Raw genomic sequence first — 52,566 nt, 5'->3', positions numbered from 1 at the left:
CGGCTCACCTACGCGGGTCGCTGACCTGGGACCAAGGGGCGGAGATGGCCGCGCACCAGGCGTTCCGGGTCGCCACCGGCGTCCCGGTCTACTTCTGCCATCCCGCCTCCCCCTGGCAGCGCGGCTCGAACGAGAACACCAACCGGCTGCTGCGCCAGTACTTCCCCAAGGGCACCGACCTGTCCGTCCACGGCCCCGAAGACCTCGAACTCGTCGCACAAAAACTCAACAGCCGCCCACGCAAAACGCTCGGCTGGGACACCCCAGCCGAGCGTCTGCTAAAACTCGTCTAAATCACCCGGTGTTGCAACCACCCCTAGAACCCGCCGTGCCCTTCGGGGCATCACCGGGGCACACGCCTACACACCCGGACAGCCGGTGTGGTCACGGTGTGTATCCACGGCAAATCGGTGGACGGCGTGTCGATACTGGCCTCATGTTGGCCGGCCATTTCCCGCTCGTCGGGCTGCGGGTTCGCACCCCGCGCCTCGAGCTGCGACTGCCCGACGACGACCAACTGGCCGCACTTGCCGAGCTCGCCGCGGTCGGCATCCACGAGCCGGACACGATGCCGTTCGTCACGCCCTTCACCGACGCGCCGCCCGACGTCGTTGCCCGCTCCGTGGTGCAGCACCACTACCGCATGCGCGGCGAGCTGGTCCCGGACAAGTGGGTGCTGCCGTTGACCGTGCTGTCCGGCGGCACCGTCGTCGGCACACAGGACCTCGAAGCCACCGAGTTCGCCGTCACCCGCCAGGTCGGTAGCGGTTCATGGCTCGGGCGCGAGCACCAGGGTCAGGGGATCGGCACCGAGATGCGCGCCGCGGCACTGCACCTGGCGTTCGCCGGTCTCGGCGCGGAGCTCGCCCGCTCCGAATCGTTCGACGGCAACGCCGCGTCGACGGGCGTGTCCCGCAAGCTCGGTTACGCCGACGACGGCACCGCCCACCACGCCGTCCTCGGCCGTCGCCGGACCGGCCACCGGTTCGTGCTCACCCGCGAGACGTGGGAGCGCCACCGGAGCGTCGACGTGACGATCGACGGCCTGGAACCCTGCCTGCCACTGCTCGGCGCCGACGACCCACCCGCCTGACCGCCGCCTGACCGCTCCCGCTGACCGCCCTCCCAGCGCAGCGACGGACCGACCACCTGACCACTGCCCGGCGGAGCGACAACCCCGGCCGGGGCGACGCCGAGGCCCCCTGTCCTGGAGCCACAGTCGCCCCAGCTCAGACCCGCTATCAGCGGTCTCTCACGGTCCTGTACCCTTCTTCGCGGAGGATTGGCCGAGCGGCCTAAGGCGCACGATTGGAAATCGTGTTGGGTTAATAGCCCTCACGGGTTCGAATCCCGTATCCTCCGCCAACCGCGAACGCCGGGTGGTCCCGCTGGGGCCACCCGGCGTTTTCGTTCCACATCGTTCCGAGTCCGGCCACGCTGTTCCGAGCCCGGCCGCGCCGCGTTCCGAGCCCGACCGCGCTGCTCCGGGCCCGACCGCGCTACTCCGGGGCCGACCGCACTGTTCCGCGGGTGACCAGCAGCCAGGTGAACCCAGCGGTGAGCTTCCTCGCAAAACGCTCGCAATCACGGGCCGGGCACGCTTTAAGCTGGGGTGTGCCGAGAGGCGTTGCAACGGGTCGGCCATCGCCAGGGGCCGTCCCGCCACGCTCGGCGTGAACCACCAAGGACGCCTTCCGACCAGGAAGGCAGGGCATGAGCAACATCCAGCCAGACCGCACCGACGAGCTCTCCGCGCTCCTGCGTGAGCGGATCATGATCATCGACGGTGCGATGGGCACGATGATCCAGCAGGAGTCGCCCGGCGAGTCCGAGTTCCGCGGCGAACGCTTCGCCGACTGGGGTTGTGACGTCAAGGGCAACAGCGACCTGCTGGTGCTGACCCAGCCCGACCTGATCGGCGGCATCACGCGTCAGTTCCTCGAGTCCGGTGCGGACATCGTCGAGACCAACACCTTCAGCGCGACCACGATCGCGCAGGCCGACTTCGAGATGCAGGAGCTGGTCTACGAGCTCAACTACGAGGGTGCCCGGCTGGCCCGCACGGCGGCCGACGAGTTCTCGACCGCCGACAAGCCCCGGTTCGTGGCGGGCGCGATGGGCCCGACGAACCGCACGGCATCGATCTCGCCGGACGTCAACGACCCGGGCGCCCGCAACGTCTCCTACGACGAGCTGGTGACGGCGTACCTGCAGCAGGCCAACGCCCTCGTGGACGGCGGCGCCGACCTGCTGCTGATCGAGACGATCTTCGACACCCTCAACGCGAAGGCGTGCATCTTCGCGCTCGAGACGCTCTTCGCGGAGCGTGGCCGCAACTGGCCGGTCATGGTCTCGGGCACCATCACCGACGCCTCGGGCCGGACGCTCTCGGGCCAGACCACCGAGGCGTTCTGGAACTCGATCCGGCACGTCAAGCCGCTGCTGGTCGGCCTCAACTGCGCGCTCGGTGCCGCCGAGATGCGCCAGTACGCCGCCGAGCTCAGCCGCATCGCGGACTGCTTCGTGCACTGCTACCCCAACGCGGGCCTGCCCAACGCGTTCGGCGAGTACGACGAGTCCCCCGAGCAGATGGCCCCCGTGGTCCGCGAGTTCGCGGAAGCGGGCCTGGTCAACGTGCTCGGTGGCTGCTGCGGCACCACCCCGGAGCACATCGGTGCCATCGTGAAGGCCTCCGAGGGGCTGGCACCGCGCGTGCCCGCCGAGCCCGAGCCCGCGATGCGCCTGTCCGGCCTTGAGCCCTTCAACGTCGACAACTCGTCGCTGTTCGTGAACATCGGCGAGCGGACCAACATCACCGGCTCGGCGCGGTTCCGCAAGCTGATCAAGGACAGCGACTACGACACCGCCCTTTCGGTGGCCGTGCAGCAGGTCGAGAACGGCGCGCAGGTCATCGACGTCAACATGGACGAGGGCATGATCGACGGCGTCGAGGCGATGGACCGCTTCCTCAAGCTGATCGCCTCCGAGCCCGACATCTGCCGCGTGCCGATCATGGTCGACTCCTCCAAGTGGGAGGTCATCGAAGCCGGCCTGAAGAACATCCAGGGCAAGCCGATCGTCAACTCGATCTCGCTCAAGGCGGGCGAGGACGAGTTCATCGAGCAGGCCGAGCTCTGCAAGAAGTACGGCGCGGCCGTGGTCGTCATGGCCTTCGACGAGGACGGGCAGGCGGACAACCTGCAGCGCCGTAAGGAGATCTGCCAGCGCGCGTACGACATCCTCGTCGACCGGCTCGCCTTCCCCCGCGAGGACATCGTCTTCGACCCGAACGTGTTCGCGGTCGCGACGGGCATCGAGGAACACGCGACGTACGGCCAGGACTTCATCGAGGGCACCCGCTGGATCAAGCAGAACCTGCCGGGAGCCAAGATCTCCGGCGGCGTCTCCAACGTCTCGTTCTCGTTCCGCGGCAACAACACCGTGCGCGAGGCGATCCACGCGGTCTTCCTCTACCACGCGATCGACGCCGGCATGGACATGGGCATCGTCAACGCCGGTGCGCTCGCGGTCTACGACGAGGTCGCCCCCGACCTGCGGGACGCCATCGAGGACGTCATCCTCAACCGCACCGACGACTCGCAGGAAGCGACCGAGCGCCTGCTCGAGCTCGCCGAGCGGTACAAGGGCAGCGGCACCTCCACCGACGAGACCGCCGACGAGTGGCGTGAGCTGCCGGTCGGCGAGCGGATCACCCACGCGCTGGTGAAGGGGATCGACGCCCACGTCGAGGACGACACCGAGGAGCTGCGTAACGAGATCGCCGAGCGCAACGGCCGGCCGATCGAGGTCATCGAGGGCCCGCTGATGGAGGGCATGAACGTCGTCGGCGACCTGTTCGGCGCGGGCAAGATGTTCCTGCCCCAGGTGGTCAAGAGCGCCCGCGTGATGAAGAAGGCCGTGGCGTACCTGATCCCGTTCATCGAGCAGGAGAAGGCCGACGCAGGCACCACCGGCGAGAAGGACACCAACGGCACGGTCGTGCTCGCGACCGTGAAGGGCGACGTCCACGACATCGGCAAGAACATCGTCGGCGTCGTGCTGCAGTGCAACAACTTCGAGGTCATCGACCTCGGCGTGATGGTGCCCACCCAGCAGATCCTGGACGCCGCCAAGGAGCACCAGGCCGACGTGATCGGCCTGTCCGGCCTGATCACCCCGTCCCTGGACGAGATGGTCAACTTCGCCTCCGAGATGCAGCGGCAGGAGTACGACGTCCCGCTGCTGCTCGGCGGCGCCACCACCTCGCGCGCCCACACGGCGGTCAAGGTCGACCGGAAGTACGACGGGCCCGTGGTGTGGGTGAAGGACGCCTCCCGCTCGGTGCCGGTGGTGGCCTCGCTGCTGCACGACGAGCAGCGCGAGACGCTGATGTCCGAGGTGCAGGCCGACTACGACGCGCTGCGCGCGCGGCACGCGAACAAGCAGGACAAGCCGCTGGTCAGCCTCGAGCAGGCGCGGGAGAACCGCACGCCGATCGACTGGTCGTCGTACACCCCGCCGACGCCGGCCAAGCCGGGCATCCACGTGTTCGAGGACTACGACCTGGCCGAGCTGCGGGACTACATCGACTGGCAGCCGTTCTTCAACGCGTGGGAGATGAAGGGCTCGTTCCCCGACATCCTCAACAACCCGTCGACCGGTGAGACCGCGCGCAAGCTCTACGACGACGCGCAGGCCATGCTCGACAAGCTGACCGAGGAGAAGTGGCTGACCGCCAGCGGCGTCATCGGCTTCTTCCCGGCCAACGCGGTCGGCGACGACATCGAGCTCTACACCGACGAGCAGCGGGGCGAGAAGCTGACGACGCTGTTCAACCTGCGCCAGCAGGGCGAGCACCGCGAGGGCGTTCCGAACCGCTCCATCGGCGACTTCGTGGCGCCGAAGGACACGGGTCTCGAGGACTGGGTCGGCGGCTTCGCCGTCACCGCGGGGCTGGGCACGCAGAAGAAGATCGCCGAGTTCAAGGAGAACCTCGACGACTACAACGCGATCCTGCTCGAGTCGCTGGCCGACCGGCTCGCCGAGGCGTTCGCCGAGCGGATGCACGAGCGCGTGCGCAAGGAGTTCTGGGGCTACGTGCCCGACGAGGAGCTGGACAACGTCGGCCTGATCAAGGAGAAGTACGACGGCATCCGGCCGGCACCCGGCTACCCGGCGTGCCCCGAGCACACCGAGAAGCAGACGCTGTGGAGCCTGCTCGACGTCGAGAACACCACCGGCATCCAGCTCACCGAGTCGATGGCGATGTGGCCGGGCGCGGCCGTCTCCGGCTTCTACTTCAGCCACCCCGAATCCCGTTACTTCGTGGTGGGCCGGTTGGGCCGCGACCAGGTCGAGGACTACGCCGAGCGCAAGGGCTGGTCGAAGGCCGAGGCCGAGCGCTGGCTGTCGGCGAACCTGGGCTACGACCCGGAGGACTGATGTGCTGGCCTGAGTAGCGCAGACAACAGTGAAACGCCGGGTGGGTCGCGTGACCCACCCGGCGTTTCGCTGTCGGCGGGACTCCCGGAGTGCGGAGTCCGGCAGTGCAGCAATGCGGCAGTGCGGCAAGCGGGCACCGGATCGCCACTGTCCACGCGCCGCCGTCACGCGCCGCGGTCGCGCACAGCGGTCGCGCACAGCGGTCACATGCAGCGGTCACATGCAGCGGTCACAATGCAGCGGTCACGCGCCGCGGTCGAGCTCTTCGAGGTCGCGCTCGCTCAGGGAGACGTCGGCGATCCGCATGTTCTCCTCCAGGTGCGCCATGCGGGAAGTGCCGGGGATCAGCAGCACGTTGTCGCGGTGGGCGAGCAGCCAGGCCAGGCCGACCTGCGCGGGCGACGCTCCGACCCGCTCTGCCACCGCCCGGACCGCGGCGTTGTCGGTGACCTTCGGCAGGTGGGGGAATGCCGACCCGAGCGGGAAGTACGGCACGTAGGCGATGCCCTCGTCGCGGCACAGGTCCAGCACCTCGGCGTCGGCGCGGTCGACGAGGCTGAACGCGTTCTGCACGCACACGATGCCCGCCTGCTCGATGGCCTGCTTCACCTGGGCGTACGTGGCCGTCGAGATGCCGACCCCCGCGATCTTTCCCTCGGCGCGCAACGCGACCATCTCGGCGAACTGATCCTCGAGCGGAATCCGCTGGTCGGCGGGCAGCTCGTGCTCGTCCATCCGGCGCAGGTTCACGACTCCTAGCCGGTCGACGTCCAGGGTGCGCAGATTCTCCTCGGCAGCCGCCCGCAGCTGGCCGGGCCGCTGAGCGGGCACGAATCCGCCCTCCTCGTCACGGACGGCACCGATCTTGGAGGACAGCACGAGATCGTCGGGATACGGATGCAGCGCCTCGCGGATCAGCTCGTTCGCGACGTCGGGTCCGTAGAACTGGGCGGTGTCGATGTGATCGACACCGAGCTCGACGGCGCGGCGCAGCACGGCGACGGCCTCGTCGTGGTCACTCGGTGGCCCCAGGACGCCGGGACCGGGCAGCTGCATCGCACCGAACCCGACGCGGTGCACGGGAACCTCGCCGAGGGAGTACGTATCCATGGTCGCGACGCTAGCGGCGCCCGCGATGCGTCACAAACCGTGCTCAGCAGGTGGTAAGCCTGCGCGACGCGGCACGCTCGCCACCGCGCATGTCCTGCACCCAGGACACGCGCAACCGAATACGCAGCGTCATCGGATTCGGGCGACCTCCACACTCCTGCCGAGGCGTGGTCACGCTAAGTTGGGAGGCGACACGTACCGAACATGCCCAAGGAGCCAGCCCCATGGCCGGAGTGGAAGAGATCCGCGCGGGGATCGCCGCCGCGAACGAGAAGGCTTCCGCCAGCATCGCCGCACTTCAACAGGCCGCGCAGGCCCTCGAGGAAGCGCAGCAGACACTCGCGATGGCGACCGAAGGCAGCGCACAGGAGGACGTCAGCCAGGCACACGGGCTCATGGCGGAGGCGATTCAGGGCATCACGGGCACGCAGAGCACCATTCAGGCGTGCATCTCGTCGGCCGAGGGCTACGCATCCCGCCTGTGAGCGGCGCTGCGTCACGCGATGTCACTACACGAACTCCGCGCCTCGCTGAGCGTCGTCCGGTCGGGCCTCACTGACACCTCCGCACAGGCGGCCCACGCCAGGGAACTGCTCGAGGAGTACCGGCGCGCGCTGCTCAGCGTCCAGAGCGGCACCGGCGCGGACGCGTCCGGCCGGCCGTGGCTCCCGCCGCCGCTGGCGCGCGCGTTCGACCAGCTGGACGAGCACATCGCCCAGCTGGGCAACGTCGAATCGGCCCTGAACCAGTACGAAACAAGGTTGTAGCAGCCGCATGGGCAGGAAGAAGGGCGAGCAGCGCGCTCGCGTCGTGACCGCTCTCGACCAGCTCCGCCACCAGATCGGCCTCGCGCTCGGAGCCGCCCGCAACGCGCATGCGGCAGCCGAGCACGAACTCGCCCAGCGCAGACTCGAACACGAGGTCGTGCGCACCGGCCTGGAACGCGCGGCCGCCGACCCGGAACTCGCCGCACGCATGACCACCCCGGCGATGGCCGGTGTCGTCGAGCGGCTCGCGACGGTCCGCGACCGGTTCTACGCCGATTGGGCCGACGGTCCCCGACGTCTCCGCGAGCTCGTCGCGACCTCCGCGCCCGGGCCCGCGGGAGCCCCGCCCGGCGACTGGCTCGGCCGCGTCGGCACCGGCCCCGGACTGTCGTCGCCGGAGCTGTGGCGGATCGGCGACTCCACGGTGGACATCGGCGGCGGGCAGACGTTCGACGTCGCGGTGCCGCTGCTCGACGCCTCCCACCTGTCGATCACGTCGGCGCCGAACACCCGGCCGACCGTGGACGCGCTCGTCGAATCACTGCTGATGCGCGTGCTGTCGACGTTCGAACCGGGCGCCGTGAAGATCCACCTGTGGGACGTCGGCCAGCTCACCGGCGTGCTGCCGAACTTCTACGCGCTCACCCGCACGAGCGCCGTCACGGTGCACGACCCGACCCGGCTGGCCGACCTGCTCGACGACTTCGCGGGGCACATCCGCCGCATTCACGGCTACACCATGCAGTCGGGTCACGCCTCGCTGCGGGCGATGCGGGCCGCCACGGGCAAACGCCTCGAACCGTGGCGGATCGGCGTGCTCTACGGCAACGGCGAAGATCTGCAACCGGAGCAGGTCCGCGACATCAAGCGCGTCGCCAGCGGGGCGCTCGAAGCCGGCATCTCGCTGATCCTCGTGGACGTGCCGACGATGGCAGGCGGCGCGGTCGAGAACGTCCACGTGACGGCCGATCGCACCGCGGTGACGAGCATGACGGGCGCCGACCTCGCCGTCCGCCTCGACCCGCCGCTGCCCGCGAGCCAGGTGACGGCCACCGCGGGCAGGCTCGCCGAGGCGCTCGTCGCCAAGCAGGGCGGTCCGCGCACGTTCGACGACCTGCTGCCCACGGAGTTCGGCACCGGGTCGTCGGCGGCCGAGCTCCGCGCCCCGGTGGGTTTCCACGAGGGCGAGCCGGTGGACGTCGTCATCGGCGATGCCACTCCGCACGCGCTGATCGGCGGGCCGAGCGGCTCCGGCAAGACGAACTTCCTGTACGCGCTGCTGGGCTCGCTGTGTGCGCGGTACTCGCCGGACGAACTGTCGCTGTACCTGCTCGATTTCAAGGAAGGCGTGTCGTTCGCGGGACTGGCGCCCGGCCGCAAGGAGGAGAGCTGGCTGCCGCACGCGCGGCTGGTCGGGGTCAACGTCAACACCGACCGCGAGTTCGGCCTGGCCCTGTTGCGGTTCCTCACCGACGAGCTGCGCCGTCGCTCGGCCGCCGCCAAGGAACACGAGGTCACGACCCTGTCCGAACTGCGGGAGCAGGATCCCGGCGGTCATTGGCCGCGCATCGTGGCCGTCGTCGACGAGTTCCAGTACCTGTTCGGCGAGCGCGATTCGGTGACGGCGCTGGCGACGTCGCTGCTCGAGGACGTCGCGCGCCGCGGCCGGTCGCAGGGCATCCATCTGATCCTGGCGAGCCAGGACATCGCGGGCATCGAGGCGTTCTGGGGCAAGCCCGCGGTGTTCGAGCAGTGCACGTTGCGGATCGCCATGCCGAAGGCGCGGCGGGTGCTCGCGGAGGCCAACCAGGCCGCGGTCGCTGCGCCGCGCTGGCACGCGGTGGTCAACCACGATTCCGGTATCGGCCACGGCAACAGCCTGGCCCACGTCCCCGACGCGAGCTCCGGCGGTGTTTTCCCGGCGCTGCAACGCGAGTTGTGGCAGCGCTACGGTGCGACGAGCGTGCCGCGGCTGTTCGACGGCGCCCACGCGCCCGTGCTCGGCGAGTCGTCGGCCTACACGGCGCTGTCGCGTTCGGACCGGCCACAGGCGATCGTCGGCCAGTCCATCGACGTCGCCGACACGGCACACGCCGTCGAGCTGTCGGCCGCACCGGGGCGCAACCTGGCCGTGCTCGGTACCGGCCAGCGCGACGCGGTGTCCATTCTGGATTCTACGGTGCGATCCGTGGCGCGGCAGTGTGCACCGGGCGACGTCGAGTTCGCGCTGGCGTGCTTGGTCGAGCGGTGCACGCCCGCGGTGACGGCGCTGGCCGAGGAGCTGTCGGTCGACGGGCACAAGGCCGAGGTCGTCACCACGGACACGCTCGGCGACCTCGTGTCGGCGTGGGCCGGGCAGGAGTCGGCGCCCCGGCGGATCCTGGTGGCCTACGGCGTCGACGCGGCCCTGCCCACGTTGGAGGCGAAGGAACCCGGCAAGTCCAGCGGACTCGACCACCTGCGGGCGCTGCTCAAGCACGGCCCGGCGCGTGGCGTGCACGTGCTCGGCTGGTGGCGCAGCGTGGCGCGGCTCAAGGACACGCTCGGGTTCGGCGGCACCGACGACATCGGCGCGTGGGCGGCACTCGACGTGCAGGGCAACGAGCTGTCGACTCTGGCGGCAGGACAGGTCGTGCACTGGTCACCCCGGCCCGATCGCGCGCTGTTCTTCGACCGGACGACGCTGTCGGCCCCGGAGGTCGTCGTCCCGTTCCGGCGCGAGGAGGATTCCGATGACTGACGGACACGACGCGGACACTGCGGCTGGTGCTGCGGCGGGCGCGGGCGCCATGGCGCGCGACGTCGGCGGCGGTGGGACGTCGGCTGCGGCGCGGTACAAGGAGATCATCGGGCTGGCGCGCACGGCGGCCGAGGAACTGCGCGCGTGGGAACAGGCGCGGGACCGGCAGCTGTACGGGGAGATCCAGGCGGCGGAGGACAACGTGGCCGCGGCGGCCGAGGCCGAGGAGGCGATGGCGGACCGCGCGCGCCGGTGGTGGTCGATGGCGCGGGACAACGTGGCGCGGCTGTCGTGGCTCGACGTGGGCGCCGACCCCGAGCCGGTGCCGAACGCGCGCGGCGAGCAGGCATCGCGCTATGCCGACGACATCCGCCCCGCCTACCACGAACTCACCCAGGCGGTGCTGAAACTGAGCTGGCGCGCACGCTGAGGCCGGGTGCATTGTCCGACGGCGGAACCGAAAGCCGGGCCGACTCTCGCGATGCTGCCGATGCGGGGCTGGAGGGAAGCCATGAACGACCCCGAACTCTCGACCACGTCGTCCGGCAGGACATGGCCACGGTGGGCACCTGCCGCGGTAGTGCTGCTCGGCGCCGTGTCCCTGCCGCTCGTCGTGTTCCAGCCACTGGCGGCGGTGCTGACCGCTGCCGGTGCGATGATCGCGGGAACGCTGGGAGCGAGAAGCCATCACGGACGCGATCGGCAGCTCTACCTGACCGGCGCGGCATTGGGCGTAGTGACCTGGCTCCTGCTCGCATTGGCCGCGCTCGGGTTGTTCACGGCATCGCAGACGTCCCCGCAGGCACCGTCACCACCACAACCGGTGCCGTCGCCGCCGGTTTCGTCCCCAGCGGGCTAAGAGCTGGTTCGGCGCAACGGCACCGCCCCGTTCGGCGAGCAGGAACACAGCGCCGACTCGACTGACAACGGGAAGAAGACAGCAGCGACGGTTGAGTGCGGTCCGACGGGTCAGGCATGCGGCTCTGGGAATGATTCACGACAGTCCGTCGCTGATCACCGCCACTGGACACCCCGGCCGATGCGCAGGTTCGGGGCGCACCCACGCATCGGCCGAGGCAAATCATGCGGACCCAATGGGCCAGGTCAGGACCTCATACACGACGTCGGCGATGGAGCCGTCGGCGACGCGCACCGGCTCCGGCCAGTTGCCATCCGGCCACGGGAATCCGTCCCGTTCGAGGCGCAGCGCACCGGAGACGAGGTTCCGGTCCGTGGCCAGCGTCATGATGTCGACGTGGTGGCCATGGAAGCGGGTGAAGAACAGCTCCTGTTCTCCGGGTGATGCTCCGCTGTAGGAAAACCCGTGCACTTTGGCCGCCACGATGGCCTCGGCGTCATCACGGGTCCTCGGGTCGGGCGGCTGAGTCGTCAGCGGCGCCATGGTGAGCCTTTCGTGCATTGGTCGTGCCGTTCGGTCGGTGCCCGGAACCGCGCCGCGTTCGATCGCGGCGCACGAACCTTCGCTGTGTACTCACGGACGCCGTGGATTGGGTGGTGCGACGGGTTCATGGCGAAACAACTGCCGGAGCCGCGACGTCTTGCGGGAACCGCGGATCGACGACGACTTCGAAGGGGAACGCCGCCGCGAATCGGTGGGAACACCCAAGCGAGACCGGCAATGCATACAGCGAGGCCCCGGCGGACTGACCAGCGGCACCGGGGCCACTCGGGCGCCGCACACCGCCGTCGGGTCGGTCGCCGTTCGGAAGGCGCGTCCGGATTCGTCGTCGCCGACCGCGTGGTCACGGCGGTCCGCCGCGCTGGTGAACCACGTGATGAACAACCGCTCCGGTGGTGAGGTCATCGTCCGCTTCTTTCCTGTCCGTTCAGCAAGTGCCCATGAGCACGAAACCCCAGTTCAGGCGGACATTCCACCCTGATCGACAGTGATCTTGCGGAACACACATTCCCTGTCGAGCCGGGAGAAAATGCGGCACACTGCACAAGACGTAGGGTCCAGCCATCCACGGCGGAAGGGGACAGCGATGCCGACGGCGGTCCGCAGCGTGCGTCAAGAACAGCGGCAGCTGACGGCCGACCTGCGTGCCCGGTCGAAGACGTGGGCAGAGATCGCCTGCGTGTTCGCCGAGCGGTACAACGTCAACATGCGGGCGGCGTTTCGCCTGGCGCACGGCTGGAGCCAGCGTGAAGCCGCCGATGCCTGGAACGAGCGCTGGCCCGCCGACCCGAAGACGTTCAAGAACTTCTCGTACTGGGAGCAGTGGCCCGCCGAGACCGGACATGCGCCCTCGCTCGAGGTGCTGGGCAGGCTCGCGGAGCTGTATGCGTGCCGGCTGGCCGATCTCGTCAGCGACGTCGCCGACTTCCGCGCTACCGACGACGCTCATCGCCACGGCGAGCAACTGGCGACTCTCGGCAGCGCCGACGGCACCGACGCCACCATGCGCGACTTCGTCACCCACCTCGACCAGGTCGACGTCCACGAACTTGCGAACATGGCCACCACCTGGGCCCAGAGCAACGGCGACGGTGACGGTGACGGTGTCGACCGCCGTTCACTGCTGCTCAAAGTCAGCGCAGCCCTGTCGCTGGCCTCGACCAGTCCTGCACTCACCGATGACGCCGAAGCGAGCGCCACCCCACTCACCGCGCCGACCGACGACTTTTCCGGCATCTGGTACAGCCGCTATGTCTACCCCAGCACCGGCCGCGCCAAGGACTTCACCGGCGAACACTATGTGGTTCTGCGCCAGCAAGACGCCCGACTCGTCGGCCAAGGTTTGCCGCACACGATCGGATCGCGACTACGCATCGAACTCGCCGTCGACAAATCCGTTGCCACGGGAACGTGGCGTGAGAACACGTCACCGAACGGCTACTACAAGGGCGCTACGTTCCACGGAACACTGCAAATGGTCATCGACCCTTCGGGCCGCCGAATGACCGGCATGTGGCTCGGTTTCGGGCGCGACTTCACCATCAACAGCGGGCAATGGGAACTCACCCTGTGTGAGACCTCGATCTCCAAGACCGCGCAGCGGGCCTACCATGAGAAGGTTTGAGCGGTCAGCTCAAGACCGCCACAAGGGTCGTCCCTCGCGCGAAATCGCCGGAACCGATGCGATGGAACAGGCCGTACATCATCTTGGCCTCATACACCCAATCCAGGGTGATCCCATGGCGCGCTTCGAAGTCCTCGATGAAGTCATCCAGCTCGGGCTTCCGCTTCGCGTATCCGCCGAAGTGGAAGTCGTAGTCAAGCGCCCAGTTCGCCGTTTCTCCACCGGTTGCGTCTCGCTGAAGCCTCCGCACCTCTTCGTGGAGAAATTGTCCGCCTTTCAAGACAGCGAATCCCAGCGCACGCGAGTTTCCGTTGAGCCCGGAGGCGATCCCCGCGACCGTCCCACCACTGCCTGTCGCACAACAAACCACGTCGAAATCGATGCCGATCTCGCTGGGCAACTCAGCGCAACCACGAACCCCAAGGCCATTGCTGCCACCTTCCGGCACCACGTAGCACGGGCCGAATTCGGCGACCAACGCCTCCAGAACGTCCTGCTCCGTTTTTCGCCGGTACGCAGCGCGATCCAAGTATGTCAGCGCCATCCCTCGACGTGCGGCATACGCCAACGACTCGTTGAGCGGTAAGTGCTCCTCACCCCGAACCACGCCAACCGTTTCGAGTCCGACGTAGTGTCCGGCAGCAGCTGTCGCGCGAATGTGGTTCGAATAAGCTCCGCCGAACGTCAACAAGCGTTTGTGGCCTTGGTCTTTGACCGCCGCCAGGTTGTACTTGAGCTTCCGCCACTTGTTCCCCGGAACCTCGGGATGGATCAGATCATCCCGCTTGAGATACACCGTGACACCTTGCTCGCGCAGGCGATCGTCACCCAACTCGACCAGGGGTGACGGCAGCCCGAGGACCAGATCACCCGGGCCCTGTTCCGCCGAATCCATGGCGCAAGGATATGCCCGCACGCACACAAAGCACGATCACCGGCCGATCTCGACGCGCAAACCTGCGCTGTCGGGCCGCGCGATTGCGTCACACTGCACATGGATGCATGGCTGCGCCTTTCGCTGCGAAGACAACAGGTGATCCCAGGAAAGGGAACGGCAATGGGCAGGATCGTGCTCTACATGTGGATGTCCCTCGACGGCTTCATCGCGGGACCGGAGACGGGCCCGGCCGAAGACTCGACGACGGCGATCCGAGCACCGCTCGTTCCACCGACGAGGTCGGCAGCCGCATCCTGGCCGAAGCGAACGCCACCGGCGCGGTCCTCACCGGCAGGCGCACCTTCGATCACGCAGACCGGTGGAACGGCGACCACCACGACGGCGTCCCCATTTTCGTGCTCACCCGGTCCGTGCCCGAGCAGCCCGCACCCGGGCACGCCCACTACGTCACCGACGTCCCCGAAGCCGCCGAGCAGGCCAGGCAGGCCGCAGGCGACCGGGACGTCATGCTGCACGGCGCGTCCGCCGCCCGCGCATTGCTCGACGCCGGGGAACTCGACGAGACGTCGCTGCAGATCATGCCCGTGTTGCTCGGGCAGGGCCGCCGGCTCTTCGACGACCTGTCCACCGAACACGTCGAGCTCGAACTGACCCGCACCCTCGACAGCCCCGCGATGCTCCACACCCGCTACCGGATCGGCCCGGCAGAGCGGCACCGGAACCATGCGTAAGGACGTCTCACGCTCGATCGTCCGGCAATACTCCCCCGCTCGACCGATCGAGCCACGCCCGTCGACCGCAATACGGCCCCATCGAACACAGCCGCGCGCCGGCGCGTCCGTGAGGGGTGGCGGCTGGGCGACGGGTGGGTGCAACGCAGCGTCCTGAGCGCAGGACACGGCGTGCTGAATGCAGAACACGCGCCCCGGAAACCACGACACGGCCTCCGGAAAGCGCAACACGATCCCCGGAATCCGCAACACGGGCCCCGGAGAACGCAACACGGGCCCCGGGATCCGCAACACGGCACGGTTGCCGCCGAGCGCTCACCCGGCGGACCGCTCACCCGTCGGAACCTAGTTGCGCGGCTCCCAGCGGAAGTAGCGGCGCGCCAGCGTTGTGGTTCCGACGATCAGGGCGAGGAGGACGAGCACGCTGGGTGCGGCAGCCGTCAGGGCTCGGGTCTCGCTCCCGTCCCAGCCGAGATGGACGAGTTCGGCCACGGCGCCGCCGCCGGTCGCCCGCATCGCCCAGGTGACCTCTCCGGCAGCCGCGGTGGCCCACACGCCCCCTCCTGCCAGGGCCACGAGGACGGGCAGCAGGGTGAAGTTGGTGGCCTCGACGGTACGGGTGAACGCGGCCGTCACGAACGCCACTGCGCAGCCCAGCACCCCGGCGAGCACGACGGCCAGCACCAGGAGCACAGGGTGGGCCGGTACCGAGCTCGTGGCGTAGGCCAGGACGGTCAGCAGCATCGCCGCTTGGCCCACGAACAGCACGCCGACGGGACCGAGTGTGGACACCAGCACCGCCGGTGGCGCGATCGGAGCGGTCCGCCACCGCTGCAGGAGGTGCTGCTGGCGCCGGGCGACCAGCGTGGTCGTCGCGGTGCTCGCGACGGTGAGGCAGACCAGGGCGAGCAGCAGCATCGACGCGGCGGTTCCGGTGAGTCCGGTCGGCGGGGGCTTGACGATGAACAGTGCTCCGAGGGCCAGCGGCAGCAGCAGGGCGTTCGTCGCCGCGGTGCGGTTTCGCAGGAGCAGGGTCAGCTCGGCGCGGGCAAGCGCGAAGGTCGCGTTCATGATGTCGTGGCCTCCTCCGAAACGTGCGTGGTGCTGATCTCGTGGAAGATCTCGGCGAGCGTTGCTTCGCTGCTGTGCAGCCGATGAAGCTGGGACCGCTGCGTCTCGGCCCAGCGCAACAACGTGCCGAGGTCCCGGGTGAGGTCCGGGGTGCGGATCTCGACGAGCCGCACCCCTCGCTCCGGCGTGACCGAGGCCCTGCCGACGAGTTCGGACTCCGGAACGGCGGGCCCGGCCCCGACGAGCTCGTAACGGATCGTGGCGCGGCGCGCGGTGACGATCTCGGACAAGGTGCCCGCGACGGCCACGGTGCCCTCGTGGAGGATCAGCAGCCGATCCGCCAGCGCCTCGGCCTCTTCCAGGTGATGCGTGGTGAGCACGATGGTGGAACCGGTCCGGAGGAGGCCCCGGATCAGCTCCCAGGTCGCGGCACGTGACTCGGGGTCCAAGCCGGACGTGGGCTCGTCGAGGAACAGGAGCTCGGGGGCGCCGGTCAGCGCGACAGCGAGGTCGAGCCGGCGGCGCTCCCCGCCCGACAGCCGCCCGATGCGCACGTTCCGGCGGTGCGCGAGACCGACGGCGGTGAGCTGCTCGCGCATCGACCCGGGAGTGGGCCGGTCCCGTTTCAGGCGGCTCCAGAGAGCGAGGAACTCGGCGGGCGTCAGCTCGGCGGGCAGCGCACTGTCCTGCAACATGACGCCGATCCGCGCGGCCAGGGCGCGGCGCTGCCGAACCGGGTCGAGGCCGAGGATCCGCACGCGGCCGCCTGCGGGCCTGCGGCGGCCCTGCATCGCCTCGAGTGTCGTCGTCTTGCCCGCCCCGTTGGTGCCCAGCACCGCGAGCAGCTCCCCGCGAGGTGCGTCGAGATCGACGCCGCGCACGGCCTCGTGTTCGCCGTAGGTGCAGCGCAGTCCACGTACGTGGACTGCAGGGGCCTCGGTGGTGTCCATGCGAACCAGCGTGCGGTTCGCGCGGCGCGAACCGACAGTGCCGAAACCACAGCCGTTCCGGTGCACTCCGCACGCCCGCCGATGACGGATGTCATTGGTGGGAGCGGCCCGGCTGCGGGACGATGACCGTCATGGACCGCGCACCCGTACGGGCCACGTCGGCGGAGCCCGCCGGGCCGGGCCCGGCCGCGGACGACTCCTCGGCCGGGCTGAGAGCCGCAGGAGCGGACCGGTTGCGCCGGCACAACTGGTGGGCGCTGGTCGGGCTGGTCTACGCGGCAGGCGCCTTCGTCGTCGTCGCGATCCTCGCCACCGAGCCGTGGGGACCGTTGACCGTCGGCACTGCCGTGGCGGCGGCGGCCGGTTCACTGGGCGCAGGACGTCTGCTGCAGCGGCGGTTTCCCACCGCGGACGGTTCGGCCGACGGCGACGACGGCCTTCCGGTGGCGCTGATCGGACTCGCGGTGACCGGTGGACTCGCCGTGACGCTCGCGGCCCAGTGGCTCAGCGACGACGCGGAATGGGCGATCGTGCCCGGCCTGGTCACCGGCGGCCTCGCCGTCACTGTCGCCCGGCGCCACCGCACCACGGTCGTGGCCGGTGCGGTGCTGGTCACGGCGGGAGCGGCCGCAGCGGCACAGACCGCGACCGCCGGACCGCCGGATCTCGTGGGAATCGCGGCGAGCGCTCTGCTGATCGCCGCGATCGGCGGATTCCTGATCTACGGGTTGTGGGCCTGCGACGCGGTCGAACGCCTGGAGCACGCCCGCCGCCTGGAAGGCGAGCTCGCGGTCGCCGACGAGCGGCTACGCTTCGCCTCCGATCTGCACGACATCCAGGGACACCACCTGCAGGTCATCGCGCTGAAGAGCGAGCTCGGCCAGCGGCTGGCCGAGCTCGACCCCGCCGCGGCGGGCGAACAGATGCGCGAGGTGCAGGAACACGCCCGCACCGCCCTGCGGGACACTCGGGCGGTGGTGCAGGGATACCGGCACGCCTCGCTCGACGCCGAACTGGCCAACGCCACCGGAGTGCTCGCCGCCGCCGGAATCGACGGGCGCCTCGACGGACGCACCGAGCACGCCGTCGCCGCCATCCCGGAAGCCCAGCGCAAGCTGCTGGCCCTCGTCACCCGCGAGGCCACCACCAACGTCCTGCGGCACAGTCACGCCGCACACGCCCGCCTCGCACTGGACGTCGACGCAGGCTGGGCGGTGTTGCGCATCCGCAACGACGGCTCCGCCGCGACGGACTCGACGGCGGACTCGGCAACGGATTCGGCGACGGGCACCGGTCTGACCGGCCTCGCCGGCCGGTTCGACGCCCTCGGCGGCACCGTGGAGTGGCGCCAGGACGGGGAGTGGTTCACCGTGACGGCGCGACTACCGACGACCGAAGGCGGGTGAGCATGGTTCGCCTGCTGCTGGCCGACGACGAGGTGCTCGTCCGCAGCGCCCTCGCCACCCTGCTCGATCTCGAGGACGACCTGCAGGTGGTCGCCGAGGCGGCCACCGGCAGCGACGCGGTCGCCCAGGCCCGCGAGCACCACCCCGACATCGCCGTGCTCGATCTGGAGATGCCCCCGGCCGACGGACTGGTCGCTGCCGAGGAGATTCGCCGTGAGCTCGGCCTGCAGATCGTGCTCGTCACCCGGCACGCGCGCCCCGGGGTGCTGCGCCGCGCGCTCGCGAGCGGGGTGAGTGGCTTCGTCCCCAAGACCACGCCCGCGGCCCGGCTCGCCGAGATCCTGCGCGGAGTGGCCGCCGGGCACCGCTACGTCGACCCCGAGATCGCGGCTTCCGCGCTGACGGAGGACAGCTGCCCGCTGTCGGCTCGTGAACTCGACGTGCTGCGAGCCGCGCGCGGCGGCGACTCGGTGCAGGCGATCGCCGACCACGTACACCTCGCTCCCGGGACGGTGCGCAACTATCTCTCGTCGGCCATGACGAAGCTGGACGTCCCGACCCGGTACGCGGCCGCGCACCACGCGTGGCAAGAGGGATGGATCTGAGTGGTCCCCGGGATCCGCAACACGGGCCCCGGAATCCGCAACACGGCCACGCGGACGGCCGGCCGTCCGCGAAGGACGGCCGGCCGTGTCGCAAGCCTTTCGGCGCAGGGAGCGCCGACGAACGCCTACCTATCGAAAGGCCACCAGAACCAGTCCCAGAAGTCGAGCGCGTGCCCGGCTGACGGCTTGAAGCGCACGATCTGCGGGTCGTGGTCGCTGGCCTGCTCGGCGAACTCGGAGTTGATGCGCACCACGTCGTAGTCGACCCGGCGCAGCGAGTCGGACACGAGCATGTGGTCGAGCACCTGCGAGTTGCCCTCGTAGACGTAGCTGTACTGCTCGCTGGCGGGCAGCGTGTCGATCAGCGAGGTGAGCGCGCCGCCGTCGGTGAGCTTCGCCAGCGTGTCCGAGAACTGGTAGTCGTTCAGGTCCCCGGCGACGACCACGTTGGCGTTCGGTTGCACGTCCTGGAGTTCGTCGACGAAGCCCCGCAGAACCTCAGCCTGCTTGTGGCGCTGCTCCTCGGACGAGCGCGTCGGCGGCTGGAACCGGCCGTGGGTCGGCTCGTCGCCGCCCTTCGACGCGAAGTGGTTGGCCACGACGAACACCGTGCGCCCGCGGAACTCGAACTCCCCGGCGAGCGGTTTGCGGCTGTCGTCCCACGCCTCGTGCTGCGGGTCGATCCGGCCCGGCGACGCCGAGAGCTTCGCCGTGCCGCGCCGCGTCTTCTCCACCTCGACGGCCGTCGTCGCGTCGCCGCCCTCACGGTCCACGAACGACACCCGCTCGGGGTCGAAAAGGAATCCCACGCGGATGTTGCCGCCCGGCTGGCCGCCGTCGGTGCGGTCCTGTGGGTCGATCTGCCGGTACTCGTAGGCCGGACCGCCCGCGGCCTCGATCGCCTCGACGAACCTGTCGAGCGTCTTGTCGGCCGCCACGACCCCGTCGCCGTTGCCGTCGGCGCCGTTGTTGTCCTGGATCTCCTCCAACGTCACGACGTCCGGCGACCGCAGGTGCTTCACGACCCCCTCGGCGAGGTCGTCGAACTTCGCCTGCTCGTCGACGGCGGACAGGTTCTCGACGTTGTACGTCGCGACCGACAGCTCGCTCGGCTTCTGCGTGCGCGTCGTCTCGCGTTCGAGGCCGCCGCTCTCGACCTCGCCCAGCTCGGTGGCCTGCATCGTGTAGCCGCCGTACTGGTCGTACTCGAGCGGACCCGCGGTGGTGCCGGTGAGCGTGTCGCCGACGTCGGCCGTCGGGAACGGGTGCTCGGAGAACGGGAGCAGCGACTCGATCTTCAGCAACCCGGTGTTGGGTTCGTCGTAGCCGCCGTAGAAGACCCCGCCGCGCGGCGTGCGGTTCTGCCCCGGCTTGGTCGTCACGTACAGCTCGTTGTAGTCGGTGCTGCGGCTGACCAGCGGGGCGTCGGCGACGGAGACGCGCTCACCCTCGTGGGCCTCCCAGAAGTCCAGTGCGTACTTGTCGGGCCGGAGTTCGAACTCGTCGAGATTGCCCTCCTCCGGCGCGAGCGCCTCCGGCACGGCGTCGGGGTCCAGCGCGACCGCCTCGGGCAGCTCGTTGCCGGACGAAGCGACCGTCCACTCCGCATCGATCAGCTGCGTCGACGACTGGTACGCCGAGTCCTGCCCTCGCGGCCGGTATTCACTGACCTCACCGGTGAGCGACACTTCGTCGCCTGCGGTCACGTCCGGCGTCTCGTTGCCGTTGTAGACGAACAACGCCTCGCTGGTGCGCGGGTCGTCGTCGGGCTGCGGATCCTGTACCCAGAAACCGCGGACACTGCCGAACTGGCGCTTCGCGGTCACGATTCCGGGCACGGTGACGGTCTCGCCGTCCATCGGGGAGAGCCGCCCGGTGCCCTGGACATCGTGGATGCGGGCACTGTCGGCGGTCTCTGCGGTCTGTGCCTCCGGGGCCCGCGTCTCCGGGGGTGCTGCATTCGCTGGGGGCGCTGCGTTCGCTGGGGGCGCTGCGTTCGCTGGGGTGGCTGCGTTCGCTGGGGTGGCGAGCGCGAGCGAACCGGCCACCGCTGTCGCGGAGAGTGCCGAGACGACCCGCGTCGCGCGTCTGGTGAGTGCGGTCACGGCACGCATCTTTACCCATTCGGGTTATCCCCGAAAGGACAATGCCCGACGCGGAGGGGTCCGTTCGTCGGTTATTCATCCGCGCGAGCGCCCTCGGTCATCACCGGAACCGGCGGAGGCACACGTGAACCGCGCCGGGGCAAACGCAAAACGGGGCAGGAACTCACGCGGAGTTCCTGCCCCGTTCCGGATCTCCGGAGAGATCAACGGCGGTAGCGGTGGGATTCGAACCCACGGAGGCTCTCACCTCACGCGATTTCGAGTCGCGCTCCTTAGGCCGCTCGGACACGCTACCGCTAAATAGGTTACGAGACGGACCACCGGCGATTACACGGGGGGTGGGTCTGGCGGATCCCCGCGGGGACGATCACCCGGCGTCGCCGCGCTGCGCTGCGAAGAACACATCGAGCAGCGCCGCGCACTCGGCTTCGAGCACCCCGCCGACCACTTCGGGCCGGTGGTTCAACCTCCGGTCGCGCACGACGTCCCACAGCGAGCCGGCCGCACCGGTCCGCGGTTCCCACGCGCCGAACACCACCCGATCGACCCGCGCGAGCACGAGCGCGCCCGCGCACATCGTGCACGGCTCGACCGTCACCGCCAGGGTGCAGCCGGTGAGCCGCCAGCCGTCACCGTGTTCGGCCGCCGCCGCCCGCAGCGCCAGCACCTCGGCGTGCGCCGTCGGATCGCCCAGCGCCTCGCGCGCGTTGCGGGCGCCTGCGAGCAGCCGGCCGTCGGCGTCGAACACGGCCGCCCCGATCGGCACGTCCGCGTCCGGTGCAGCACCGCCGACGACCCTGTCGGCAGCCCCGGAGCCCCGCCCCGCGAAGCCCTCGCCTGCCCGCCGCAGCGCCTCGCGCACCGCGGACTCGTCGGCGTGCGACGGGTTCACAGCTCGTCGAGGGCCTTGTTGAACTCGTCGCCGAACCCGCAGCGCTGCGCGATCATGCCCAGCTGCTCGTCCGGGTACAGATCCGCCTCGCCCGCGATCACCTCGAGCTCGGGTGCCGGCATGCCCAGATCCGCCAGCACCTCGAGGTCACCTTCGGGCCAGATCGTGTCGTCGTCCTCGTCGGGCGGTTCGGCACGCAACAGGTCCAGCACGTCGGCGGCGATGTCGTAGTCCAGCGCCGCGGCCGCGTCCGACACCATCAGCTGAGCACCGCTCGGCGTGGGCCGGACGACCACGAAGAACTCGTCGTCCACCGCCAACAGCCCGAACACCGCCCCCGTCGAACGCAGCTTGCGCAGTTCGGTGATGGCGGCGTCGAGTTCGGCCAGTGCGGCCTGGTCCAACGCGCTGCACTGCCACCGACCGTCCTCGCGCACGACGGCCACTGCGAATCCCGTGATCGACTCCTCCACCGGCATGGGCCTACCGTATACCCGTGTAACCTTCGATGACGGCTCGAAAGGTGCCTGTCTCGTCCGCGGCCGATCCGAACCGACGCCCACGGGCCCGCGGCGACTCGTGCCAGGATCGACCGCATGACCGGACCCGAACAGCTCCCCACCCTTCCCGACCTGGTGCTCCCGCGGCTGCTCGACGAGGCACGGCAACTGCAGCCGGACACCGTCGCGCTGCGCAGGCGGCTGCACGCTCACCCCGAAATCGGCCTCCAACTGCCGAACACGCAGCAGCAGATCCTCGACGCGCTCGACGGCCTTCCGCTGGAGATCACCACGGGGAAGACGTCGACGTCGGTCACCGCCGTGCTCCGCGGCGCCGAACCCGGGCCCTCGGTGCTGCTGCGCGCGGACATGGACGCCCTGCCGCTGCAAGAGGAGTCCGGCCTCGACTTCCCGTCCGAGGTCGACGGCGTCATGCACGCCTGCGGGCACGACACGCACGTGGCGATGCTCGTCTCCGCGGCGCGGCTGCTGTCCCGGCACGTCGACGAGCTCGCGGGCTCGGTCGTGTTCATGTTCCAGCCCGGCGAGGAAGGCCAGCACGGCGCGCGGCACATGATCCACGAAGGCGTGCTGGACGCGGCGGGGCAGCGCGTCGAGCGGGCGTTCGGCGTGCACATCTACCCGACGCTGCCGAGCGGCCAGGTGTACACCCGCCCAGGTCCGCTGATGGCCGCGGTCGACGACTTCCACGTGCGGGTCCTCGGCAAGGGCGGACACGGCTCGATGCCGGCGGCGGCGATCGATCCGATCCCGGCGGCCGCGGCGCTGGTCGGCGCGCTGCACACGATGTCGAGCCGCCGGTTCGCCGCGACCGAACCCGCTGTGCTGTCGGTGACGCACCTCGAGGCTGGCACGACCACGAACATCATCCCGGAGACCGCGTTCGTCGAGGGCACGATGCGCACGCTGTCCGACAGTGCGCGGGCCACGATGCGCGCCGAGGTGGAGAAGGTGTGCGAGGGGATCGCCGCCGCGTACGGCTGCCGCGTGCAGGTGGACCTCACGCCTGGCTACCCGGTCACGGCCAACGACCCAGACGAGGCAGCGCGGGTGCTGGATCTCGCGTCGGCCGTTCTCGGGCCGGACAACGCGATCGCGCTGCCGGACCCGATCATGGGCGGCGAGGACTTCTCATACGTGCTGCAGCGCGTCCCCGGCGCGTTCGCGCTACTCGGCGGCTGCCCTCCGGACGTCGATCCCGCCGAGGCGCCGGCCAACCACTCGAACCGTGTCAACCACCACGAGGACGCCATGACCCACGGCGTCGCGATGCACGCCGCCTACGCCCTGTCGGCGTTGCGCTGAGTGGTCGGCGGCCAGGTCGCGTGACCCCGGCGGCCGGCGGCCGGTTGCCGCCGGCCCGGCGTGGCGTGGCGTGGCGTTCAATGCCCCCAAGGGCACCTTCGGGGCATTGAACGCCCCAAAAGTTCCCCTCGCGCGCTCCAACTCCCCTGTCACCGACGGTAGTTGAACAGCGTTCCGGCAGCGCTATGATCAAGGGAAGAATAGGGGCGTTGAGTGCCCCCAAGGTGCCCTTGGGGGCACCTGGGGGCAGTCGACGTTCGGTGAGGGGCGGGCGGGGAGCCACGGACGTGTGTCAGGATCTCCCACCGTGCGTGACGTGTGCGTGATCGGGCTGGGACTCATCGGCGGGTCGGTGCTGCGGGCGGCCGCCCTCGCCGGGCGCAGCTCGTGGGGAGCCTCCGACTCCGGCTCGGACGTCGAGGCCGCCGTCGCCGACGGGTTCGACGCGACCGCCGACGTCGCAGGCGCCCTGGCACGCGCAGCCGACGCCGACGCCCTTGTCGTGCTCGCCGTACCACTGACCGCGATCGACGACGTCCTCCGCGCGGTCGCCACGCACGCACCGAACTGCCTGCTCACCGACGTTACGAGCGTCAAGGCGCCGGTCCGCGACGCCGTCGCCCGGATCGCGCCGGACGCACGCTACGCGGGCGGGCATCCGATGGCGGGCACCGCCGAATCCGGCTGGAAGGCCGCGACCGCGACGCTGTTCGACGGCGCCACCTGGGTCGTGTGCGCAGAGGAATCCGCGGGTGACGACGAGCCGGGCACGGACCTCACGGCGTGGCGGGAGTCCGCCGCGCTGGCGTTCGACGCGGGCGCACGCGTCATCGCGCTGCCCGCGCTCGCGCACGACGGCACGGTCGCCAGGACGTCACATCTGCCGCACCTTCTCGCGGCCGTGCTGGCGAACGTCGCCGGAGGCGGCGGCCCGCTGGCCGCGGCACTCGCGGCGGGGTCGCTGCGGGACGGCACCCGCGTCGCAGGCACCCGCCCGGAACTGGTGCGCGCCATGACCGAAGGCAACCGCGCCGCACTGCTTCCCGTGCTCGACGAGGCGCTGGGCCTGCTCGGCGCCGCGCGGGGTTCGCTGGCCTCGACGGGCGGTCTCGCCGCGACGATCGACGCCGGTCACGACGCGCTCGCGGCCCTCACGGAGCAGCAGGGGGCCCCGCGCACGCCGGTCACACTGGATCTGCGCGCACCCGATTCCCTCGACGCACTGCTGTCACTGGGCGAGCGCGGCGGCTGGTTCACCTCGCTCGACGGGGACGTGCTCACCGGCGAAGTCGCCTGAACCCGGCCGAACCGGCCGAACCGGTCCGGTTCCGATCTCGCGATATTCGCCGGCCGAACCGGCCGTCCCCGCCGAACCTGCCCGAGTCGACCCGATTCCCGTCTCGTGACACTCACCGGGCCGGTCGAACCTCGTTCAGCGGCGGCCCGGCGACGGCACGGTCACTGCCCGGTCGGACCCGACGGCCCCGGCCGCTGGCCACCCTGGCCACCATCCTGGTCGCCGCCTTGATCGCCCTGCTCACCGGTCTGCTTGTGCAGCGTGTCCTTCGCCTTCTGCGTCACGTTGTCGATCTTGTCGGCCTTGTCGCCGAACTTGGACTTGGCAAAGCCGCTCGCCTTGTCCAAGCCCTGCTCGACCTTGCCGCTGTTCTTGCTCAGCGCATCCTGAGCCTTCTTCTTGATGTCATCGAAGTTGATTCCCATGTCCCCAATCCACCAGCATTGACGGCCGAGCGCAAACGTTCGCGGGAGTATCGGCGAGTAAAGACCCGACGGTGTCATCCCCGGCCACGTCACCGGCCGACATTCCGGCGTCATCCCCAGCCGACATCACCGGGCCATCGCCGGTGTCATCGCAGGCCGCCGTCACCGTCACCGGCGCCGGAACCGGAACCGCGAGCGCGTCGGATCCGGCCCACGGACGGCGGCGAGCGCAGCCGCCAGCTGTTCGGTAACCCCCGCGAGCTGGTCACTCTCGGGCAGCTCGACGTCACCCGGCTCGCGCGCCTGCCTGACGGCGCCCGCCAGCTCGGCGAGCGCGGCGGTCACGAGGCGGACATCGGACTCGGCGGGCCGCTCGGTGCCGTGCGAGATCGTCACGACCACGGCCGTGGCGGCATCGGTGACCTGCTCGAGCGCCACGATCGCGGGCCACCACACGGCGGCCTGCCTGCCCGCGGGTGAGGGCTCCACGACAAGTTGCTGGAACGCGGTGCGCAGGTCGGACAGCCCGCGATAGGCACGCCGCCTGCAACGCGACCGCTCCATCCGGTCGGCGTCGGGCGGCCCGAGGCTGACCTCGACGTACTGGGCGACGGTGTCGGCGACGTCCGCCAGCCGCCCGCCCACACGCGGGCGCCTGCTGCCCGGCCACAGCACATAGCCGAAGACGAGCACGATCACGCAACCCAGGACGGTGTCGGCGAGCCGGGCGAACACGACGCCCCAGTCACCGCCCATCGTGAGGTCCATCTGCAGGATGATCAGCGGCGTCACGAACGCGCTGAGGATGCCGTAGTTGCGGACCTTGCCGATGGCCACGCCCGCACCCATCACCGCGACGAGCAGCGCCAGCACGACGCCGTGGGAGTTGGCACCGAAGCCGAGGAGCGCGGCACCGATGCCCACGCCGACGATCGTGCCGACGCCGCGCAGCACCGCCCGGCCGAACACCGACCCGAAGTCCGGCTTGAGCACGAGCCCGACCGTGAGCGTGATCCAGTAGGAGTTGTCCAGCGGCACGACCAGACGTGCGAGCTCGGCGAGCGCGACACAGAGCGTCAGCCTGGCCGTGGCGAGCCACGTGAGCGGACCCGACGTGAGCGAGTCCAGCCATTCACCCAGCTTCGCCCGCCACCGCACGCGTTCGCGGCGGCGGCGTTCCCGATCGGCGCCGATGTTCGTGAGCGCGTAGTACAGCGCCGCCGCCGGCGAATCGGCGGGCTCGTCACTGACCCCGGCCTGCGACCGCGGCTCCGGCGGTGCCGGCAGCGGCAGGTCGGCGAGCACGGCCGTGGCGAGGTCGGTGAAGTGTGCGACGACGTTCCTCGGAGCGCGCTGGCCCGCGTTGACCATCGCGACGGATGCCTCGACGGCAGGCGTCGCCGCCGACAGCACGTTGAGCAGCCTGCGATACGTCGCGTCCCGGCCCGACAGCCACGACCGCGCGGTGAGCAGCCGGTCGTAGGCGGTGTTCATCGCGGTCGTGAGCTGGGCACGCGCGGTGAGCGACGTCGCGTCGTCGGGTGCCGAGTGCATGGCCGCCAGCTCGATGAACACCTGCGCGACGGCTTTGCGCTCCGGCGACGTCCCGTGTACCGGCCAGCCGGAGAGCGCGACGAGCAGTCCCCAGGTGCCGCCGGTGACGATGCACAGAAAGGCGACACCGACGTCTGTACCGGCCGCGGCCTGGCCCGTGCCGAGCGTCACGAACACGAGCAGCTGCAGCGCGGCGAACGACGCGTTGTTGCCGCCCGCGCTGATCAGAGCCGACACGGCTGCGACGGCTACGACGGTCGGATGTGACAGCCACGGGTCGGCACCCGAGACGAGGCCGATCCCGAACCCGGCGATCGCGGCGAGCACGGTGCCGCCGAGCCGGGTCGCGCGGTACCGGTACGGACCGGCGACGTCGCCGGTGACGACCGGCAGCACACCCGCCGACACCAGCGCGCCGATCGCGGGCGCACCGAGCAGGTATCCGACGGCGATCGGCGCCGAGAACGCCACGGCAGCGCGCACGGCGCCGCTCCACGGAACCGGCGCCGGGTTGGTCCGCAACAGGTGTGAAAGCCAGCGCGGCGCGGGCAGGTCGGCTTGGGGCGGACTCACGCCTCCATCTTGACCCAGCGCCACCCCTCCCGAGTAGCGCCGGGCCGTGGCGACATGATCACAAGTCGCGGACGTCGCCGCCGTTGCGCACAACCGGGGTGCGGCAGTCGGGTCACAGGGCAGCCGGGGCGCGGTGCGATGGCACCCGCGAAGCGGTGTGGCCGCGCTCCTTGCGAGCCACAGCCGCTCCGCGGCGCTCGGTGGTGCGGACCCCGCCCACGGCGGCACCCGAACCCGTCCCCACGGCGGACGGATGGCCGACACCCCCACTGCGTGTCACTGACAGCCGGCCAGCCGTATCCCGTTCGGGGACTCCCCTTTCGGGGGACATTGACTCCGACCGACTGTGCCGCCCGGCGGTTCCGTCGAGCGGCGACCGGATTTCACGAACTCACCGGGCCACCCGCCCACCGGGGGTCACCGGCCAGGGGGTGTCCGCCGACGAGTCGCCGGCCAGACAGCTGCCGGCGGATCCCGGTCGGCGAGTCACCGGTCCGCGTTCATCGACTCCCAGCGCGCGAACAGCTTCGGGAGCTCGGCGACCAGGTAGTCGAGGAAGTCGGCCATGCGGGTCAGGCGCGCCCCCGCCGGTGTGTCGGGCCCCACGGCCTGCACGCCTTCGAGCGTCGCGTCGCGCCACATCTCGAGCATGCGTTCGCGCTTGAGCATCGAGGCGAACCAGAAGTCGTCGAACACGCGGTAGTGGTCACGGCGCGCACCCGGTGCCCGCTCCTTGGCGATGAGCCCGGTCTGTTCCAGGTACTTGACCGCGCCGGAGACGGCGGCCGGACTGACCGACAGCGCCTCCGCGACCTCTGCCGCGGTCATCTCCCCGCTGTCCGCCGTCGTCAGCGCCGCGAACACGCGCGCGGGCATGCGCGGGAGGCCCATGTTGTTCAGCGTGAGCCCGAGGCTTTCGACGTACTTGGCGACCGCCGCCTCATCGCGGCTGCCCGCCTCGTCGCGGCTGCCCGCCTCACCGGGGACGTCAGCCGTACCGGAGGCGTCCGCTTCACCGAAGGCATCAGCCTCACCGGGAGCGCCGGCCTCGTCACGGGCACCGGCGTCGCGGGCACCGGCGTCGCGATTGTCGGCGTCCTGCTGTCCGGCTGACTTCTCGACCACGGGCACATCCTCCCTCACGTCGATCACGGAACCACACGGCGCGCGTTCCACGTTCACAGTGATCATGAATTTTCGAGTATTCACAACTTTGTGAAATAAGTGTACCTTCAAGCGCATGACACACAACGCCGTGAACACCACCACCCACGGCGCGACCGCCCACGAGGCGATCAGCGTCGCCGGGCTCCACAAGACGTTCGGCCGGACCACGGCCCTCGACGGTCTCGATCTGCACGTCACGACCGGTGAGGTCCACGGTTTCCTCGGCCCCAACGGCTCCGGGAAGTCGACCACCATCCGCGTGCTGCTCGGCCTGCTGCGCGCCGACAGCGGCGACGTGCGGCTTCTCGACGGCGATCCGTGGCGGCAGGCGGCCACGCTGCACCGGCGACTCGCCTACGTGCCCGGCGACGTGAGCCTGTGGCCCAACCTCTCGGGCGGCGAGGTCATCGACCTGCTCGGCAGGCTCCGCGGCGGCCTGGACAAGCGCAGGCGCGCCGAGCTGATCGAGCGGTTCGAGCTGGACCCGACCAAGAAGGGGCGCACCTACTCCAAGGGCAACCGGCAGAAGGTCGCGCTCGTGGCCGCGCTGGCCTCGGACGTCGAGCTGCTGATCCTCGACGAGCCGACGTCCGGCCTCGACCCGCTGATGGAGGCCGCGTTCCAGGAGACGATCCGGGAGGTGCGCGGCGAGGGCAGGACGGTACTGCTGTCCAGCCACATCCTCGCCGAGGTGGAGGCACTGTGCGACCGCGTGAGCATCATCCGCGCGGGCCGCACGATGGAGACCGGCACCCTCGACGATCTGCGCCACCTCACGCGGACGTCCATCTCGGCCGAGCTCGCGGGCCACCCGAACGGCCTGGCGAATCTTTCCCACGTCCACGACCTGCGCGTCGACGACAACACGGTGCACTTCGACGTGGACACCGACGCGCTGGACGAGGCGTTGCGGCGGCTCACCGACATCGGGGTGCGCAGCCTGACGAGCACTCCGCCGACCCTCGAGGAGCTGTTCCTGCGGCACTACACCGACGAACCGCCCGAGACCGAACGCACAGAGAAGGCGAGGACGGCGCCATGACCGCGAACGTCACCCACGTCGTCGCCACGCACGAGACGCCGTCGCGCGCGGCCGGTGCGCTCGCGGGCACGGGGCAGCTGATCCGCCTGGCGCTGCGGCGCGACCGGATCGTGCTGCCCGTGTGGGCGCTGGTGATCGCGTTCCTCGCCGCGTCGGGAGCGAGTGCGTACGAGGCGCTGTACCCGGACCCGGCCGAACGCGCCGGACTCACGGCCAGCGTGGCGGCCAACCCGTCGTTCGCGGTCATGTTCGGCCCCGCCTACGACCTCGAGACGGCGGGCGGGTTCACGGCCTGGCGGTTCGGCACGATCGCGGCGCTGCTGACGTCGCTGATCGCGGCGTTCACCGTCACCCGGCACACCCGTCAGGAGGAGGACACCGGACGGCAGGAGCTGCTGTCGTCGGCGGTGCTCGGCCGCTACGCACCGCTGACCGCTGCCGTGGTCACGGCAGGCCTGTTCAGCGTGACGACCGGCGCACTGCTGGCCGCGATGATCACGGGCGTCGGCGCGGACACCACGGGTTCGGTGGCCTTCGGTGCGGCCGTGGCGCTGTGCGGCCTGGTGTTCACCGGCGTCGCGGCCGTGACCGCCCAGCTCGCGGAGTACTCGCGCACGGCCAACACGCTGGCGGGCTCGACGTTCGGCGTGCTGTTCCTGCTGCGCGCCGCGGGCGACACCGCGGAGGCCGAATGGCTCTCGTGGCTCTCGCCGGTGGGCTGGATGCACCGGGTGCGCGCATTCGCCGCCGACGAGTGGTGGGTGCTGGCCCTGCCCGCCGCGACGGCGCTCGCACTGGGTGCGGTGGCCTACACCCTGCTGCCGCGACGCGACGTCGGCATGAGCCTCATCCCGGGCAGGCCGGGACGCGCGGCGGCCAAGCCCGGGCTGCGGACGTCGCTGGCGCTGTCGTGGCGGCTGCACCGCGGCGCACTACTCGGCTGGATGGTCGGATTCGCCGTGATGGGCCTGCTGTTCGGCTCGCTCGCGTCCGGCGTCGGCGACATCGTGGGCGACAGCGCCGAGATGAAGCGGATGCTGCAGCAGATGGGCGGCGCCCGCGGCATTGAGGACGCGTTCCTGAGCTCGATCACCGGCATGGTCGCCATGATCGGCTCGCTGTACGCGGTGCAGGCGACGCTGCGGATGCGCTACGAGGAGACCGCGCTGCGCGTCGAACCTCTCCTCACGACCGGTGTCGGACGGCTGCGCTGGCTCGGCGGGCACCTGCTGTTCGTGCTGGCCGGCACCGCCGCGGTACTCGCCGTGTGCGCTGCACTGCTCGGCGTCGGCTACGGGTTGAGCTCCGGCGACGTCGGCGGCGAGTGGCCGCGCGTGTTCGGCGCGACGCTGGCGCAGCTGCCCGCGATGTGGGTGGTGGCGGGCGCCGCGGTGCTGCTGTTCGGCCTCGTGCCACGCGCCACGGTGGCGGCGTGGGGAGTGGCAGCGGCGTTCGTGCTGATCTCCATGTTCGGCCCGATCCTCGAACTGCCCCAGGCCGTGCTGAACGTCTCGCCGTTCACGCACGTGCCGCAGCTGCCGCACGCCGAGTTCACCGCGACCCCGCTGCTGTGGCTGACGGCAGCCGCCACGGTCCTCGTCGCGGTGGGCGTGACGGCGCTGCGCAGGCGCGACATCGGCTGACCGGCCCCGGGGACGGGGTCGGTGGCCCTGCTGTGCGGCCGGTCCGGTGCCGGGGGTCGGACCGGCCGCACCGCACGGGCACCTCACCCGGGTCGTACGTTGCCGTGCCGGTCGACCGTGACCGACGCGGCCGGTCCGCCGGCCGGGCAGTCCTCACCGTTGGGATACGTCGGCTCCGGAACCACGGTCACCGGATCCAGCCGTTGCCCGTCGGCGGTGAGCGTGACGCGAACGGGTTCCGCCGGTAGCTCCGGGATGTCGGCGAACCCGTGCTGCGGATCGGCCGACCAGCGGGTCACGGCGTGCTCCCGGCAGGTTCCGTCCCGGCACCACTCGAGCACCATCTCGCTCGCTCCCGGCCCGCTGACGCCGATCCCGGGAGGCGAGCCGATGGCCGTGCACTCCTGTACGCCCGAACCGCACCCGCCCAGAGCGCCGAGTGCGAGCAGCCCGGGCAGCCACATCCACCGCATACCCACGTAGACGCGCGCCACGGCCGATTCGGTTGCAGGACTCGCCGTTGGTCCACTTCGGACCACTGGGGCTCGGCGGGTCGCCGGACGGCTCACTGCGGGTCGGGCTGCGGGTCGGGCTGCGGGTCGGTGACCTCGGCCAGGGCGGCCTCGGCCTCGCTCACGCGACGGTCGGCGGTGTCGAAGGCCTTGCGTGCCGCGGTGGTGCGGCGGCGCGCCTCTGCTTCGGCAGCCTCGGCCTCGCGGAGTTCGGTCACGGCGTCCCCTCGCGCCGCCCGAGCCTCGGCCAGCTCGGCGTTGCGTTTCCTGCGCCGATCCCGCTGCTCCCGCAGCCGTTGCTCCCGTTCCCTGCGTTCCTGCTCCAGCCGCTCCTGTTCACGGCGTTCCTGTTCCAGGCGCTCCCGTTCCCTGTGTTCCTGTTCCAGCCGGTCCTGTTCGCGGCTTTCGTGTTCCAGCTGGTCCCGCTCGTGGCGTTCCTGCTCGTGGCGCTCCTGTTCGTGACGATCCTGCCCCCGACGGTTGCGCTCGCGGCGCTGCTGCTTCTTGCCGCGGTGTTCCCGGTCCTGCCGTTCCGCCTGCGCGCGCCGGGCAGCCTCACCGGAGGTCGCGGTGGCCGCCGCTCGCCCGCCACCGGGTTGCCCGCCACCGAGTTGCCCGCTTTCGCCGGTCCGGTTCTCGCTCTGTCCGTCCCCGCGCCGGTCCCCCGGAGCCGGACCGGCACCGCCGCGGCCGCCCGCCCCGGGCTCCGACCCGGGAGCAGACAGGCCACCCGCGAACACATCGCCGGGCTGCAGTGCGGACACGAGGCAGCCGCGGGCGACCGCCTCGCCCGCATCGACGTCGGTCACGGCGGCGTCGAACGTGTCGTGCACCTCTGGCGAGACCGCCCCGCCGACACCGGCGGCCTCCAGTTCGGACAGCTCGCCGACCAGTTCCCGCCGCCGCTGCGACAGCTCGCGGATGCGATCACCGTCGAACTCGGCGTGCGCGGAACGCAGCTCGTCGCCGAGCGAGCGGAGTTCGCGTACCCGGTCGGGGTGCCGGCGCGCGAACCGGTTCACCCGCGCCGCCGCGACGGTGGGTTTGCGCAGTTTGCGGATCCGCGCCGCGAGGTCGCGATCGGCAGCCGACCGTGCCCGCTCGTTGCGCGCCTGCGTGAACTCCCCACGGTCGAGTGCGTACAACTCGGCCGCGACGGCGTCCAGTGCCGCGTCCCCGTCTGCGTCCGTACCGGTCCGCGCCGCGTCGTCCATGCGTTCAGCGTGCCGCACTCGCACTCTTCCGCGAAGTTCCTCGGCCACGTTCCTCGGCCACGTTCCCCGGCCGACGTTCCTCGGTCACCGCGGGCCGCAACCTCCGCCGGATCGGCGCCGATCCGGCGGAGGACACGGTTCGCGGCGCGCTCACGTCGCGGGCACGGCGGCCCCGGTTTCGAGGACGGTCTTGAGCTCGGCCACGAGTTCGGGCCAGCCCTGGGAGACCATCTGCCGCATGGTGCTGCCGTCGGGGAACCCGTCGTGGGTGACGGTGAGCCGCACCTTCTCACCGCGCCCGTCCGGATCGCCGCGGCTCTCGATCTCGAACGTCACGGTCGAACGCGACTCGGTGGCCAGCTCGGCGCGCAGCTCCTCACCGATGCCCACCGAGGTCGCCCACTCCGGGGTGGGCGTGTGCCACGTGTACGACAGCCTGCGGTACGGCTCGGCCTCGACGACCTGCTGAGCCGGATCCTCGGTGCGGCTGCCGCCCTCCTTCCACACCATCGGCGACCCGGGCCGCCAGTCGGTCTCGAACTCCACGCCCCAGTAGCGGCGTGTGAACGCCGGGTCGGTCAGCGCCTGCCACAGCTTCTCCGGCGTGGTCCTGATGTACGTCGTGTACACGAACGCGGGCTCGCCCATCGACGTCTGCTCCAATGCCTGTTTGAGGTCGGCGAGCGCTTCGACCCGCCTGCGGTCGTAGGTGTGGATCCAGCGGTCCGAGATCGCGTGGATCGGCGCGGCATTGAGGTAGTGCAGCTTCTCCCTGCCCCGGCGAATCGTGGTCACGAGATTCGCCTCCTCCAGCACGGCCAGGTGCTTGCTCACCGACTGGCGCGTCATGTCCAGCTCCGCGCACAGTTCCCGCAACGCCTGCCCGTTGCGGGCGTTGAGACTGTCCAGCAGCCGGCGTCGACCGGGGTCGGCCAGCGCCTTGAAGACCTCGTCCATCCGCTCCCGTTCCAATATGCAACCGTCCGGCTGCCTTTCCAGGTTAGGCAGCTGTACGGTTGCATGTCAAGCTGCGTCACATCACCCGCCGATTCTTCGTAGTGGCGACGTACGGTCGGAGTCGTGGCAATTGACGAGATCGAGTTCTACTGGCGACCCGGCTGCCCGTTCTGCATGATGCTCGAGACGCAGCTCGACAAGACCGACCTGCCGGTCCGAAAGATCAACATCTGGGAAGAGCAGGGCGCGGTCGAGCGCGTGCGCGCAGCCGCCGACGGCAACGAGACCGTGCCGACCGTGTACGTCGGCGAGCGCTCGCTGGTGAACCCCGGCATGGCCGAACTCGAGGACCTCGTCCGCTCCGAAGCACCCCAGCTCCTCGGCGAATAACCTCTCCGCCGCAGGCGCGGCGCGCCTCGCCCGCCGCGCGAAGGGAGTTTGACCGCATCCAGTTCGGGTAGTCCCGCAAGTGATGGATGCAGGTTCACCCCCGGACGTCGCCGCACTGCTGCGCTCGGTCGGGCTGCGCGTCACCGGCCCACGCCGACGCGTCCTGACCTGGCTCGAACACCACCCGCACTCGACCGCGGACGCCGTCTGGGCCGGCGTCCGCGGGCAACCCGCGTCGGTGTCACGCCAGGCCATCTACGACGTACTGCGCGCCTGCGAGGAAACCGGCCTGGTGCGTTCGATACAGCCTGCCGGTCACGCGGCCCGCTACGAACGGCGTGTGCACGACAACCATCACCACCTCGTCTGCCAGTCATGCGGGCGGACGGAAGACGTCGACTGCGCCACCGGCCCGGCGCCCTGTCTCACCCCGAGTGATCACCGCGGCTTCGACGTTTCCGGGGCCGAGGTCATGTTCTGGGGCCTGTGCCCTGCGTGCCGACAGCAACGGCAGGCCGAGTCCGCCCCGGCCGAGCAGACTCCCGTTCCCCACGGCGGCTGACCCGGCGACGGCGGCACCGCCCGCCGGGACACGCCCACGGATTCACAACCGACACGCCACCACGCGGATGCCGCAACGAGGAGGAACCGAACGACATGGCCGCACCCACCAACCGTCCCGCCACCACCACCGACGCCGGCATCCCCGTCGAAAGCGACGAACACTCGCTCACGGTCGGCGCAGGCGGGCCGATCCTGCTGCAGGACGCGTACCTCATCGAGCAGATGGCCCAGTTCAATCGCGAACGCATCCCGGAACGGCAGCCGCACGCCAAGGGCAGCGGCGCGTTCGGGCGCTTCGAGGTGACCGGCGACGTCAGCCGGTACACGAAGGCCGCGCTGTTCCAGCCGGGCGCGAAGACGGAGATGGTCGCGCGCTTCTCGACGGTCGCGGGAGAACGGGGCAGCCCCGACACGTGGCGGGACCCGCGCGGTTTCGCTCTGAAGTTCTACACCTCGCAGGGCAACTACGACATGGTCGGCAACAACACACCGGTCTTCTTCATCAAGGACCCGATGAAGTTCCAGCACTTCATCCGCTCGCAGAAACGCCGTGCGGACAACAACCTGCGCGACCACGACATGCAGTGGGACTTCTGGACGCTCTCGCCCGAGTCGGCGCACCAGGTGACGTGGCTGATGGGCGACCGCGGCATTCCGCGTTCCTGGCGGCACATGAACGGCTACACGTCCCACACGTACATGTGGATCAACGACAAGGGCCAGGAGTTCTGGGTCAAGTACCACTTCAAGACCGACCAGGGAATCGAGTGCTTCACCCAGCACGAGGCCGACCAGATGGCCGCCGTCGACACGGATTACCACACGCGTGATCTGTTCGAGCACATCGCAGCGGGCGACTATCCGAGTTGGACACTGTACGTGCAGGTGATGCCGTACGAGGACGCGAAAACGTACCGGTTCAACCCGTTCGACCTGACGAAGGTGTGGCCCCACAGCGACTACCCGCTGATCGAGGTCGGCCGCATGACGTTGGACCGCAACCCGACCGACAACCACGCGGAGATCGAACAGGCCGCGTTCCAGCCGAACAACCTCGTACCCGGAATCGGTCCCAGCCCGGACCGGATGTTGCTGGGCAGGCTGTTCTCGTACGCCGATGCCCACCGCGCCCGCATCGGCGTCAACTACCAGCAACTGCCGGTGAACGCCCCGGTCGCAGCGCTCGAGTCGTACTCGAAGGACGGGGTGATGGCGTACCGGAAGACGAACGATCCCGTCTACGCGCCGAATTCGAAGGGCGGCCCCGCGGCCGACAGCGAGACCCACAGCCCGCCGACCTGGCAGGCCGACGGCGACATCACCCGCGCCGCCTACGTGTCCCACCCCGCCGACGACGACTGGACCCAGCCCGGCACGCTCGTGCGGGAGGTCATGGACGAAGGCGCCCGCGACCGGCTGGTCGACAACGTCGTCGGGCACCTGCTCAAGGGCGTCACCGAACCCGTGCTGGAGCGGGCGTTCGAGTACTGGAAGAACATCGACCCGACGGTCGGCAAGCGCATCGAGGACGGCGTGCGCTCGAAGCACGGCAAGACGTGACCGGAGGCGACGTGGTGGTCCCGGCTCCGCGTTCCTAGGTCACCGGTCGCGTCAAATGACCTGCTGGACGTCCTGGGCGGCGATGTTGTCCATCGCGCGCTCGGCGACCGCGGCGATCGTCATCGACGGGTTGCAGGCTCCGGTCGTACCGGGGATCAAGGCGCCGTCGAGCACGTACAGGCCCGGCTGGTCGTGCACTCTGCCGTCCAGATCGCACACCGAGCCCATCGCTGCCCCACCGAGTGGGTGCCAGGTGCTGTTGACCAGCTCATTGGTGTCGGTGAGCACGCCGAGACCGGTCGCGACCTCCGAGACCCGCCGATGGATGTGCCGGTAGCTGGTGGCGTCACCCTCCCGGGGAAAGTGCAGGGACACCGAGTCGGTGTGCGAGTCGTACGCGAAGTGCCCGCGGTCGGCACTCACCCCGAACCCGACCAGCATGGTCGTTCTGGTGTTGATCCCCAGGGGTGGCACCGAAGCCTGGATGACGGTGTTCGCCGTAGCCGGGTCGTTCCACTCCTTGCTGCCGTAGACCACGGGTCCGCCCTGGACCGCGCCCAGGTTCTCCTCGAGGTCGGTCCAGGCGTAGATGCGGTCGCCGTTGGTGCCCCACTCCCCGCCGAGGCCGTCGGGCAGACCGGGGATCGCACCGGTTTCCCGGGCGCGCACCAGCAGCTTGCTGGTGCCCGTGCTGCCCGCCGCCATGATCAGCGCGTTGGTGGTGAGCAGCTTCTGCTCGAGCACACGGCCGTTGTCATCGGTCCGGTCGACGTGTACCTCCCACCGGCCATCCCGCGTACGGGCGACGCCGGTGACGTTGTGATGGGTGGCGACGGTGGCCTTGCCGGTCCGCTCGGCCGCCGCGAGGTAGGTGACGTCGACCGAGTTCTTGCCACCGTTGTTCACCCCGAACGCGCAATCCCCGTTGGTGTAGGAGGGCTTCATGTCACCGCGGAGCTCGGCCAGTGCGTAGTCCCAGTCGATCGGCATCGGGACCTTCTCGAGGTCGTAGCCCGCCCGGCTCACCCGCTCACCGAACACCCTCGCGGCGTAGTAGTTCGGCGAGGCGATCAGCTCGTCGGGGGCGGTCGCCGTCCGGAGCATCCGTGCGACCCGCGGATAGTGGATCTCGTTCATCCGGCCGTAGTCGAGCCGTTCGGGCAACCATGTGTTGAACACCGCTTCCGACGGTTGCAGCGTCATGCCCTGGTAGACGAGCGATCCCCCGCCGACGCCGGCGGCGCAGATGCTCAGGATGTTCTCGCCCAGCACCGGTTCCAGCAGCCCGACGTAGGGTTCGAAGTTCAGCGGGGCGCCGAGCAGCGTCGCCAGGGGCCTGGCGGCGTCCGGGACGGTGCCGTACCAGAGCGCTCGTTTGTCCAGGTTGGACACGCGGGGAAAGGTTTCGGCGTCGGGACCGGTCGGCCAGCGGCGTCCGCGTTCGAGCACGGTGACCGGGACGCCGGCCTGGGCCAGGCGCAGCGCGGCAACACCGCCGCCGAATCCGGAACCGATGACGACGGCGCGGTGTTCCTCTCGGGTGAACCGGACCCGCGCCGAGGCGATTCCGGAGCCGAGCATGCTCGCCGCCGTGATGCCGGCGGCTCCTGCAAGCACGCTCCGTCTCGTGGTGGTGGTCATGTGGGGCTGACTCCTCGTGATGGTGAGCGGGTCCGGGCGCGCGGACACGGACAGCCGGTCGTCCGCGCGCCCGGCACGTGGCGGCGGGAGAGCGTCAGGGTTGTTCGGGCAGCGAGTCGCAGTTCGAGCTCGCCGGCTCGCCCGTGAGGCGATCCTTCAGCCACGACACCGCCTTGCCCTGGTCGAGCAGCAGCGGGGCCAAGTGGTTGAGCAGCAGTCCGTCGCCGAGGTTCGGAAGGCGGACGGGCGCGTAGGTGAGCTCGGCGCCCTGGGCACACCAGTCGGCGGCGAGCTGCCTGGTCTGTGCGTGCGCGACGAGATCGTCCTGCACCCCGGACGTGACGCGCACCGCGGTGGCGGGCTTCTCGGTGCCGATGCGCTGCTCGTCCAGTACTTCCTGCAAGCGCGGTTCCGCTTGCACGATCTCCCCGAGGGACTGGCCCGTGGTCGTCCAGTCGCTGCTGCGGGTGAAGGCGTGGCCGAGGATCCCGCCACCGACGCACTTCGTGGCCAGATCCTCGAGCGCGGATCTGCCCGCGTCGTTGAGGTACTCATCGGCGATGGGCCGCAGATCCGGGTACGTATGCAGGAACCCGTTCAGCGTCCAGCCGAGTGCACCCGCCAGGGCGCTGCCGTCGATGCCACCGATGACCTTGGTGAGGTCGGCGGGCGGTGCGCCGACGTAGGCGCCGGCCAGTGCGACGTCCGGGGCGTAGGTGGGCTGCAGTTCGACAGCCGAGGCGCCGGCACCACCGCCCTGGCTGTAGCCGTAGAGACCGACGCGCGACTCGGGGGTGATCGACGCGCCGGGCAGCGCACGCGCCGCGCGGACGGCGTCGAGCAGGGCGTGCCCGCTGTCGACCCGATTGACGTAGGTGTGCGGCCGGTCGGTCGTGCCGAGCCCGATGTAATCGGTGACGACCACGCCTGCCCCGGCGGCCAGCAGCCGGTAGATCGCGATGTCCTCGTAGCCGACCGACACCGAGTCACCGTTGAGTTGGATCGGGTGCTCCAGCCCCTTCGAGGCCGAGCACCCGTCTCCCTGGCCCATGGTCCCGGGCGCCACGGCCACCAGCGGACGCGGTCCTTCGCCGCGCCACGACGCCGCGGGGTCGATGTAGGCGCCCGTGACGGCCGCGGGCTCGCCGGTGGAGTCGGTGGTCTTGTACATCAGGCGGGTGGCCGTACCGGGCAGCCGCTGCCCGTCGATGCTGGGCAGACTCGCCGCAAGCGGCAGCGGCTCGGTGCGCACCAGGGCGCCGTCGGTTTCCGGGAGCTTCGCGGGTGGATCGTAGAAGTTCGAGCTCTCCGCCTCGGGCGAACGGGCGTCCGCCGATGCCGGCGGTGCCTGGATACCGGCGAGCAGCAGCGCGGCGGCGCTCGCGGCGGCGCTCGCGGCGATCAGGCCGCGTACGCGCAGGCGACCGCGCGCAGGCGGGGCGGAGGCGGCGGATGACGGGTGCCGCCGGAGGCGGGATCGGGGCATGCGGATCACTCCCTGCGTCATTGGATGGGACGAACTGCGCAAGCCGATCGGGTTCGCTGTCGGTCACCGCGACCCGTGCGGCGCCCGGCCTGCTCGTGTGGAAGCGGCGGCGATGCGCGCTTCCACAGGCCGGTCGCGTCGGTCGGCGCACGGTTCGTGGCCGCATGCCCGGCGACGCGTCGTCAACTCCTGCTATGACCTCGGTTACTGGCGAGTCACCCCGGGAGCATAACGTGGACGTCACTCAGTGCCAAGATGACATCATGTGTCACCAGGGCCGGCCCCTATACTCGGACGACCGGCGACACAGGAGCAGTGAACAGTGGTGGGCAACGCGACATCTGGCAATGCGAACGACGAGCCGACCGCCAGGCCCTCGCTCAACAACCGGCGGAAAGCCGCTCTACGACTGGAGATCGCGCGGCACGCGGTCGACCTGTTCACCGCGCAGGGCATTGCCACCACCAAGGGCGAGCAGATCGCCCGTGCGGCGGGCATCTCCACTCGCACACTGTGGCGACACTTCCCCACCAAGGAGAGCTGCGTACGCCCACTACTGGCCGCAGGCCTGGAGGCAGCCACCGAACAACTGCGCGACTGGCCGCCGAACGTCGGCCTGCTGGGTTTCTTCGTCAACTCCTGCGAAAGCGCCACGCTGCCCCAGGCCGAACCCGCTGTGCTCAACCTGATCCGCATGACCCACACCGAGCCGGCCCTGCGGGTGGTGTGGCTGCAGGCACACGACGACGCGCTTCCGGTCCTCTGCCGACTCCTCGCCGACCGCTCCGGCCTGAGCTCCGACAACCTGCGTATCAAGGTCCACGCGGCGACCCTGAACGGAGCTCTACGTGCTGCGGCCGAGGACTTCGCCCAGCGCTACGCCACCGACAACAGCGCCGGAAACGAAGAACTCACAGCCTGCCTGCGCACCGCACTGCACACCGCGGCAGAGGGACTGCCGTACTGACCGAATCTCGGGCAATCACTCGACAACCCTTACCGCACCCGCCGTGATCGCGGCGTTGAGCCGCCGTGCCGGGCCTCCGGTCAGTCGAGCCCGGCGGTGCGCAGCTGCACGTCGACGGCGCGTGCGAAGTACGAGTCCGCCGGGTCGAGGGTGTTGGCGAACTGGCCGGTGAACTCCAGCGCCACCGTGCCGAACAGCTGGGTCCACGCATCGACGGCCTGCAGCACGACCTCCTCGGGCAGACCGGTCAGGTCGAGCGCCGCCGTGATCGTGCGCGCCTGGGTTCGCAGCGGCTCGCCGGGTTCGGCCCCACCGGCGCGCATGCCTGCCGACTGCCAGGCATCGTGCACGATCCGCAGGAAGCAGCCAGGGATGCGACCTGCGGGCGCGACGGTGTCCTGCGGAGCGCGATACCCCGGCACCGGTGTTCCGTAGAGCAGTGCGTACTCGTGCGGATGACTGCTCACCCACGTGCGCAGCGCGAATGCGGCCGCGCGCCAGCGATCGGCGGGGCCGTCACCGGATGCCGCCGCTGCGTCGAGGGTATCGCCGAGCGCGTCGTACGCGTCCACGATGAGCGCGGTGAGCAGGTCGTCCCGACTCGGAAAGTAGCGGTAGAGCGCGGACGAGACCATCCCGAGTTCCCGTGCGACCGCCCGCAGGGAGAGGCCGTTCGCACCCTTGTCGGCGAGCTGCTTGCGGGCCTCCTCCTTGATCTCGGCCGTCAGCTCGGCGCGGGCGCGTTCCCGGGCGGTGTGGTGGGCGGGCATGGCGTGATTATCGCACCTGTGTGATCGCTGCACCACATCGAGATCAGTGATCTTGATTTTTGAGGTCAAGACGGGGACTCTAAACGGGAGAGCAGTGCTCTCAAATTAGACAGCTGATCTCGAGGAGGGGTTGTGACCGAGAACGTGCGTTACCTGGAGCCCGCCCGGTCGACAGTGGCGTTCAACGCCGTCGTGGCACGCCTGACCCGGCTGGGCATCAGCCTGTGGGGAAGCAGGGTGCTGTCGGTACGCGGACGGAAGACCGGGGAATGGCGGTCGGTTCCGGTGAACCTGCTGGTCATCGACGGTGTGCGCTACCTCGTGGCCGCCCGCGGGCACACCCAGTGGGTGCGGAACCTGCGCTCGGCGGGAGAGGGCACGCTGCGCGTCGGACGGAGGGTCGAGTGGTTCGAGGCGGTCGAGCTCGGCGACGACGACAAGCCGCCGGTCGTCCGCGCCTACCTCGAGCGATGGGGATGGGAGGTCGGCGCGTTCTTCGACGGGATCGACGCGAGGTCGTCGGACGACGACCTGCTCGCAGCCGCCCCGGGCGTCCCGGTGTTCCGCATCTCGTCCGGGCGCGGCGGCTGACTCGTCGATCGGCGACTGCGCCGACCCGGCCGCCACCGCCACCCGGCTACGGACGACCCTCTGAACCGCAGCACCGTCCCGGAACCCGCAACACGGGCCCCGCGAACTGCAACACGCGCCCCGGAATCCGCAACACGGCGTCCTGGGTGCAGGACACGCGCGTTGGGCGGGCGGGTCAGGTGACCAGCAGGACTTCCAGGGTGCGGGGGCCGTGGACACCTTCGACGCGGTCGAGTTCGATGTCGCTGGTCGCGGACGGCCCGCTGATGAACGTCAGCGGAGCCGTGGGGTCCAGCCGTTCGATCGCCTCCGGCACGCTCACCACGATCTGGTCCGCGTGCACGATGCACAGGTGGTGGTCGGGCACGAGCGTGAGCGCCCGCCTGCCCTGGCCGCGACCCGCGTCGAGCACGATGGTGCCGGTCTCGGCGATCGCGATCGCACACCCGCTGAGCACTCCGTCGGCACTGTCCAATTCGGCCACAGTGAGTGGCGGTGCGTCGGCCAGCCACGGCACTTCGGGAACGCACCACTCTCGCGGGACGTCCGGCGGCACGACGATCCGCCCGCGGCCGTCGAGCCGCTCGGCGATCCGGTACGGCAGTTCCCGCGCAGCCGTCCGGTACACCGTGGCCTGGTAATCCGTGATGCGTTCGGCCAGCAGCTCGACGGGGTCACCGGCGTGGCGGGTCCGTTCGTAATCGCGTGACACCGGCGACGGCGCCGGGCGATCGACTGCGCGAATCCGTCCGAGGATCTCGTCGCGCGCGCTAACCACGGTTGCGCCTCCACCACGCCCGGAAAGATTCCTTCGGCACCACCGGCGCGTCCCGGGTGTCCGTCCACTTCGAACCCGGCCACGGCAGGGACGACAGCGTTCCGTCGCGCGCCAGGAATCGGGTGAGCGAGCCGGCCTTCTGCGCCGCCTCGTACCGCCTGCGATCACCGAACACCCATGCGGCCGCAGACATCGCCATCGCCTCGGGTGTTCGCTTTCCCTTCGCCTCCACCACTTCCGCGCGCAAATGTGTCAGCACCTCGGGGATGTTGATCCGAACCGGACAGACCTCGTAGCACGCACCGCACAGCGACGACGCGTACGGCAGTGACGCGGCCTGCTCGTCGTGGAGGTCCCCTGCCAGTTGCGGCGCGAGGATCGCACCGATCGGCCCTGGATACACGGACCCGTACGCCTGACCTCCCGTGCGTTCGTACACCGGGCAGACGTTCAGGCACGCCGAGCACCGGATGCACCGCAGCGCCTGCCTGCCGACCTCGTCGGCGAGCGTCGACGTCCGGCCGTTGTCCAGCAGCACCAGGTGGAACTTCTGCGGCCCGTCGCCGGGAGTCACCCCCGACCAGGTCGACGTGTACGGGTTCATCCGTTCCGCTGTGGACGATCGGGGCAACAGCTGGAGGAACACCTCGAGGTCCTGCCAGCGTGGCAGTACCTTCTCGACGCCCATCACGGTGATCAGGGTTTCCGGGAGGGTCAGGCACATCCGGCCGTTGCCCTCGGACTCCACCACGACGATCGAACCGGTGTCGGCGACGCCGAAGTTGGCCCCGGAGATCGCGACCTTCGCCGACAGGAACTTGCGCCGCAGGTATTTGCGGGCCGCCTCGGCGAGCGCGTGGGGATCGTCGGAGGTCGGCGGTTCGGGCATCTGCGCGAAGATCTCCTTGATCTCAGCGCGGTTGCGGTGGATCGCCGGCACGAGGATGTGCGAAGGCCGGTCGTCTCCCAGTTGGACGATCACCTCGGCGAGGTCGGTCTCGATCGCGTTCACCCCGCCGTCGGCGAGCGCCTCGTTGAGCCCGATCTCGGCCGTGGCCATCGACTTGACCTTGACGACCTCGTCGGTGTCCTCGGCCTGCACCAGGTCGAGGACGATGCGGTTCGCCTCCTCGGCATCGCGCGCCCAGTGCACCACGCCGCCGCGGTCGGTGACGGCCGCTTCGAGGCGTTCCAGATAGGTGTCGAGGTTCGCCAGCACGTCGTCCTTGACGGACTCGCCTGCTCTGCGCAGTTCCTCCCAGTCGCCGAGTTCGGCCACCGCCGACTCGCGCTTGCCGCGGATCGTGGTGGTGGCCTTGCGGAGGTTGCCGCGCAGTTGCGTGTCGCCGAGGGCATCGCGCGCGGCGTCGGGAAAAGTCGGGCTGCCAAGCCACGTCACGGGGTTGCGACCCACGGCTCCTCCTGTGTGCTCGCCAGAATCTCGGCCAGGTGCACGGTGCGGACACCCGCGCGCATCCGGGACAGGCCGCCGCCGATCTGCATCAGGCACGAGTTGTCGCCCGCGGTCACGACCTGCGCACCGGTGTCCTGCACGCACCGCATCTTGTCCGCGAGCATGGCGGTGGAGGTCTCGGCGTTCTTCAACGCGAACGTGCCGCCGAAGCCGCAGCACTGCTCCGCCTGCGGCAGCGCGACGAGCTCCAACCCGGAAACGGCTCGCAGCAGGCGCAGGGGTTTGTCGCCGACACCCAGCATGCGCAGCGAATGGCACGTCGGGTGATAGGTGACCCGGTGCGGGAAGTGCGCGCCCACGTCGACGACGCCGAGCACGTCCACCAGGAACTCGCTCAGCTCGTACGTGCGCGTGGCCGCGGGCGACGCGGCGCACAGGTTCGGATGGTTCTCCCGCACCATGCCCGCGCACGAGCCGGAGGGCGCCACGACGTGGTCATAGCTGTCGAACACGTCGGCGTAGGCACGCGCCATCGGCCGCGCGTGCTCGGCGTACCCGGTGTTGAAATGCATCTGCCCGCAGCACGTCTGGTCCAACGGGAAGTCGACGTCGCAGCCGAGTCGTTCGAGCAGGCGCACCACGGCCTTGGCGGTCTCGGGATAGACCGTATCGGTGAGGCACGTAGGAAACAGTGCGACGCGCGGCCCGCTCACCCCGGGACCGCCTCGTCCTCAATGGACACCGGAGCCCGCGTTGCGTCACCCGTCAGCACACCCCGACTCTACGACCTGTGCCGCTCCCGCGCGAGGCCTGTGCCGCTCCCACACGAGACGTTGCACGCCACGCAGTGCGTCCGTTAGCGTCGGCGCCGTGACTGCCGGGTCGGCCAGGTGTGGCCACGCACGAGAGAGGTTCCCGGCCACCGCGTGATCGCGCGGTGGGCCCGGAGCTGCTCACGAGCGCGGGGCCCGCCACTACGCACTGCTTTTCGACGGTTCGAATCCTCAGGCCCTCACTCCGAAAGCAGTGTGTACATGAACGATTTCAACAGACCGGTCATCGACGAGTTCCGGGCCGCGGGCGGCCGTGTCGGCGGCATGTTCGCCGACGCCAGGCTGTTGCTTCTCACCACCACCGGCGCGCAGAGCGGCCTGCGGCACACCACTCCGCTGGGTTATTTCCCCGACGGCGAGCGCGTGCTCGTGATCGCGTCGGCCGCGGGCTCCGACCGGCATCCCGACTGGTTCCACAACATCGAAGCGGACCCGCGCGTGACCGTCGAGGACGGAGCATTCACCTACGACGCCCACGCCGAGACGCTCGAGGGCGAAGAACGCGACACGGTGTTCGCCCGCGTCGTCGAGGCCGAACCGGGCTTCGGCGACTACCAGCGCAAGACCTCACGAGTCCTGCCGGTGGTCGCGCTGTCACCGATCGCCGACGGGCCGCCGGGCGGCGGTTCCCTCGCGGACATGCTGGTGGGCATCCACGACAACTTCCGGCGCGAGCTCGAGCTGGTCAGGAAGGAACTGGCCGGTTCGGGGCCGACGCTGGGAGCGCAGCTGCGCATCAACTGCATGACGCTGTGCCAGGGACTGCACAATCACCACGTCGGCGAGGACATGGGCCTGTTCGAAGCCATCGGCGCCAAGCACCCGGAGCTGGCCGACGCCCTCGCACGGTTACGCAGTGAACACGACACCGTCGCCGACCTCACCGCAGCGATCCGAACCGCCGTACAGGACGAGTCGCGGGATACGGCGCGTGCCGAGGTCGAGCGGCTCGCCGACGAGCTCGAACGGCACCTGGACCACGAAGAACAGCAGCTGCTGCCCGCACTCAGGGCCATGTGACGGCCCGGACCCGGTTCGGAACCCAGCGCGGCCAACTCGACGCGGTCAACTCGGCGCGGCCAGCACAGCGCGGCCAACACAGCGCGGCCAACTCGGTGCGGCCAGCACAGCGCGGCCAACACAGCGCGGTCAACTCGGCGCGGCCAGCACAGCGCGGCCAACACAGCGCGGCCCCGGAGAGCGCAGCGCGCTTCCCCGGGGCCGCGGCGGTGTCACTTCGAGGAGTCGTCGGACTTGGCCTGATAGATGTCCGGGACGCCGTCACCGTCGTCGTCACGGTTCTCGAGCTCGTGCAGCCGCTTGTACACGCGGTTGCGTGCCCGGAGCACGATCGTGCCCAGCACGGCTGCGAGGATCGAACCGGAGAGGATCGCGATCCGGACGTGGTCGTCCTCCGGCGTGCCGACCCCGAAGGCGAGTTCGCCGATGAGCAGACTCACCGTGAAGCCGATGCCGCCGAGCAAGGCGAGCCCGATGCCGTCGACCCAATTGAGCCCTTCGGCCATCCGGCCGCCGGTGAGTTTCGTGGCGAGCCACGCACCGCCCACGATGCCGATGGTCTTACCGAGCACGAGGCCGGTCATGACGCCGAGCGAGACCGGCTCCTGCCAGGCTTCGACCAGGCCGGACAGGCCCCCGATCGGAACGCCTGCCGCCATGAAGGCGAAGATCGGCACCGCCACGCCGGCCGACAGCGGGCGGAAGCGGTGTTCGAAGTACTCGGCGAGACCGGGGCCCGCATCCGGGCCGCCGGCCCGCTCGCTGCGCATCACCGGCACGACCATGCCGAGCGCGACACCCGCAATGGTCGCGTGGACACCGGAGGCGTGCACGAGCGCCCAGGTCACGACGGCGAGCGGCAGCAGCAGATACCAGGAGCGCACCCGTTTCTGCACCAGGAAGGTGAAGATGCCCAGCGGGACGAGCGCCAGCAGCAGCGGGACGATCGCCAGGTCGTCGGTGAAGAAGACCGCGATGATCAGGATCGCGATGAGGTCGTCGACCACCGCGAGCGTCAGCAGGAACATGCGCAGCGCGGCGGGCAGGAACGGCCCGGCGACCGCGAGGATGGCCACGGCGAACGCGATGTCGGTGGCCGTCGGGATGGCCCAGCCCTGCATGGCGCCGCCGAAGTTGAAGGCGACGTAGATCAGGGCAGGCGCGACGACACCGCCGATCGCGGCGACGACGGGAACGATCGCCTTACGGATGTCCCGCAGGTCACCCGCGACGAACTCGCGTTTGAGCTCGAGTCCGACGACGAAGAAGAAGATGGCCAGCAGGCCGTCGGCGGCCCAGTGGGAGATCGTCAGATCCAGGTGCAGCGATTCGGGGCCGATCTTGTACGACACCATGGACTGATACGCCTCTGACCAGGGCGAGTTTGCCCACAGCAGAGCGACCACGGCACCGATGATCAGTAGCGCGCCACCGACGGTCTCCTTGCGCAGGATGTCACCGATTCGGCGGGTCTCCGACCACGATCCGCGACCGAACGTGTCGTAGTCGTGGGAAGACGATTGCGACATTCACACTCCAGGGAAGGCAGCGGTCAAGACCATTGCCGACCAGACTTCCCGGCACACCTGGCCGCCAGGATAGTGGCCGCGCACAAGAAGACTAGCCCCTTCACGCCAGCTCGGCCGAGTGCGAGCAACGTCGGGTTGACACGGTGACCAGGTGTTTCCAGGGCCATTCGCGGCTGCTTTCGCCATTCAGTGACTCACTGTGACATGTACCTCCGTGATCCCGTGCACCTCAGGAATCCCATGCATCTCCGCAAGCCGGCGCATCTCCGCAAGCCGAAGCACCTCCGCAAGCCGAAGCACCTCCGCAAGCCGGAGCACCGCGCCGACACCCGCCGCCCCGAGGCCGGACACCGACCGCCGCCCCGGACCCGCACTCGGGCAAAAAAAGGGGCGCCGGCCCTTGCTGGGGGTCCAAGGGCCGGCGCCGGCGCGCCCTCTGGGGGAGGGAGGGTGCGCACCAGGGAAGAGCGGCCCCGCGCCCTCCGATGACGCACCCACGCGAAACTCACCCATCCGGGTGAGATGCCGACCGTGTTGCGGGTTCCGGGGCCCGTGTTGCGGGTTCCGGGGCGGCCCTTCGCAGGCGGCGGTCGGCGAAGCGCTGTGCGTGACGGGCCCGGGTTGCGGCTCACCGCTCGGCGACGAGCTCGACTTCGAAGCCCTCTCCGTTCTCGAGGAACGCGGCGTAGTGATCGGGCCCACCCGCGTGCGGGTGCCGGTCTGCGAACAGCAGCCGCCAGCCGCGGGCGGACGCCTCGGCGGCGAGGCGGTCCACGTCGGCGCGCCCACCTGCCCAGAACGCGACATGGTTCATACCCGCTCGCAGCCGGTCGTGCTCCCCCGACCGATCGGACCCCGCTTCCAGCACGACGTACCCGCTCGCCTCGTGCCGCCAGCTCTGGCCGTCCCGCCAGCGGTCGGAACACACGTACCCGAGCTCGCCGAGCAGCCAACCCCACTCGCGTTCGGCCGCGGCGAGGTCGCCGACCCACAGTTCCAGGTGGTGCAGTGCGCCCGTGCGCGTCATTCGCCGGTCTCGCCGTCGATGGACTCGCGCAGCAGGTCGGCGTGGCCGTTGTGCCTGGCGTACTCCTCGATCATGTGCAGCGTGATCCACCGCAGGTTCGGCGCGCTACCGTCCGGCCAGGACGAGTCGGCGAGCCGGTCGAACCCGCCGTCGGCGAGCGCCTCCGCGGTCAGCCTGCGTGAGGTGTCCACGGTGTTCTTCCACAGTGCGAACAGCTGCTCCGGTGTCTCGTCCGCGGCGGTGCGCCAGTCCCAGTCCGGGTCCCGGCTCCAGTCCACCGCATCCCACGGCGGTTCGGCCGGCAACCCGTGGAGACTGCGTGCGAACCAGTGATTCTCGACGAACGCCATGTGCTTGAGCAGTCCGCCCAGTGTCATGGCGGAGGCCGCGGTCGTCGCCCGCAGCGCGTCTGCCTGCAGCCGCGAACACTTCCACTCGAGCGTCTGCCGCTGGTAGTCGAGAAAGCCGAGCAGCTGGTCCTCCTCACCACCCCCGAGCGGCGGTTCGGTCCTGCCCTGTTCGTCTACATCGGACATAAAAATTGGCTCCTCGTCCCTGTTCGGTGTGATCGGCGATCCTGGCCCGGGCAGCTGCGTGTCCGATACTGTCCGATGCAGTTCACGACGTCGTGTCCACCGGAATCGGGAGTACCCGCAGCCATGCTCGAACCGACTGTGGAGCCCACGGCCGAGGCGGCCCGCACCGCTGCGCAACAGTTCATCGACCTCGCACTGTCGGCCCTCGACCCGGCGACCCCGGTGCCCGCGACCCCGCCGTGGACGATCGCCGATGTCTTCGGCCACGTCGCGATGGAACCACGGCGCTACCGCGATCTCGCCCGTGGCCAGGGCTCGTGGCCGTCGCAAGCGGCCGAGCTGCCCGCGTTCAACGCCGAGCAGGTCGCCTCGCTGCCCACCGGCGACCTCGGCAACCTCGCCGGCCTGCTGCGCGCCGACCTCGACGGCTTCCTCGCCACGATCGACGAGCTCGGCCCGGACGCACGGATGATGTTCGACGGCGACCAGGAGATCCGCGTCGACCGTTCGCTCGGCACGCTGCTCGGCGAGTTCCTCGTGCACGGCCACGACATCGCGACCGCTCTCGGCAGGCGGTGGCCGATCGACCCCGAGTACGTGCCGATGGTGCTGACCGGAATGCACCAGATCATGCCGGGCTGGGTCGATCACGACGCGGCTGCTGGCCACACGGCGACCTACCACGTGCGGCTGCGCGGCGGTCCCATGCAGATCTACGCCTTCCGTGACGGTGCCCTGACCATCGGGGAGAGTGGCCGTCCACACGTACGCATCTCGGCCGACCCGGCCACGTGGCTGCTGCTGGTCTACGGCCGCGGCAACCCGACGCGCGCAACACTCACCGGGAAGGTGCTGGCCTACGGCCGCAAGCCCTGGCTGGCGCCCGGCCTGGCGAACCGGTTTCTGCCGCCGTGACCGCGCCCGTCACCACCGCGCCCGTCACCACCGCGCCCAGGAGTCGGGGCACGTTCCGTCGACGTCGGTGACGCCGTAGGCGCGTGCCAGGTCGCCCGCCGTGACGGAACGCTGGTTCCACCCCGCGCGCTCGGGATCCGCGGCGAGTGCGGCGATGCCGCGCCCGACGAATCGCGGCGTCTCCGACGTCGCGAAGTCCTCCGGGGCCACCGGACCGTCGGCGCGTCCGGGGTCGAGCGCGTCGCGCCAGGTGTCCTCGGTGACGCCGAAGTGCTCCAGCATCATCTCCGAGCGCAGCCAGCCCGGCGTGACTGCGACGGCGCTCGCCCCGTGCGGTGCGAGTTCGTGTCCCTGGGAGAAGGCCAGCCGGTTCACGGACGCCTTCGCGAGGTCGTAGAACACCGAGATCCGGTAGGACGACGCGTTGATCTCCGTGGTGCCGTCGGTGACCTCCACGAGCAGCCCGCCGGGTTGTTCGACGAGCAGCGGCAGCAGGAAATGCGACGTCACCAGGTGCGTCTCGACGGCGAGCCGCACGATGCGCAGGCCGACGTCGAGGTCGTGCTGCCAGATCGGGGTGTTCCACTCGGCGGGGCCGCCCTTGAGCTGCTCGCCGCCCCAGATGTCGTTGACCAGCACGTCGAGGTGGCCGAATTCGCCACGGACCCGGTCGGCGAGCGCGCGCACCTCGTCGTGTTCGAGGTGATCCACCCGGACGGGTACACCCGTGCCGCCCAGCGACGTGACCAGCTCGGCGGTCTCCTCGATCGTCTCGGAACGGTCGTAGTCCGACGCCGCGTTGCCTGCGCGCGAGCTGCGGCCCGTGCAGATCACCGTCGCGCCCGCCTCACCCAGGGCCGCGGCGATCCCACGGCCCGCACCACGCGTCGCCCCGGCCACGAGCGCGACCTTGCCGTCCAGGCTCCGGCGCCCGCTCACGTCACCGCTCTCGTCGCCGGACACGTCAGCGTCACCCTCCACGTCACAGCCCACGTCACAGCCCACGTCACCGCCGCCGCCCACGTCACCGTCCGGCATGACAGCCCCTTCCCATGACAGCCCCTTCCCATGACGGCCCCCTCCTCCGCTCCCGTCGATGGTCGCCCGTGACGCTACTCGCGACGTCCGACAATTCCGGTGCGGCGAGAATGCGCAGCATGGACGAGATGACGATCCGCGCCGCACGAGACGACGAACTGCCGTTGCTGGCCGGCATGCGCTGGCGCTGGGTGATCGACCGCGGGGACGAACCCGCCACGACGCGCGGCGAGTTCGTCGACACCTTCGTCTCGTGGGCGCGAACCCACTCCGAGGAGCATCATCCGCTGGTCGTCCTGCGAGGTGACGAGATCATCGGCATGGCGTGGCTGGCGCTGCAGGCGCGGGTGCCGTCACCGCACGCGACCGACCGGGTGGTGGGCGATCTGCAGTGTGTCTACGTGACACCGGAACATCGGTCGGCCGGTTACGGCGATCGGCTCGTCGAGGCGGTACTGACCCGGGCCGGGGAGCTGGGGCTCGAATGGGTCACGGTGCATTCGAGCCGGCGCGCGGTCCCGGCCTACGAACGCCGGGGATTCGCCGTGTCACCGCGCCTGCTGCAGGTCTCACTCTGACCCGGCGGAGCCGGCACGCGGTCCCGCCGGTCCGCCGCGGGACTGCCGAGCCACCGCGGGATTGCCGAACCGCCGCGGGGCCTGCGCGCTCGGCCCGGCGTTCACTCCGTGGAGCGCACCATGGTGAGCTGGTGCACCGGCCTGCCGTGGTGACGAACGCCCGGCACCGGCACGACCTCGCCGTGCGGCGTGAACCCCATGCGCGTGAAGAACCGCACGGCGCGTTCGTTTTCCTGCACCGTCTGCAGGTGACAGCCCGCGACGCCCTGTTGTTTCAACTGGGACAGGAAGTTCCGCACCATCCCTTCCGCCGCTCCGCTGCCGCGCGCGGTCTCGGCGACGTTGAGGTGCAGGTGAGCGGGCCACCGCTCGTCGTGGAGCTCGCCTGCCGTCCCGCGCCTGCGTAGCTTGGCCACGGCCAGGTCACGCACGCTGCGGACGAGGAACCGCCGCGCAGCGGGATTCTTCAGCAGCCGGTGCTGCCGGATCGCGGCCGCCAGCCTCGCGTCCTCACCGGCCAGCAGCTCGGGGGACGGGCAGCCGACGAGGTATCCGACCAGCCGATCGTCGCGTTCGGCCAACCACACCGACCCCGGCACGGCGTCGAGATACGGGTCGAGGTAGACGGCGGCCTCCGATTCGGGATCGCCCCACAGCGATTCCGTGGGCGATCCGTTGCCGGCATAGGCGAACAACTCCCGCAAGGCGGGCCGATCACCACTGCGATAGGTACGAACGGTCAGCATCGAGATCACCTCGCTTGGGGAGCGCTGCGCGAGCGGTGACCGGCCGCTCCCGATGTCGGCCGATTCTCCCTCGCACGACGGAAAATCGTGGCCGAGTGGTGGCATCGGCCTCCACTGTCCAACCTTGACACACGCGCACGGGCGGCCGCACGATCAGCCCGCGGTGGCCGACGGCGGCGAGGGAACTCGCGACGACGTCGACTGCACGGACT

At 70.1% G+C, this 52,566-nt stretch carries 49 protein-coding genes and 2 tRNA genes; 25 read left to right on the top strand and 26 right to left on the bottom strand.

What is annotated here, in order from left to right; translation table 11 throughout:
* The 4 genes from LY41_RS14810 to metH all read left to right on the top strand — a co-directional run.
* On the top strand, positions 1–293 hold a 293-nt coding region (locus LY41_RS14810), incomplete at its 5' end, for an IS30 family transposase (RefSeq protein ID WP_372493262.1).
* 143 nt (positions 294–436) lie between these two features.
* Positions 437–1,093 carry a GNAT family N-acetyltransferase gene (locus tag LY41_RS14805; RefSeq protein WP_253864565.1) on the top strand — a complete coding sequence of 219 codons (657 nt, stop codon included), beginning with the start codon at positions 437–439 and terminating at the stop codon, positions 1,091–1,093.
* Positions 1,094–1,276: 183 nt separating this feature from the next.
* A tRNA-Ser gene (locus LY41_RS14800) sits at positions 1,277–1,365 on the top strand.
* A gap of 348 nt (positions 1,366–1,713) precedes the next feature.
* On the top strand, positions 1,714–5,442 hold the full coding sequence (gene metH / locus LY41_RS14795) for a methionine synthase (RefSeq protein ID WP_253864564.1): 3,729 nt from the start codon (positions 1,714–1,716) through the stop codon (positions 5,440–5,442).
* Positions 5,443–5,685: 243 nt separating this feature from the next.
* Here metH and LY41_RS14790 read toward each other — a convergent pair whose 3' ends face one another.
* Positions 5,686–6,552: an oxidoreductase gene (locus LY41_RS14790; RefSeq protein ID WP_253864563.1), complete on the bottom strand. Its 867-nt coding sequence runs from the start codon at positions 6,550–6,552 to the stop codon at positions 5,686–5,688.
* A 224-nt stretch (positions 6,553–6,776) separates the two neighbouring features.
* Between LY41_RS14790 and LY41_RS14785 the strand changes: the two genes are divergently transcribed.
* The 5 genes from LY41_RS14785 to LY41_RS14765 all read left to right on the top strand — a co-directional run bounded on the left by LY41_RS14785 (position 6,777) and on the right by LY41_RS14765 (position 10,918).
* On the top strand, positions 6,777–7,037 hold the full coding sequence (locus tag LY41_RS14785) for a hypothetical protein (protein WP_253864562.1): 261 nt from the start codon (positions 6,777–6,779) through the stop codon (positions 7,035–7,037).
* 18 nt (positions 7,038–7,055) lie between these two features.
* Entirely contained in the window at positions 7,056–7,319 is a 264-nt protein-coding gene (locus LY41_RS14780) for a hypothetical protein (protein ID WP_253864561.1), read from the top strand.
* A 7-nt stretch (positions 7,320–7,326) separates the two neighbouring features.
* Positions 7,327–10,059 (top strand): FtsK/SpoIIIE domain-containing protein, encoded by a 2,733-nt coding sequence (locus LY41_RS14775; RefSeq protein WP_253864560.1) that lies wholly within the window; start codon positions 7,327–7,329, stop codon positions 10,057–10,059.
* Entirely contained in the window at positions 10,052–10,489 is a 438-nt protein-coding gene (locus LY41_RS14770) for a hypothetical protein (RefSeq protein WP_425563725.1), read from the top strand. The genes LY41_RS14775 and LY41_RS14770 overlap by 8 nt, the downstream gene beginning before the upstream one ends.
* Positions 10,490–10,570: 81 nt before the next feature.
* Positions 10,571–10,918, top strand: coding sequence for a hypothetical protein (locus LY41_RS14765; RefSeq protein ID WP_253864559.1), 348 nt, complete (start codon positions 10,571–10,573; stop codon positions 10,916–10,918).
* Positions 10,919–11,140: 222 nt separating this feature from the next.
* On the opposite strand, the gene LY41_RS14760 is transcribed toward LY41_RS14765, so the two are convergent.
* Entirely contained in the window at positions 11,141–11,461 is a 321-nt protein-coding gene (locus LY41_RS14760; protein ID WP_253864558.1) for a hypothetical protein, read from the bottom strand.
* Positions 11,462–12,158: 697 nt separating this feature from the next.
* Here LY41_RS14760 and LY41_RS14755 point away from each other — a divergent pair.
* Positions 12,159–13,103 (top strand): helix-turn-helix domain-containing protein, encoded by a 945-nt coding sequence (locus tag LY41_RS14755; RefSeq protein ID WP_253864557.1) that lies wholly within the window; start codon positions 12,159–12,161, stop codon positions 13,101–13,103.
* A gap of 4 nt (positions 13,104–13,107) precedes the next feature.
* On the opposite strand, the gene LY41_RS14750 is transcribed toward LY41_RS14755, so the two are convergent.
* Positions 13,108–13,998: a 1-aminocyclopropane-1-carboxylate deaminase/D-cysteine desulfhydrase gene (locus LY41_RS14750; RefSeq protein ID WP_253864556.1), complete on the bottom strand. Its 891-nt coding sequence runs from the start codon at positions 13,996–13,998 to the stop codon at positions 13,108–13,110.
* Between the two features lie 185 nt (positions 13,999–14,183).
* Here LY41_RS14750 and LY41_RS23895 point away from each other — a divergent pair, with 185 nt between their 5' ends.
* A complete protein-coding gene (locus LY41_RS23895) occupies positions 14,184–14,732 on the top strand; it encodes a dihydrofolate reductase family protein (protein ID WP_253864555.1) in 549 nt (182 codons plus the stop codon).
* Positions 14,733–15,077: 345 nt separating this feature from the next.
* Here LY41_RS23895 and LY41_RS14740 read toward each other — a convergent pair whose 3' ends face one another.
* Together LY41_RS14740 and LY41_RS14735 are read right to left on the bottom strand one after the other, a co-directional pair.
* A complete protein-coding gene (locus LY41_RS14740) occupies positions 15,078–15,803 on the bottom strand; it encodes a hypothetical protein (protein WP_253864554.1) in 726 nt (241 codons plus the stop codon).
* A complete protein-coding gene (locus LY41_RS14735; RefSeq protein ID WP_253864553.1) occupies positions 15,800–16,753 on the bottom strand; it encodes an ABC transporter ATP-binding protein in 954 nt (317 codons plus the stop codon). The genes LY41_RS14740 and LY41_RS14735 overlap by 4 nt, the downstream gene beginning before the upstream one ends.
* A 131-nt stretch (positions 16,754–16,884) precedes the next feature.
* On the opposite strand from LY41_RS14735, the gene LY41_RS14730 reads away from it, so the two are divergent.
* Both LY41_RS14730 and LY41_RS14725 read left to right on the top strand, forming a co-directional pair.
* Positions 16,885–18,159 carry a sensor histidine kinase gene (locus LY41_RS14730; protein ID WP_253864552.1) on the top strand — a complete coding sequence of 425 codons (1,275 nt, stop codon included), beginning with the start codon at positions 16,885–16,887 and terminating at the stop codon, positions 18,157–18,159.
* Between the two features lie 2 nt (positions 18,160–18,161).
* Complete coding sequence (locus LY41_RS14725) at positions 18,162–18,764, top strand: response regulator transcription factor (protein ID WP_253864612.1); 603 nt, start codon at positions 18,162–18,164, stop codon at positions 18,762–18,764.
* A gap of 125 nt (positions 18,765–18,889) precedes the next feature.
* Here LY41_RS14725 and LY41_RS14720 read toward each other — a convergent pair whose 3' ends face one another.
* From LY41_RS14720 to LY41_RS14705, 4 genes are all read right to left on the bottom strand, one after another.
* Positions 18,890–20,623, bottom strand: coding sequence for a DUF8508 domain-containing protein (locus tag LY41_RS14720; RefSeq protein WP_308292250.1), 1,734 nt, complete (start codon positions 20,621–20,623; stop codon positions 18,890–18,892).
* A gap of 456 nt (positions 20,624–21,079) precedes the next feature.
* Positions 21,080–21,164, bottom strand: a tRNA-Ser gene (locus LY41_RS14715).
* 72 nt (positions 21,165–21,236) lie between these two features.
* Positions 21,237–21,761 carry a nucleoside deaminase gene (locus LY41_RS14710; RefSeq protein ID WP_308292249.1) on the bottom strand — a complete coding sequence of 175 codons (525 nt, stop codon included), beginning with the start codon at positions 21,759–21,761 and terminating at the stop codon, positions 21,237–21,239.
* Entirely contained in the window at positions 21,758–22,240 is a 483-nt protein-coding gene (locus LY41_RS14705) for a tRNA adenosine deaminase-associated protein (protein WP_253864550.1), read from the bottom strand. The genes LY41_RS14710 and LY41_RS14705 overlap by 4 nt, the downstream gene beginning before the upstream one ends.
* A 117-nt stretch (positions 22,241–22,357) precedes the next feature.
* Here LY41_RS14705 and LY41_RS14700 point away from each other — a divergent pair, with 117 nt between their 5' ends.
* Together LY41_RS14700 and LY41_RS14695 are read left to right on the top strand one after the other, a co-directional pair.
* Entirely contained in the window at positions 22,358–23,587 is a 1,230-nt protein-coding gene (locus tag LY41_RS14700) for a M20 metallopeptidase family protein (protein ID WP_253864549.1), read from the top strand.
* A gap of 307 nt (positions 23,588–23,894) precedes the next feature.
* Positions 23,895–24,884: a prephenate dehydrogenase gene (locus tag LY41_RS14695; protein ID WP_253864610.1), complete on the top strand. Its 990-nt coding sequence runs from the start codon at positions 23,895–23,897 to the stop codon at positions 24,882–24,884.
* Between the two features lie 161 nt (positions 24,885–25,045).
* On the opposite strand, the gene LY41_RS14690 is transcribed toward LY41_RS14695, so the two are convergent.
* The 3 genes from LY41_RS14690 to LY41_RS14680 form a co-directional block, all read right to left on the bottom strand.
* Positions 25,046–25,309: an antitoxin gene (locus LY41_RS14690; protein ID WP_253864548.1), complete on the bottom strand. Its 264-nt coding sequence runs from the start codon at positions 25,307–25,309 to the stop codon at positions 25,046–25,048.
* 168 nt (positions 25,310–25,477) lie between these two features.
* Positions 25,478–27,436, bottom strand: a complete 1,959-nt coding sequence (locus LY41_RS14685) for an FUSC family protein (protein ID WP_253864547.1) — start codon at positions 27,434–27,436, stop codon at positions 25,478–25,480.
* Between the two features lie 486 nt (positions 27,437–27,922).
* Positions 27,923–28,561 (bottom strand): GbsR/MarR family transcriptional regulator, encoded by a 639-nt coding sequence (locus tag LY41_RS14680; protein WP_253864546.1) that lies wholly within the window; start codon positions 28,559–28,561, stop codon positions 27,923–27,925.
* 115 nt (positions 28,562–28,676) lie between these two features.
* On the opposite strand from LY41_RS14680, the gene LY41_RS14675 reads away from it, so the two are divergent.
* Positions 28,677–29,645 (top strand): ABC transporter ATP-binding protein, encoded by a 969-nt coding sequence (locus LY41_RS14675; protein WP_253864545.1) that lies wholly within the window; start codon positions 28,677–28,679, stop codon positions 29,643–29,645.
* Entirely contained in the window at positions 29,642–31,288 is a 1,647-nt protein-coding gene (locus LY41_RS14670) for an ABC transporter permease (protein WP_253864544.1), read from the top strand. The genes LY41_RS14675 and LY41_RS14670 overlap by 4 nt, the downstream gene beginning before the upstream one ends.
* An 83-nt stretch (positions 31,289–31,371) precedes the next feature.
* Here LY41_RS14670 and LY41_RS14665 read toward each other — a convergent pair whose 3' ends face one another.
* The 3 genes from LY41_RS14665 to LY41_RS14655 all read right to left on the bottom strand — a co-directional run bounded on the left by LY41_RS14665 (position 31,372) and on the right by LY41_RS14655 (position 33,971).
* Positions 31,372–31,782, bottom strand: a complete 411-nt coding sequence (locus LY41_RS14665; protein WP_253864543.1) for a hypothetical protein — start codon at positions 31,780–31,782, stop codon at positions 31,372–31,374.
* A 71-nt stretch (positions 31,783–31,853) separates the two neighbouring features.
* Positions 31,854–33,014, bottom strand: a complete 1,161-nt coding sequence (locus tag LY41_RS14660; RefSeq protein WP_253864542.1) for a hypothetical protein — start codon at positions 33,012–33,014, stop codon at positions 31,854–31,856.
* A 150-nt stretch (positions 33,015–33,164) separates the two neighbouring features.
* A complete protein-coding gene (locus tag LY41_RS14655) occupies positions 33,165–33,971 on the bottom strand; it encodes an ArsR/SmtB family transcription factor (protein WP_253864609.1) in 807 nt (268 codons plus the stop codon).
* Positions 33,972–34,094: 123 nt separating this feature from the next.
* Here LY41_RS14655 and LY41_RS14650 point away from each other — a divergent pair, with 123 nt between their 5' ends.
* The 3 genes from LY41_RS14650 to LY41_RS14640 all read left to right on the top strand — a co-directional run bounded on the left by LY41_RS14650 (position 34,095) and on the right by LY41_RS14640 (position 36,485).
* Positions 34,095–34,361, top strand: coding sequence for a glutaredoxin domain-containing protein (locus LY41_RS14650; RefSeq protein WP_253864541.1), 267 nt, complete (start codon positions 34,095–34,097; stop codon positions 34,359–34,361).
* 82 nt (positions 34,362–34,443) lie between these two features.
* The gene (locus tag LY41_RS14645; RefSeq protein ID WP_253864540.1) at positions 34,444–34,923 is read left to right on the top strand and encodes a Fur family transcriptional regulator; all 480 of its coding nucleotides are present in this window, start codon (positions 34,444–34,446) and stop codon (positions 34,921–34,923) included.
* Between the two features lie 95 nt (positions 34,924–35,018).
* Positions 35,019–36,485 (top strand): catalase, encoded by a 1,467-nt coding sequence (locus tag LY41_RS14640; RefSeq protein WP_253864539.1) that lies wholly within the window; start codon positions 35,019–35,021, stop codon positions 36,483–36,485.
* A 51-nt stretch (positions 36,486–36,536) separates the two neighbouring features.
* Here LY41_RS14640 and LY41_RS14635 read toward each other — a convergent pair whose 3' ends face one another.
* Together LY41_RS14635 and LY41_RS14630 are read right to left on the bottom strand one after the other, a co-directional pair.
* The gene (locus LY41_RS14635; protein WP_253864538.1) at positions 36,537–38,126 is read right to left on the bottom strand and encodes a GMC oxidoreductase; all 1,590 of its coding nucleotides are present in this window, start codon (positions 38,124–38,126) and stop codon (positions 36,537–36,539) included.
* A 94-nt stretch (positions 38,127–38,220) separates the two neighbouring features.
* On the bottom strand, positions 38,221–39,612 hold the full coding sequence (locus tag LY41_RS14630) for a lipase family protein (RefSeq protein WP_253864537.1): 1,392 nt from the start codon (positions 39,610–39,612) through the stop codon (positions 38,221–38,223).
* Between the two features lie 322 nt (positions 39,613–39,934).
* On the opposite strand from LY41_RS14630, the gene LY41_RS14625 reads away from it, so the two are divergent.
* Positions 39,935–40,579 (top strand): TetR/AcrR family transcriptional regulator, encoded by a 645-nt coding sequence (locus tag LY41_RS14625; RefSeq protein ID WP_253864536.1) that lies wholly within the window; start codon positions 39,935–39,937, stop codon positions 40,577–40,579.
* A gap of 80 nt (positions 40,580–40,659) precedes the next feature.
* On the opposite strand, the gene LY41_RS14620 is transcribed toward LY41_RS14625, so the two are convergent.
* Positions 40,660–41,349 carry a TetR/AcrR family transcriptional regulator gene (locus tag LY41_RS14620; RefSeq protein WP_253864535.1) on the bottom strand — a complete coding sequence of 230 codons (690 nt, stop codon included), beginning with the start codon at positions 41,347–41,349 and terminating at the stop codon, positions 40,660–40,662.
* 132 nt (positions 41,350–41,481) lie between these two features.
* Here LY41_RS14620 and LY41_RS14615 point away from each other — a divergent pair, with 132 nt between their 5' ends.
* Positions 41,482–41,940 (top strand): nitroreductase/quinone reductase family protein, encoded by a 459-nt coding sequence (locus LY41_RS14615; protein ID WP_253864534.1) that lies wholly within the window; start codon positions 41,482–41,484, stop codon positions 41,938–41,940.
* Positions 41,941–42,115: 175 nt separating this feature from the next.
* On the opposite strand, the gene LY41_RS14610 is transcribed toward LY41_RS14615, so the two are convergent.
* The 3 genes from LY41_RS14610 to LY41_RS14600 are packed head-to-tail and all read right to left on the bottom strand — an operon-like array spanning position 42,116 to position 44,845.
* Positions 42,116–42,718, bottom strand: a complete 603-nt coding sequence (locus tag LY41_RS14610; protein WP_253864533.1) for a LutC/YkgG family protein — start codon at positions 42,716–42,718, stop codon at positions 42,116–42,118.
* Positions 42,711–44,132 (bottom strand): LutB/LldF family L-lactate oxidation iron-sulfur protein, encoded by a 1,422-nt coding sequence (locus tag LY41_RS14605; protein WP_253864532.1) that lies wholly within the window; start codon positions 44,130–44,132, stop codon positions 42,711–42,713. Before LY41_RS14605 ends, LY41_RS14610 begins: the two co-directional genes overlap by 8 nt.
* Entirely contained in the window at positions 44,114–44,845 is a 732-nt protein-coding gene (locus LY41_RS14600; protein ID WP_253864531.1) for a (Fe-S)-binding protein, read from the bottom strand. Before LY41_RS14600 ends, LY41_RS14605 begins: the two co-directional genes overlap by 19 nt.
* A gap of 321 nt (positions 44,846–45,166) precedes the next feature.
* On the opposite strand from LY41_RS14600, the gene LY41_RS14595 reads away from it, so the two are divergent.
* Complete coding sequence (locus LY41_RS14595) at positions 45,167–45,985, top strand: nitroreductase/quinone reductase family protein (protein ID WP_253864530.1); 819 nt, start codon at positions 45,167–45,169, stop codon at positions 45,983–45,985.
* 212 nt (positions 45,986–46,197) lie between these two features.
* Here the strand turns inward: LY41_RS14595 and nhaA are convergent, their stop codons facing one another.
* The 3 genes from nhaA to LY41_RS14580 all read right to left on the bottom strand — a co-directional run bounded on the left by nhaA (position 46,198) and on the right by LY41_RS14580 (position 49,077).
* The gene (gene nhaA, locus LY41_RS14590; protein ID WP_253864529.1) at positions 46,198–47,514 is read right to left on the bottom strand and encodes a Na+/H+ antiporter NhaA; all 1,317 of its coding nucleotides are present in this window, start codon (positions 47,512–47,514) and stop codon (positions 46,198–46,200) included.
* A 628-nt stretch (positions 47,515–48,142) separates the two neighbouring features.
* A complete protein-coding gene (locus tag LY41_RS14585) occupies positions 48,143–48,541 on the bottom strand; it encodes a VOC family protein (RefSeq protein ID WP_253864528.1) in 399 nt (132 codons plus the stop codon).
* The gene (locus tag LY41_RS14580; protein ID WP_253864527.1) at positions 48,538–49,077 is read right to left on the bottom strand and encodes a DinB family protein; all 540 of its coding nucleotides are present in this window, start codon (positions 49,075–49,077) and stop codon (positions 48,538–48,540) included. The genes LY41_RS14585 and LY41_RS14580 overlap by 4 nt, the downstream gene beginning before the upstream one ends.
* A gap of 123 nt (positions 49,078–49,200) precedes the next feature.
* Here LY41_RS14580 and LY41_RS14575 point away from each other — a divergent pair, with 123 nt between their 5' ends.
* Positions 49,201–49,992: a maleylpyruvate isomerase family mycothiol-dependent enzyme gene (locus tag LY41_RS14575; protein ID WP_253864526.1), complete on the top strand. Its 792-nt coding sequence runs from the start codon at positions 49,201–49,203 to the stop codon at positions 49,990–49,992.
* 24 nt (positions 49,993–50,016) lie between these two features.
* Here the strand turns inward: LY41_RS14575 and LY41_RS14570 are convergent, their stop codons facing one another.
* Positions 50,017–51,030 carry an SDR family oxidoreductase gene (locus tag LY41_RS14570; protein ID WP_253864525.1) on the bottom strand — a complete coding sequence of 338 codons (1,014 nt, stop codon included), beginning with the start codon at positions 51,028–51,030 and terminating at the stop codon, positions 50,017–50,019.
* A gap of 119 nt (positions 51,031–51,149) precedes the next feature.
* Between LY41_RS14570 and LY41_RS14565 the strand changes: the two genes are divergently transcribed.
* The gene (locus tag LY41_RS14565) at positions 51,150–51,608 is read left to right on the top strand and encodes a GNAT family N-acetyltransferase (protein ID WP_253864524.1); all 459 of its coding nucleotides are present in this window, start codon (positions 51,150–51,152) and stop codon (positions 51,606–51,608) included.
* A gap of 101 nt (positions 51,609–51,709) precedes the next feature.
* On the opposite strand, the gene LY41_RS14560 is transcribed toward LY41_RS14565, so the two are convergent.
* On the bottom strand, positions 51,710–52,354 hold the full coding sequence (locus LY41_RS14560) for a GNAT family N-acetyltransferase (protein WP_253864523.1): 645 nt from the start codon (positions 52,352–52,354) through the stop codon (positions 51,710–51,712).
* Positions 52,355–52,566 lie beyond the last annotated feature (212 nt).

Source organism: Prauserella halophila (assembly GCF_024171895.1).
GTDB classification, from domain to species: domain Bacteria; phylum Actinomycetota; class Actinomycetes; order Mycobacteriales; family Pseudonocardiaceae; genus Prauserella; species Prauserella halophila.
This window is presented reverse-complemented; position numbering and strand designations above follow the sequence as displayed.

Coding starts and splice junctions, on each gene's coding strand:
- LY41_RS14770 (WP_425563725.1), top strand. CDS start 10,052: ATGACTGACGGACACGACGCGGACACTGCGGCTGGTGCTGCGGCGGGC.
- LY41_RS14675 (WP_253864545.1), top strand. CDS start 28,677: ATGACACACAACGCCGTGAACACCACCACCCACGGCGCGACCGCCCAC.
- LY41_RS14580 (WP_253864527.1), bottom strand. CDS start 49,077: ATGTCCGATGTAGACGAACAGGGCAGGACCGAACCGCCGCTCGGGGGT.
- LY41_RS14780 (WP_253864561.1), top strand. CDS start 7,056: ATGTCACTACACGAACTCCGCGCCTCGCTGAGCGTCGTCCGGTCGGGC.
- LY41_RS14645 (WP_253864540.1), top strand. CDS start 34,444: ATGGATGCAGGTTCACCCCCGGACGTCGCCGCACTGCTGCGCTCGGTC.
- LY41_RS14560 (WP_253864523.1), bottom strand. CDS start 52,354: ATGCTGACCGTTCGTACCTATCGCAGTGGTGATCGGCCCGCCTTGCGG.
- LY41_RS14620 (WP_253864535.1), bottom strand. CDS start 41,349: ATGCCCGCCCACCACACCGCCCGGGAACGCGCCCGCGCCGAGCTGACG.
- LY41_RS14705 (WP_253864550.1), bottom strand. CDS start 22,240: ATGCCGGTGGAGGAGTCGATCACGGGATTCGCAGTGGCCGTCGTGCGC.
- LY41_RS14690 (WP_253864548.1), bottom strand. CDS start 25,309: ATGGGAATCAACTTCGATGACATCAAGAAGAAGGCTCAGGATGCGCTG.
- LY41_RS14700 (WP_253864549.1), top strand. CDS start 22,358: ATGACCGGACCCGAACAGCTCCCCACCCTTCCCGACCTGGTGCTCCCG.
- LY41_RS14725 (WP_253864612.1), top strand. CDS start 18,162: ATGGTTCGCCTGCTGCTGGCCGACGACGAGGTGCTCGTCCGCAGCGCC.
- LY41_RS14730 (WP_253864552.1), top strand. CDS start 16,885: ATGGACCGCGCACCCGTACGGGCCACGTCGGCGGAGCCCGCCGGGCCG.
- LY41_RS14655 (WP_253864609.1), bottom strand. CDS start 33,971: ATGGACGAGGTCTTCAAGGCGCTGGCCGACCCCGGTCGACGCCGGCTG.
- LY41_RS14565 (WP_253864524.1), top strand. CDS start 51,150: ATGGACGAGATGACGATCCGCGCCGCACGAGACGACGAACTGCCGTTG.
- LY41_RS14740 (WP_253864554.1), bottom strand. CDS start 15,803: ATGAACGCGACCTTCGCGCTTGCCCGCGCCGAGCTGACCCTGCTCCTG.
- LY41_RS14775 (WP_253864560.1), top strand. CDS start 7,327: ATGGGCAGGAAGAAGGGCGAGCAGCGCGCTCGCGTCGTGACCGCTCTC.
- LY41_RS14635 (WP_253864538.1), bottom strand. CDS start 38,126: ATGACCACCACCACGAGACGGAGCGTGCTTGCAGGAGCCGCCGGCATC.
- LY41_RS14595 (WP_253864530.1), top strand. CDS start 45,167: ATGAACGATTTCAACAGACCGGTCATCGACGAGTTCCGGGCCGCGGGC.
- LY41_RS14790 (WP_253864563.1), bottom strand. CDS start 6,552: ATGGATACGTACTCCCTCGGCGAGGTTCCCGTGCACCGCGTCGGGTTC.
- LY41_RS14660 (WP_253864542.1), bottom strand. CDS start 33,014: ATGGACGACGCGGCGCGGACCGGTACGGACGCAGACGGGGACGCGGCA.
- metH (WP_253864564.1), top strand. CDS start 1,714: ATGAGCAACATCCAGCCAGACCGCACCGACGAGCTCTCCGCGCTCCTG.
- nhaA (WP_253864529.1), bottom strand. CDS start 47,514: ATGTCGCAATCGTCTTCCCACGACTACGACACGTTCGGTCGCGGATCG.
- LY41_RS14735 (WP_253864553.1), bottom strand. CDS start 16,753: ATGGACACCACCGAGGCCCCTGCAGTCCACGTACGTGGACTGCGCTGC.
- LY41_RS14785 (WP_253864562.1), top strand. CDS start 6,777: ATGGCCGGAGTGGAAGAGATCCGCGCGGGGATCGCCGCCGCGAACGAG.
- LY41_RS14805 (WP_253864565.1), top strand. CDS start 437: ATGTTGGCCGGCCATTTCCCGCTCGTCGGGCTGCGGGTTCGCACCCCG.
- LY41_RS14670 (WP_253864544.1), top strand. CDS start 29,642: ATGACCGCGAACGTCACCCACGTCGTCGCCACGCACGAGACGCCGTCG.
- LY41_RS14575 (WP_253864526.1), top strand. CDS start 49,201: ATGCTCGAACCGACTGTGGAGCCCACGGCCGAGGCGGCCCGCACCGCT.
- LY41_RS14585 (WP_253864528.1), bottom strand. CDS start 48,541: ATGACGCGCACGGGCGCACTGCACCACCTGGAACTGTGGGTCGGCGAC.
- LY41_RS14760 (WP_253864558.1), bottom strand. CDS start 11,461: ATGGCGCCGCTGACGACTCAGCCGCCCGACCCGAGGACCCGTGATGAC.
- LY41_RS14750 (WP_253864556.1), bottom strand. CDS start 13,998: ATGGATTCGGCGGAACAGGGCCCGGGTGATCTGGTCCTCGGGCTGCCG.
- LY41_RS14630 (WP_253864537.1), bottom strand. CDS start 39,612: ATGCCCCGATCCCGCCTCCGGCGGCACCCGTCATCCGCCGCCTCCGCC.
- LY41_RS14640 (WP_253864539.1), top strand. CDS start 35,019: ATGGCCGCACCCACCAACCGTCCCGCCACCACCACCGACGCCGGCATC.
- LY41_RS14570 (WP_253864525.1), bottom strand. CDS start 51,030: ATGCCGGACGGTGACGTGGGCGGCGGCGGTGACGTGGGCTGTGACGTG.
- LY41_RS14720 (WP_308292250.1), bottom strand. CDS start 20,623: ATGGACGGCGAGACCGTCACCGTGCCCGGAATCGTGACCGCGAAGCGC.
- LY41_RS14765 (WP_253864559.1), top strand. CDS start 10,571: ATGAACGACCCCGAACTCTCGACCACGTCGTCCGGCAGGACATGGCCA.